This is a genomic window from Citrobacter sp. XY323, from assembly GCF_025106035.1.
GTDB lineage: Bacteria > Pseudomonadota > Gammaproteobacteria > Enterobacterales > Enterobacteriaceae > Citrobacter > Citrobacter braakii.
The window spans coordinates 1-57671 of sequence record NZ_JANYUK010000014.1; the positions used below are offsets into that span (position 1 = coordinate 1).

At 53.7% G+C, this 57671-nt stretch carries 54 protein-coding genes, 1 tRNA gene and 1 other RNA gene (1 of these 56 running past the window's edge); 16 read left to right on the forward strand and 40 right to left on the reverse strand.

Going from position 1 to position 57671, the window contains the following annotated elements; genetic code table 11:
* Positions 1-76, forward strand: a tRNA-Lys gene (locus tag N0B36_RS18885).
* Between the two features lie 29 nt (positions 77-105).
* Positions 106-230, forward strand: a non-coding RNA gene (locus N0B36_RS18890) — RtT sRNA.
* 80 nt (positions 231-310) lie between these two features.
* Here N0B36_RS18890 and N0B36_RS18895 read toward each other — a convergent pair.
* Entirely contained in the window at positions 311-1237 is a 927-nt protein-coding gene (locus tag N0B36_RS18895) for a LysR family transcriptional regulator (RefSeq protein ID WP_016153919.1), read from the reverse strand.
* An 89-nt stretch (positions 1238-1326) separates the two neighbouring features.
* Here N0B36_RS18895 and N0B36_RS18900 point away from each other — a divergent pair, with 89 nt between their 5' ends.
* The gene (locus N0B36_RS18900) at positions 1327-2325 is read left to right on the forward strand and encodes a bile acid:sodium symporter family protein (protein ID WP_016153920.1); all 999 of its coding nucleotides are present in this window, start codon (positions 1327-1329) and stop codon (positions 2323-2325) included.
* Here the strand turns inward: N0B36_RS18900 and N0B36_RS18905 are convergent.
* The 3 genes from N0B36_RS18905 to zipA form a co-directional block, all read right to left on the reverse strand.
* Positions 2322-2540 (reverse strand): DUF3820 family protein, encoded by a 219-nt coding sequence (locus tag N0B36_RS18905; protein WP_016153921.1) that lies wholly within the window; start codon positions 2538-2540, stop codon positions 2322-2324. The two genes, N0B36_RS18900 and N0B36_RS18905, sit on opposite strands and share 4 nt — an antisense overlap.
* 1 nt (position 2541) lies before the next feature.
* Positions 2542-4557 (reverse strand): NAD-dependent DNA ligase LigA, encoded by a 2016-nt coding sequence (ligA, locus tag N0B36_RS18910; protein WP_259688812.1) that lies wholly within the window; start codon positions 4555-4557, stop codon positions 2542-2544.
* 71 nt (positions 4558-4628) lie between these two features.
* Positions 4629-5618: a cell division protein ZipA gene (gene zipA / locus N0B36_RS18915; RefSeq protein WP_259688814.1), complete on the reverse strand. Its 990-nt coding sequence runs from the start codon at positions 5616-5618 to the stop codon at positions 4629-4631.
* A gap of 230 nt (positions 5619-5848) precedes the next feature.
* Here zipA and cysZ point away from each other — a divergent pair, with 230 nt between their 5' ends.
* The 5 genes from cysZ (at position 5849) to crr (ending at position 10709) form a co-directional block, all read left to right on the forward strand.
* Positions 5849-6610: a sulfate transporter CysZ gene (gene cysZ / locus N0B36_RS18920; protein ID WP_016153924.1), complete on the forward strand. Its 762-nt coding sequence runs from the start codon at positions 5849-5851 to the stop codon at positions 6608-6610.
* 163 nt (positions 6611-6773) lie between these two features.
* The gene (cysK, locus tag N0B36_RS18925) at positions 6774-7745 is read left to right on the forward strand and encodes a cysteine synthase A (protein ID WP_005121957.1); all 972 of its coding nucleotides are present in this window, start codon (positions 6774-6776) and stop codon (positions 7743-7745) included.
* A 383-nt stretch (positions 7746-8128) separates the two neighbouring features.
* Positions 8129-8386: a phosphocarrier protein Hpr gene (gene ptsH, locus N0B36_RS18930; RefSeq protein WP_002913505.1), complete on the forward strand. Its 258-nt coding sequence runs from the start codon at positions 8129-8131 to the stop codon at positions 8384-8386.
* Between the two features lie 45 nt (positions 8387-8431).
* Entirely contained in the window at positions 8432-10159 is a 1728-nt protein-coding gene (ptsI, locus tag N0B36_RS18935) for a phosphoenolpyruvate-protein phosphotransferase PtsI (RefSeq protein ID WP_016153925.1), read from the forward strand.
* 40 nt (positions 10160-10199) lie between these two features.
* Positions 10200-10709 (forward strand): PTS glucose transporter subunit IIA, encoded by a 510-nt coding sequence (gene crr / locus N0B36_RS18940; protein ID WP_000522253.1) that lies wholly within the window; start codon positions 10200-10202, stop codon positions 10707-10709.
* Positions 10710-10786: 77 nt separating this feature from the next.
* Here the strand turns inward: crr and N0B36_RS18945 are convergent, their stop codons facing one another.
* Positions 10787-11026: a hypothetical protein gene (locus N0B36_RS18945; protein WP_016153926.1), complete on the reverse strand. Its 240-nt coding sequence runs from the start codon at positions 11024-11026 to the stop codon at positions 10787-10789.
* Entirely contained in the window at positions 11023-11889 is an 867-nt protein-coding gene (gene pdxK / locus N0B36_RS18950) for a pyridoxine/pyridoxal/pyridoxamine kinase (protein WP_047499829.1), read from the reverse strand. Before pdxK ends, N0B36_RS18945 begins: the two co-directional genes overlap by 4 nt.
* 82 nt (positions 11890-11971) lie before the next feature.
* Here pdxK and ptsJ point away from each other — a divergent pair, with 82 nt between their 5' ends.
* Both ptsJ and N0B36_RS18960 read left to right on the forward strand, forming a co-directional pair.
* A complete protein-coding gene (ptsJ, locus tag N0B36_RS18955) occupies positions 11972-13264 on the forward strand; it encodes a transcriptional regulator PtsJ (protein WP_259688820.1) in 1293 nt (430 codons plus the stop codon).
* A 13-nt stretch (positions 13265-13277) separates the two neighbouring features.
* On the forward strand, positions 13278-13994 hold the full coding sequence (locus tag N0B36_RS18960) for a GMP synthase (RefSeq protein ID WP_016157091.1): 717 nt from the start codon (positions 13278-13280) through the stop codon (positions 13992-13994).
* A gap of 91 nt (positions 13995-14085) precedes the next feature.
* Here the strand turns inward: N0B36_RS18960 and cysM are convergent, their stop codons facing one another.
* From cysM to N0B36_RS18995, 7 genes are all read right to left on the reverse strand, one after another.
* Positions 14086-14997, reverse strand: a complete 912-nt coding sequence (cysM, locus tag N0B36_RS18965) for a cysteine synthase CysM (RefSeq protein ID WP_016153930.1) — start codon at positions 14995-14997, stop codon at positions 14086-14088.
* Positions 14998-15115: 118 nt separating this feature from the next.
* Positions 15116-16213 carry a sulfate/thiosulfate ABC transporter ATP-binding protein CysA gene (gene cysA / locus N0B36_RS18970; protein WP_016153931.1) on the reverse strand — a complete coding sequence of 366 codons (1098 nt, stop codon included), beginning with the start codon at positions 16211-16213 and terminating at the stop codon, positions 15116-15118.
* Positions 16203-17078: a sulfate/thiosulfate ABC transporter permease CysW gene (cysW, locus tag N0B36_RS18975; protein ID WP_016153932.1), complete on the reverse strand. Its 876-nt coding sequence runs from the start codon at positions 17076-17078 to the stop codon at positions 16203-16205. The genes cysA and cysW overlap by 11 nt, the downstream gene beginning before the upstream one ends.
* Positions 17078-17911 (reverse strand): sulfate/thiosulfate ABC transporter permease CysT, encoded by an 834-nt coding sequence (gene cysT, locus N0B36_RS18980; protein WP_003038061.1) that lies wholly within the window; start codon positions 17909-17911, stop codon positions 17078-17080. Before cysT ends, cysW begins: the two co-directional genes overlap by 1 nt.
* On the reverse strand, positions 17912-18928 hold the full coding sequence (locus tag N0B36_RS18985) for a sulfate ABC transporter substrate-binding protein (RefSeq protein ID WP_016153933.1): 1017 nt from the start codon (positions 18926-18928) through the stop codon (positions 17912-17914).
* A 156-nt stretch (positions 18929-19084) separates the two neighbouring features.
* Positions 19085-19876, reverse strand: coding sequence for an SDR family oxidoreductase UcpA (ucpA, locus tag N0B36_RS18990; protein ID WP_016153934.1), 792 nt, complete (start codon positions 19874-19876; stop codon positions 19085-19087).
* A 174-nt stretch (positions 19877-20050) separates the two neighbouring features.
* Positions 20051-20707, reverse strand: coding sequence for a FadR/GntR family transcriptional regulator (locus N0B36_RS18995; RefSeq protein ID WP_103766601.1), 657 nt, complete (start codon positions 20705-20707; stop codon positions 20051-20053).
* Between the two features lie 144 nt (positions 20708-20851).
* Here N0B36_RS18995 and N0B36_RS19000 point away from each other — a divergent pair, with 144 nt between their 5' ends.
* Positions 20852-22168 carry an anaerobic C4-dicarboxylate transporter family protein gene (locus N0B36_RS19000; protein ID WP_016153936.1) on the forward strand — a complete coding sequence of 439 codons (1317 nt, stop codon included), beginning with the start codon at positions 20852-20854 and terminating at the stop codon, positions 22166-22168.
* A 121-nt stretch (positions 22169-22289) separates the two neighbouring features.
* Here the strand turns inward: N0B36_RS19000 and N0B36_RS19005 are convergent, their stop codons facing one another.
* The 6 genes from N0B36_RS19005 to N0B36_RS19030 form a co-directional block, all read right to left on the reverse strand.
* Positions 22290-23606, reverse strand: a complete 1317-nt coding sequence (locus N0B36_RS19005; protein WP_016153937.1) for an anaerobic C4-dicarboxylate transporter family protein — start codon at positions 23604-23606, stop codon at positions 22290-22292.
* A gap of 62 nt (positions 23607-23668) precedes the next feature.
* Positions 23669-25045, reverse strand: coding sequence for an argininosuccinate lyase (argH, locus tag N0B36_RS19010; protein ID WP_047416385.1), 1377 nt, complete (start codon positions 25043-25045; stop codon positions 23669-23671).
* 456 nt (positions 25046-25501) lie between these two features.
* The gene (gene yfeX, locus N0B36_RS19015; RefSeq protein WP_016153939.1) at positions 25502-26401 is read right to left on the reverse strand and encodes a porphyrinogen peroxidase; all 900 of its coding nucleotides are present in this window, start codon (positions 26399-26401) and stop codon (positions 25502-25504) included.
* A 94-nt stretch (positions 26402-26495) separates the two neighbouring features.
* Positions 26496-27071, reverse strand: coding sequence for an RpoE-regulated lipoprotein (locus N0B36_RS19020; RefSeq protein ID WP_259688824.1), 576 nt, complete (start codon positions 27069-27071; stop codon positions 26496-26498).
* Between the two features lie 59 nt (positions 27072-27130).
* A complete protein-coding gene (locus tag N0B36_RS19025) occupies positions 27131-27580 on the reverse strand; it encodes a DUF2919 domain-containing protein (protein ID WP_191220898.1) in 450 nt (149 codons plus the stop codon).
* Complete coding sequence (locus N0B36_RS19030) at positions 27567-27992, reverse strand: GNAT family acetyltransferase (protein ID WP_047501622.1); 426 nt, start codon at positions 27990-27992, stop codon at positions 27567-27569. Before N0B36_RS19030 ends, N0B36_RS19025 begins: the two co-directional genes overlap by 14 nt.
* Positions 27993-28203: 211 nt before the next feature.
* On the opposite strand from N0B36_RS19030, the gene amiA reads away from it, so the two are divergent.
* Together amiA and hemF are read left to right on the forward strand one after the other, a co-directional pair.
* Entirely contained in the window at positions 28204-29073 is an 870-nt protein-coding gene (amiA, locus tag N0B36_RS19035; RefSeq protein WP_016153942.1) for an N-acetylmuramoyl-L-alanine amidase AmiA, read from the forward strand.
* A 2-nt stretch (positions 29074-29075) separates the two neighbouring features.
* Positions 29076-29975 (forward strand): oxygen-dependent coproporphyrinogen oxidase, encoded by a 900-nt coding sequence (gene hemF, locus N0B36_RS19040; protein ID WP_019077353.1) that lies wholly within the window; start codon positions 29076-29078, stop codon positions 29973-29975.
* A 67-nt stretch (positions 29976-30042) separates the two neighbouring features.
* Here hemF and eutR read toward each other — a convergent pair whose 3' ends face one another.
* The 18 genes from eutR to maeB form a co-directional block, all read right to left on the reverse strand.
* Positions 30043-31095 (reverse strand): HTH-type transcriptional regulator EutR, encoded by a 1053-nt coding sequence (gene eutR / locus N0B36_RS19045; RefSeq protein WP_016153944.1) that lies wholly within the window; start codon positions 31093-31095, stop codon positions 30043-30045.
* Positions 31096-31143: 48 nt separating this feature from the next.
* A complete protein-coding gene (gene eutK, locus N0B36_RS19050; protein ID WP_259688825.1) occupies positions 31144-31674 on the reverse strand; it encodes an ethanolamine utilization microcompartment protein EutK in 531 nt (176 codons plus the stop codon).
* 11 nt (positions 31675-31685) lie between these two features.
* Entirely contained in the window at positions 31686-32345 is a 660-nt protein-coding gene (gene eutL, locus N0B36_RS19055; RefSeq protein WP_016153946.1) for an ethanolamine utilization microcompartment protein EutL, read from the reverse strand.
* Positions 32346-32354: 9 nt separating this feature from the next.
* Positions 32355-33251, reverse strand: coding sequence for an ethanolamine ammonia-lyase subunit EutC (gene eutC, locus N0B36_RS19060; RefSeq protein ID WP_016153947.1), 897 nt, complete (start codon positions 33249-33251; stop codon positions 32355-32357).
* A gap of 20 nt (positions 33252-33271) precedes the next feature.
* A complete protein-coding gene (gene eutB, locus N0B36_RS19065) occupies positions 33272-34633 on the reverse strand; it encodes an ethanolamine ammonia-lyase subunit alpha (protein WP_003038029.1) in 1362 nt (453 codons plus the stop codon).
* Positions 34634-34644: 11 nt separating this feature from the next.
* Positions 34645-36048, reverse strand: a complete 1404-nt coding sequence (eutA, locus tag N0B36_RS19070; RefSeq protein WP_259688827.1) for an ethanolamine ammonia-lyase reactivating factor EutA — start codon at positions 36046-36048, stop codon at positions 34645-34647.
* Complete coding sequence (gene eutH / locus N0B36_RS19075; RefSeq protein ID WP_047501618.1) at positions 36045-37277, reverse strand: ethanolamine utilization protein EutH; 1233 nt, start codon at positions 37275-37277, stop codon at positions 36045-36047. The genes eutA and eutH overlap by 4 nt, the downstream gene beginning before the upstream one ends.
* A 27-nt stretch (positions 37278-37304) precedes the next feature.
* On the reverse strand, positions 37305-38492 hold the full coding sequence (gene eutG, locus N0B36_RS19080) for an ethanolamine utilization ethanol dehydrogenase EutG (protein WP_016153951.1): 1188 nt from the start codon (positions 38490-38492) through the stop codon (positions 37305-37307).
* On the reverse strand, positions 38482-39321 hold the full coding sequence (gene eutJ / locus N0B36_RS19085) for an ethanolamine utilization protein EutJ (RefSeq protein WP_016153952.1): 840 nt from the start codon (positions 39319-39321) through the stop codon (positions 38482-38484). Before eutJ ends, eutG begins: the two co-directional genes overlap by 11 nt.
* Positions 39322-39333: 12 nt before the next feature.
* Complete coding sequence (locus N0B36_RS19090; protein WP_016153953.1) at positions 39334-40737, reverse strand: aldehyde dehydrogenase family protein; 1404 nt, start codon at positions 40735-40737, stop codon at positions 39334-39336.
* An 11-nt stretch (positions 40738-40748) separates the two neighbouring features.
* Complete coding sequence (gene eutN, locus N0B36_RS19095) at positions 40749-41036, reverse strand: ethanolamine utilization microcompartment protein EutN (protein WP_016153954.1); 288 nt, start codon at positions 41034-41036, stop codon at positions 40749-40751.
* Positions 41037-41150: 114 nt separating this feature from the next.
* Positions 41151-41444 carry an ethanolamine utilization microcompartment protein EutM gene (gene eutM, locus N0B36_RS19100; protein ID WP_003835054.1) on the reverse strand — a complete coding sequence of 98 codons (294 nt, stop codon included), beginning with the start codon at positions 41442-41444 and terminating at the stop codon, positions 41151-41153.
* 36 nt (positions 41445-41480) lie between these two features.
* On the reverse strand, positions 41481-42497 hold the full coding sequence (gene pta / locus N0B36_RS19105; protein ID WP_016153955.1) for a phosphate acetyltransferase: 1017 nt from the start codon (positions 42495-42497) through the stop codon (positions 41481-41483).
* On the reverse strand, positions 42494-43297 hold the full coding sequence (eutT, locus tag N0B36_RS19110) for an ethanolamine utilization cob(I)yrinic acid a,c-diamide adenosyltransferase EutT (protein WP_259688828.1): 804 nt from the start codon (positions 43295-43297) through the stop codon (positions 42494-42496). Before eutT ends, pta begins: the two co-directional genes overlap by 4 nt.
* Positions 43298-43306: 9 nt before the next feature.
* Entirely contained in the window at positions 43307-44011 is a 705-nt protein-coding gene (eutQ, locus tag N0B36_RS19115; RefSeq protein WP_204566785.1) for an ethanolamine utilization acetate kinase EutQ, read from the reverse strand.
* A complete protein-coding gene (gene eutP / locus N0B36_RS19120) occupies positions 43989-44468 on the reverse strand; it encodes an ethanolamine utilization acetate kinase EutP (protein WP_016153958.1) in 480 nt (159 codons plus the stop codon). The genes eutQ and eutP overlap by 23 nt, the downstream gene beginning before the upstream one ends.
* A gap of 12 nt (positions 44469-44480) precedes the next feature.
* Complete coding sequence (gene eutS / locus N0B36_RS19125) at positions 44481-44816, reverse strand: ethanolamine utilization microcompartment protein EutS (RefSeq protein WP_003037995.1); 336 nt, start codon at positions 44814-44816, stop codon at positions 44481-44483.
* A 160-nt stretch (positions 44817-44976) separates the two neighbouring features.
* Positions 44977-47256 carry an NADP-dependent oxaloacetate-decarboxylating malate dehydrogenase gene (maeB, locus tag N0B36_RS19130; protein ID WP_016153959.1) on the reverse strand — a complete coding sequence of 760 codons (2280 nt, stop codon included), beginning with the start codon at positions 47254-47256 and terminating at the stop codon, positions 44977-44979.
* Positions 47257-47536: 280 nt separating this feature from the next.
* On the opposite strand from maeB, the gene tkt reads away from it, so the two are divergent.
* Positions 47537-49531: a transketolase gene (gene tkt, locus N0B36_RS19135; protein WP_259688830.1), complete on the forward strand. Its 1995-nt coding sequence runs from the start codon at positions 47537-47539 to the stop codon at positions 49529-49531.
* On the opposite strand, the gene N0B36_RS19140 is transcribed toward tkt, so the two are convergent.
* From N0B36_RS19140 to aegA, 3 genes are all read right to left on the reverse strand, one after another.
* Positions 49521-50564: a DUF1176 domain-containing protein gene (locus N0B36_RS19140; protein ID WP_016153961.1), complete on the reverse strand. Its 1044-nt coding sequence runs from the start codon at positions 50562-50564 to the stop codon at positions 49521-49523. The two genes, tkt and N0B36_RS19140, sit on opposite strands and share 11 nt — an antisense overlap.
* A 123-nt stretch (positions 50565-50687) precedes the next feature.
* Positions 50688-51263: a GDP-mannose pyrophosphatase NudK gene (nudK, locus tag N0B36_RS19145; protein ID WP_047501610.1), complete on the reverse strand. Its 576-nt coding sequence runs from the start codon at positions 51261-51263 to the stop codon at positions 50688-50690.
* Between the two features lie 157 nt (positions 51264-51420).
* Entirely contained in the window at positions 51421-53400 is a 1980-nt protein-coding gene (gene aegA / locus N0B36_RS19150) for a formate-dependent uric acid utilization protein AegA (protein WP_259688831.1), read from the reverse strand.
* A 263-nt stretch (positions 53401-53663) separates the two neighbouring features.
* Here aegA and narQ point away from each other — a divergent pair, with 263 nt between their 5' ends.
* Positions 53664-55361 (forward strand): nitrate/nitrite two-component system sensor histidine kinase NarQ, encoded by a 1698-nt coding sequence (gene narQ, locus N0B36_RS19155; RefSeq protein WP_016157109.1) that lies wholly within the window; start codon positions 53664-53666, stop codon positions 55359-55361.
* Positions 55362-55545: 184 nt separating this feature from the next.
* Positions 55546-57671, forward strand: the 5' portion of a protein-coding gene (gene acrD, locus N0B36_RS19160) for a multidrug efflux RND transporter permease AcrD (protein ID WP_259688832.1). It continues 988 nt past the right edge of the window; the window shows 2126 of its 3114 coding nt (coding positions 1-2126); its start codon is at positions 55546-55548; its stop codon lies off the right edge, out of view.

A 57671-nucleotide genomic window follows, 5' to 3' on the forward strand; every position in this document is an offset into this window, starting at 1 on the left:
GGGTCGTTAGCTCAGTTGGTAGAGCAGTTGACTTTTAATCAATTGGTCGCAGGTTCGAATCCTGCACGACCCACCATTGTAAAAAGGCGCCCTAAAGGCGCCTTTTTGCTATCTGCAATTTATAAGATTCGAACCTGCAGCAGGTCGAGTCGAACGCAGTGAGACAACGGAGCCGTTTACGGCGACGGCCCGAAGGGCGAGCGAAGCGAGTCATCCTGCACGACCCACCAATGTAAAAAGGCGCCCTAAAGGCGCCTTTTTGCTATGCAGAGAAGAACCATTTCCCCCCTGATAACCATCAGCGTGAGCGTTATAACTGATACAACGGATCGCGGGCGCGGGCTGCGGTTAATTCACTGGCCTGCATACGCACCACATCCCACAGCGCCTGAGCAGCGGTTGATAAAGAGCGGTTTTTACGTCGGGCCAGCATCAGTTGCCGTTCAACAACCGGCGTCAGGCGCTTAACCTGCAAGTGACTGCCCTGCGGTAAGGGGAGCGCCAGCGCGGGCAGCACGCTGATGCCAATCCCCGCCTCAACCATCGGAAACAGCGTGGCGGGATGGCCAATCTCCTGAACGATATTGGCATCAATGGAAAAATGGGCCAGCGCAGCGTCGATCAGCGGTCGACTACCGGAAGCATAATCCTGTAGCACCAGGCGTTCATGATACAAATCCTGCCAGTTCACCCACTCTCGTTGGGCTAACGGATGATCCTGGCGACACAGCAGCAGGAACGGTTCGGACAGCACGGCTTCACACTGCAAATCGGTGACTGCGCCGGGATCAATCACAATGCCAAAATCCACTTCTCCCTGGCGAATACTCTCCAGCACCCACTGCTGTGGCCGGTCGTGCAGCACAAAATCGATAGCCGGATAAAGCTGATTACTCTGGGCAATACACTGCGGAATAAGATGAGCAGAGATCGTCTGGCTGGCGGCAACCCGCACCGTGCCGGTTAACTGCGTTCCTACCTGTCCGGCTTCGCGCAGCGTGCTATGCAATTCATCCAGAATACGTTCCAGCCGCGCCGCCAACTGGTGTCCGGCCTCCGTCAGCACCACTTCCCGCGTCGTTCTGTCCAATAACCGCACACCCGTCTGCCCTTCCAGCTCTTTGACACTATGGCTGACCGCCGACTGGCTTAAGCCGATGATATCCCCCGCCCGGCTAAAGCTTTTGGCCTGAGCGACGGTGACAAAGATACGCAACTGACGCAGAGAGTAATTCATCTATTCGATTCATATATGGATGCAATAAATCAATTTTATTTCTCAAACGGAAAAAAGCAAAATGTTACTACCGAATTTCAGGAGTCTTTATGAAACTTTTTCGTATTCTTGATCCGTTCACGATAACGCTGATTACCGTTGTTTTGCTGGCGTCCTTTTTCCCGGCCGAAGGTGGTTTTGTGCCTTTCTTTGAAGGCTTAACCACCGCCGCCATTGCCCTGCTGTTTTTTATGCACGGGGCGAAACTCTCGCGTGAAGCCATTATTGCCGGTGGTAGCCACTGGCGTTTGCATCTGTGGGTGATGTGCAGCACGTTTGTTGTCTTCCCGGTTCTGGGCGTTCTGTTCGCCTGGTGGGCGCCGGTCAACGTTGACCCGATGCTGTACACCGGTTTCCTGTACCTGTGTATTTTGCCTGCCACTGTGCAGTCGGCCATCGCTTTTACGTCGCTGGCGGGCGGTAACGTTGCCGCCGCCGTTTGTTCTGCTTCGGCCTCCAGCCTACTGGGTATTTTTCTCTCGCCGCTGCTGGTAGGGCTGGTGATGAATATGCACGGCGCAGAAGGCAGCCTGGAGCAGGTGGGTAAAATCATGTTGCAGCTGCTGCTGCCGTTCGTGCTTGGTCACCTTTCACGTCCGTGGATTGGAAACTGGGTTTCTCGACATAAAAAATGGATCGCGAAAACGGATCAATCCTCTATTTTGCTGGTGGTGTACTCCGCCTTCAGTGAAGCCGTCGTTAACGGGATCTGGCACAAAGTGGGGGTGGGTTCACTGCTGTTTATCGTGGTGGTCAGCATCATACTGCTGGCAATCGTGATTGGCATAAATGTCTTTGTTGCGCGCAAATGCGGCTTTAACAAAGCTGATGAAATCACCATTGTATTCTGCGGTTCGAAAAAGAGCCTGGCGAACGGGATCCCAATGGCAAATATTTTGTTCCCGACTTCGGTGATTGGGATGATGGTGCTGCCGTTGATGATCTTCCATCAAATACAGCTAATGGTGTGCGCCGTGCTGGCGCGTCGCTACAAGCAACAGACGGACGCATTGCAAGCGCAACAGAAAAGCCGCGCCGCGAAGGCTTAAAGAGGACGTTTCAGGGGCTGCACCAGTTGCGTCAGCCCCTCAGTTTTAATCAGCAGCGTGATTTGCATCAGCTCGCCAAGCTTGCCCGGCGGGAATTCATCCTTACGGGCAAACCACAGCAGATACTCTTCCGGGACATCAATCAATCGACGCCCTTTATATTTGCCAAAGGGCATCACAGTATTAGCGATGTCAACCAGCTGCTCTTTTTCCATCTCAGGCACCCAGTAAGCGGATCATTTCAGCTTCATCGATCACGGCAATACCCAGTTCCTGTGCTTTTGCCAGTTTCGAACCCGCCGCTTCACCAGCAATCACCAGATCGGTTTTCTTCGACACGCTACCGGCCACTTTTGCACCTAACTCGGTCAGTCTCGCTTTGGCGTCATCGCGCGACATCAGGCTCAGGCTCCCGGTCAGCACTACCGTTTTACCTGCGAAGGGGCTTTCGATTTCTTCAGCGTTAATGACCACCGGCGCTGGCCAGTGGATCCCCTGCGCCAGCAGTTGAACAATCACCTCGCGGTTGCTCTCTTCGGCGAAGAAATTAAACACGTGCGTCGCCACCACAATGCCGACATCCGGCACTTTTTGCAGCTCTTCAATAGAAGCGGCTTCCAGCGCGTCGAGCGTGCCAAAATACGCCGCCAGACCAGCAGCCGTGGCTTCGCCGACTTCACGAATGCCTAGCGCATAGAGGAAACGGGCAAACGTGGTTTCTTTCGCTTTTTCCAGCGCGTTGACCACGTTTTGCGCCGACTTCGGCCCCATACGATCAAGCCCCGTCAGTTTACCGGCGGTCAGGGTGAAAAGATCCGCCGGCGTGTGGACATACTCTTTCTCGACCAGTTGATCGATAATTTTGTCGCCCATACCGTCAACGTCGAGCGCGCGGCGGGAAACAAAGTGTTTCAGCGATTCCTTACGCTGTGCTCCACAGATTAAACCGCCGGTGCAGCGAGTGACCGCTTCGCCTTCCACACGTTCAACGTCAGAATTACAAACCGGACAATGCGCTGGAAACACAATTTCGCGGGTATCTTCCGGGCGTTCAGAAAGCACGACGTTCACCACCTGCGGGATGACATCGCCCGCACGGCGAATGACGACTTTATCGCCAATACGCAACCCCAGACGCTCGATTTCATCAGCGTTATGCAGTGTTGCGTTACTGACCAGCACCCCGGCAACCTGGACCGGCTCAAGGCGGGCGACGGGCGTAATCGCCCCGGTACGTCCAACCTGAAACTCAACATCGCGTACGAAAGTCATCTGCTCCTGCGCCGGGAACTTAAAGGCCACAGCCCAGCGCGGCGCGCGGGCAACAAAGCCCAATTGCTCCTGCAACGCCATAGAGTTGACTTTGATCACCACGCCATCGATATCAAATCCCAGCGTTGGTCGGTCTTCTTCAACCTTGTGATAGTAAGCAAGTACTTCCTCCGGGGAGTCGCAAAGCGCCACTCTATCGCTTACCGGCAGGCCCCACTCTTTAAATTGCAGCAGGCGGCCCAGATGGGTATCTGGCAGCACGCCGCCTTCCAACACACCAACGCCATAGCAAAAGAAAGTAAGCGGTCGCTTCGCTGTGATACGTGGATCGAGCTGGCGTAATGAACCGGCCGCCGCGTTACGCGGGTTAGCAAACACTTTGTTGCCAGTGCGGCGGGCCTCTTCGTTAATTTTTTCAAATCCGGCCTGTGGCAGGAACACTTCACCGCGCACTTCCAGACGTGAAGGGATGTTTTCGCCACGCAGTTTTAACGGGATTGCGCGAATGGTGCGCACGTTAGAGGTAATATCCTCACCCGTGGTGCCATCACCACGCGTTGCAGCGCTGACCAGCACACCGTTTTCATACAGGATACTCACCGCCAGGCCGTCCAGTTTCAGTTCACAGCACCAGGTCAGTTTATCGGTACTCTTTAGCCTGTCCTGCACGCGCTTGTTGAAAGCGAGAAAACTCTCTTCATCAAACACGTTATCCAGCGACAGCATCGGCACTTCATGGCGAATCTGGCTGAACGCGGTTAACGGCGCTGCGCCAACGCGTTGGGTTGGCGAGTCGGGGGTAACAAGGTCCGGATGCTGCACTTCCAGCTCGCGCAGTTCGCGCATCAGGCGATCGTATTCCGCATCAGGAATTTCCGGCGCGTCCATCACATGATAGAGATACTCATGATGGCGAAGCGTGGTTCGCAGTTCTGTCAGTTGTTGTTCGATTGATTCCATATCGCACCATCAATGATAAAAAACCCCCGACAGGCGGGGGTTTAGAAAGGAAATGTCACGCCAGAGGAAAATCAGGCGAGAGATTCTTTAACTTCGCGGATGCGGTCCTGATACTCGCGCAGTTTCTGCGGCGTCATCATGCGACGTTGATCGTCGAGCACCACACCCCCCACTTCATCGGCAATGTGCTGTGCGGACTGCAGCATCAGCTTAAAGTTTTGCAGCTCGTCCCCGTAGGACGGAACCTGCATAAAAATAGTCACGCCAGGGGTGCTGAAGTCGCCGGTCATTTCTGGGTCAAACGTTCCCGGATTAACCATATTAGCGAGGCTGAACAGCGACGGACCGCTGCCATCCGGGCTCAAATGACGATGGAAAATATTCATATCGCCAAATTTGAAACCGGCCTGCTGAATGCTGTTGAGCAGCACTTCCCCGTTGAGCTCGCTACCATGATGAGCAGCAACGTTCATAATGATGACCGCTTCTTTACGCTGCGGTTTTTCAGCAACAGGCGCTTCTTCTACTACCGGCTCGGGCTGCGGTTGATGTTCAACGACAGGCTCTGCTGGCTGGAAGGTCTGCGGCGCAGGTTGCGGTGCTTGCTGAGCAGGTTGCTGAACCTGCGGGGCAACAGGTTGCTGCACAGGTGGCTGCTGAACAGGCTGATGTTGCACCGGCTGCTGCGGTTGTACAGGCTGCTGAACATGCGGCGGCGGTACCGGCGCTTGTGCAGGCTGCTGCGCAGGCTGACGCGGCTGAGCAGACGCATAAGGCGGCTGGTACTGGTGTTGCGGCGACTGAGGAGGAACACCATGTTCCTGCGCATTACCGGGAGCATGATTCACACGATGAACGCGAACTTCGCCCACGCCTTCGTCTTCCTCGACGTTGTCGTCGAACGAATCCTCGTCTTCACGTTTAGACTTCATGCGTTTCAGTGGGCGATCGCGGAATATAGAAGACCGCTCTTTACGGCTAGTCCAAAAACCATGTACCAGTAAAGCGATTATGGCGATCGCGCCAACAATGATTAATATCAGACGCAAATCCTGCATCATTATATTCTCTGTTGTTCTAACACCTTGCCACCACGGCAAACATTTACTCACTAAGAGTATTTGTCGATTACGCCAAGTGCAAGTGTACTCTTGGCTTTCACGGCATAAAGATGAACAAAATTGTGCTTTTTGCTGTTTTTTCGAACATTTCCGAACAGCTTAACGCTCAACAACCCGGTAAGATACGCACAGTTTACCAGAGCTTATATAACAAGGAGTACGTCCTGACCATGGTTTCATCATCTGCAGTTGTACCTCGCAGCGGCCTTTATTACTTTTCTCAGGGATGGAAGCTCATTACCCAACCGGGCATTCGTCGTTTTGTTATTCTGCCTTTGCTGGTGAATATCCTGCTGATGGGCGGCGCATTCTGGTGGTTATTTACACAACTCGGTAACTGGGTTCCCGCGCTGATGAGTCACGTCCCTGACTGGCTTCAGTGGCTCAGCTATTTACTGTGGCCGATTGTGACCATTTCCGTGCTGTTGGTGTTCGGCTACCTGTTCTCCACTATCGCCAACTGGATCGCCGCACCGTTTAACGGTCTGCTGGCTGAACAGCTGGAAGCGCGCTTAACAGGCGCAACACCGCCCGACACCGGCATTCTCGGCATTATGAAAGACGTTCCGCGCATTATGAAACGCGAATGGCAAAAGCTGGCGTGGTATCTCCCGCGCGCCTTCGTGTTGCTGATCCTCTATTTTATTCCAGGCATTGGGCAGACCGTCGCCCCGGTCCTGTGGTTCCTGTTCAGCGCGTGGATGCTGGCCATTCAGTACTGCGATTATCCTTTTGATAACCATAAGGTGCCTTTTAAGGAGATGCGCGTCGCGCTGCGCACGCGCAAGGTGACCAATATGCAGTTTGGCGCGTTGACCAGCCTGTTCACCATGATTCCGGTGCTCAATCTGTTCATCATGCCGGTAGCGGTTTGTGGTGCCACGGCGATGTGGGTAGACTGCTATCGTGCTAAACATGCGTTATGGAAGTAATGCAAAAATGTGTAAAAGCGGGCTGGCTTATGCCCGCTCTTATTCCATACTGCTACGCATTATTTCTCATCAGCATATAGATATGCGAATTCCTTACTTCCCCATACTTTCTCAACAGGTATGCTGAAGCGGTATCCCAATTTCATACAGTTAAGGACAGGCCATGAGTAAGATTTTTGAAGATAACTCGCTGACTATCGGTCATACGCCGCTGGTTCGACTGAACCGTATCGGTAACGGACGCATTCTGGCGAAGGTGGAATCACGCAACCCAAGCTTTAGCGTCAAATGCCGTATCGGTGCCAATATGATTTGGGATGCCGAAAAACGTGGTGTACTGAAACCGGGCGTTGAGCTGGTAGAACCGACCAGCGGCAACACGGGGATTGCGCTGGCCTACGTTGCCGCCGCCCGTGGTTACAAACTGACTCTGACCATGCCGGAAACCATGAGCATTGAGCGCCGCAAGCTCTTAAAAGCGCTGGGCGCGAACCTGGTGCTGACTGAAGGCGCAAAAGGTATGAAGGGCGCAATTCAGAAAGCGGAAGAAATCGTAGCCAGCGATCCGGAAAAATTCCTGCTGCTGCAGCAGTTCAGCAACCCAGCGAACCCGGAAATTCACGAAAAAACCACCGGCCCGGAAATCTGGGAAGATACCGATGGCCAGGTTGATGTCTTTATTTCCGGCGTCGGCACCGGCGGTACGCTAACTGGCGTGACCCGTTACATTAAAGGCACTAAAGGCAAAACCGATCTGATTACCGTCGCGGTAGAACCTACTGACTCCCCTGTTATCGCCCAGGCATTGGCGGGTGAAGAACTCAAACCTGGCCCGCATAAAATTCAGGGTATTGGCGCGGGCTTCATTCCTGGCAACCTTGATCTGAAGCTTATCGATAAAGTCGTTGCCATCACCAATGATGAAGCTATTTCTACCGCGCGCCGCCTGATGGAAGAAGAAGGTATTCTGGCGGGGATCTCTTCTGGCGCAGCCGTGGCTGCCGCGCTTAAGCTCCAGGAAGATGAATCCTTTACCAACAAGAATATTGTGGTTATCCTACCGTCATCGGGTGAGCGTTATCTGAGCACTGCACTGTTTGCCGATCTCTTCACAGAGAAAGAACTGCAACAGTAATGCCAGCATGTTAAAAACGCGTAAAAAAGCACCCTTTGGGGTGCTTTTTTGTGGCCTGCTTCAAATTTTCAACTCTCCTGGCATTGATTCAACCCGCCGGAACTGGTATTTAACCAAACTAATTATTTTGATGCGCGAAATTAATCGTTACAGGAAAAGCGCTAGCTGAATCGATTTTATGATTTGGTTCAACTCTTCCTTTCGCGGCATAATGTTTAATGACGAACGAAACGTCAGCGGCAAGAAGTTGCCAGCAACGGATTGCACCGAACTCCTTTTGTGTCGCGTCCAGTTTACGCCGATGCTAACAATACAGGCTAAAGTTGAACCGCCAGGCTAGACTTTAGTTCCACAACACTAAACCTATAAGTTGGGGAAATATAATGTTCCAGCAAGAAGTTACCATTACCGCTCCGAACGGTCTGCATACTCGCCCTGCTGCTCAGTTTGTTAAAGAAGCAAAAGGCTTTACTTCTGAAATTACTGTGACTTCCAACGGCAAAAGCGCTAGCGCCAAAAGCCTGTTTAAACTGCAGACTCTGGGCCTGACTCAGGGTACCGTTGTCACCCTGTCCGCAGAAGGTGAAGACGAGCAGAAAGCAGTTGAGCATCTGGTTAAACTGATGGCTGAACTCGAGTAAGTTCAACGAGTTCTTTTAAATATCAGTCACAAGTAAGGTAGGGTTATGATTTCAGGCATTTTAGCATCCCCGGGTATCGCTTTCGGTAAAGCATTGCTGCTGAAAGAAGACGAGATCGTCATTGACCGGAAAAAAATTTCTGCCGACAAGGTTGATCAGGAAGTTGAACGTTTTCTGAGCGGTCGTGCCAAGGCATCTGCGCAACTGGAAGCGATCAAAACCAAAGCTGGTGAAACGTTCGGTGAAGAAAAAGAAGCCATCTTTGAAGGGCATATCATGCTGCTCGAAGATGAGGAGCTGGAGCAGGAAATCATAGCCCTGATTAAAGATAAGCACATGACGGCTGATGCAGCTGCGCATGAAGTTATCGAAGGTCAGGCCACAGCCCTTGAAGAGCTGGATGATGAATACCTGAAAGAACGTGCGGCTGACGTACGTGACATCGGTAAACGCCTGCTGCGTAACATCCTGGGTCTGGCTATTATCGACCTGAGCGCTATTCAGGAAGAAGTTATCCTGGTAGCCGCAGACCTGACCCCGTCAGAAACCGCACAGCTGAACCTGAACAAGGTGCTGGGTTTCATCACTGACGCGGGCGGACGGACTTCCCATACTTCTATCATGGCGCGTTCTCTGGAACTGCCAGCCATCGTAGGTACGGGTAGCGTCACCTCTCAGGTTAAAAACGACGACTATCTGATTCTGGATGCCGTAAACAACCAGGTTTACGTCAATCCGACCAATGAAGTTATTGAGCAACTGCGCGCCGTTCAGGAGCAGGTTGCTACCGAGAAAGCGGAACTCGCTAAGCTGAAAGATCTCCCGGCTATCACGCTGGACGGACATCAGGTAGAAGTTTGCGCCAACATCGGTACCGTTCGTGACGTTGAAGGCGCTGAGCGTAATGGCGCCGAAGGTGTTGGTCTGTACCGCACCGAATTCCTGTTCATGGACCGTGAATCGCTGCCGACTGAAGAAGAACAGTTTGCTGCGTATAAAGCCGTTGCTGAAGCCTGTGGCTCTCAGGCGGTGATCGTCCGTACCATGGACATCGGCGGCGATAAAGAGCTGCCGTACATGAACTTCCCGAAAGAAGAGAACCCGTTCCTGGGCTGGCGTGCCGTACGTATCGCCATGGATCGTAAAGAGATCCTGCGGGATCAGGTTCGCGCTATCCTGCGCGCCTCTGCTTTCGGCAAACTGCGCATCATGTTCCCAATGATCATCTCTGTTGAAGAAGTGCGCGCACTACGCAAAGAGATCGAAATCTACAAACAGGAACTGCGCGACGAAGGTAAAGCATTTGACGAAAGCATTGAGATTGGCGTGATGGTGGAAACACCGGCAGCGGCAACAATTGCGCGTCATTTAGCCAAAGAAGTTGATTTCTTTAGTATCGGCACCAATGATTTAACGCAGTACACCCTGGCAGTTGACCGTGGTAATGATATGATTTCACACCTTTACCAACCGATGTCGCCATCTGTGCTGACGCTGATCAAGCAAGTTATTGATGCTTCTCATGCGGAAGGCAAATGGACTGGCATGTGTGGTGAGCTTGCAGGCGACGAACGTGCTACACTTCTGTTGCTGGGGATGGGTCTGGACGAATTCTCTATGAGCGCCATTTCTATCCCGCGCATTAAGAAGATTATCCGTAACACGAACTTCGAAGATGCGAAGGTGTTAGCAGAGCAGGCTCTTGCTCAACCGACAACGGACGAGTTAATGACGCTGGTTAACAAGTTCATTGAAGAAAAAACAATCTGCTAATCCACGAGATGCGGCCCAATTTACTGCTTAGGAGAAGATCATGGGTTTGTTCGATAAACTGAAATCTCTGGTTTCTGATGATAAGAAAGACACCGGAACTATTGAGATTGTTGCTCCGCTCTCTGGCGAGATCGTCAACATCGAAGACGTGCCGGATGTAGTTTTTGCTGAAAAAATCGTTGGTGATGGCATCGCTATCAAACCAACCGGTAACAAAATGGTCGCCCCTGTTGATGGCACCATCGGCAAAATCTTTGAAACCAACCACGCTTTCTCTATCGAATCCGACAGCGGCATTGAGCTGTTTGTTCACTTCGGTATTGATACCGTTGAACTGAAAGGCGAAGGCTTTAAGCGCATCGCTGAAGAAGGTCAGCGCGTCAAAGTGGGCGACCCGGTTATTGAATTCGATCTGCCGCTGCTGGAAGAAAAAGCCAAGTCTACCCTGACTCCGGTTGTTATCTCCAACATGGACGAAATCAAAGAGCTGATCAAACTGTCCGGTAGCGTGACAGTGGGTGAAACTCCGGTTATCCGCATCAAGAAGTAATTCTTGCTGCAGAGAAGAATGGCGCCTGATGGCGCCATTTTTTTTATCTGGCAGACCTCAAAATCTGCCGGATAGCGCTAAATTTGTGAGGTGACTGGTCGGTAACACGCCTCGCGCATCAGGATTTTCATCCCTTCCGGCCCGCTTTCCAGCATCCGTCGCTCCGAATCCGCCACTAACAGTTCACAATTGTAGCCACCCGCGATGCCAAACATGGCCCGCGCCACACAGATATCTTCCAGCGCCGTTGCCCCGCTGGTGTCAAAATGTCCAACCATACGCCCATTCTGGCGAACCACCAGCCGGTAACTCTTCATCGCGCCTCCCCTGCCGGTGGCAGAATTAACTCATCACAACCGCACAGATTGGTCCATTTCATCACTTCCAGTACGCGCTGTGCTGCATCGTGCGTCGCGGTTGTCAGCGCTTTACCCAGCACAATACCGCTCACCAGCTCAGCACAAAACAGATCGCCAGTTCCCTTCAGATCCGTTTTAACCCGTGGATGAGCGAACACCTCAACCGTTTCAGCCGTCACTACCGCCACGTTAATAATATCTTCGCTATCCCCCGGCGCACTGGTGATCACCACCCATTTCAGCGTTTCGGTAAGCAGCGATTGCGCCGCCGTGATGGCTTCATCAAGCGTACGACACGGCTTTCCGCTCAGCATTTGCAGTTCAAACACGTTCGGCGTCAGTCCCTGAGCCAGCGGCAGCAGGTGCTGACGGTAGGCCTGCGGAATTTCAGCTTTTACATACATACCGCTGTCCGTATCGCCAATCACCGGGTCAACCAAAATGCACACTGTCGGATGCGTAGCCCGCACCGTTTTCAGCCACTGTGCTAACAGAGCGATTTGCTCTGCACTGCCCATATAGCCTGTAGTCACCGCCTTCAGCTCGCGCAAAGCATCACGCTCATTCAAGGCGCGGAGATATCCGCTAAACCAGTCGGCCGGAATAACGCCGCCGTAAAATGTTTCATAATGCGGGGTATTACTGAACAGCACCGTTGGCACTGCCGTCACGCGTAATCCCTGCGCTTTAATGGCTGGAACGGCGATGCTGTTGCCTACGCTGCCATAAACCACCTGTGACTGGACGGCGACGATATCGGTCTGTAACGCCCGATGCTTGTCGCCGAAGAGCACTGACTGAATATCACTCCCCTGCTCCATAAATTTCTCCTCTCGCTGGACAGCGGGCTTACGCCTCACTATTATCGTCATATGCTAAAATTCATTTTGTCATAGGTCAATAATGATCGACGGAAAAACCGCTAACGAAATTTTTGACAGTATTCGTCAACATGTCGCTACAGGCACGTTGGCAGCAGGAGAAACGTTGCCGCCGGTGCGTGAACTGGCAACAGCATTGAACGTTAACCGTAATACTGTCGCGGCGGCTTATAAACGCCTGGTCACCTCCGGGCTGGCACAAAGCCAGGGACGTAACGGCACGGTAATCAAGGGGATTTCAGCCCCCGTTGCGCTGGAAGGCGGCAATCCGGATACCGCGCTTATCGATCTTTCCGGCGGTAATCCAGCCCCCGCGCGTCTTCCCGATCTCAGCCGTTATTTCGCGCAAATAAATAAGAATCCTCGTTTGTACGGTGATGCCGCTGTATCACCCGGCCTTGAGGCGTGGGCCGCGCAATGGATGCAAGATGCGATGCCAGCCAAGGGAGAAATTGATATCACCAGCGGCGCCATTGATGCCATTGAGCGCCTACTGTGCGCCCATTTACTGCCTGGCGACAGCGTTGTGGTAGAAGATCCATGCTTTTTGAGCAGCATCAACATGCTGCGTTATGCCGGATTCTCCGCCAGTCCGGTCAACGTTGACAGCGAAGGCATGCAGCCAGACATGCTGGAAATCGCGCTACAGAAAGGCGCGCGGGCGGTGATTCTGACGCCGCGCGCCCATAATCCGACAGGATGCAGTCTGAGCGCATCCCGCGCGGCGCAATTGCAGGAAATCCTGGCCCGCTATCCGCAGACGCTGGTGATCGTCGACGACCACTTTGCGCTGCTGTCCGCATGCCGTTGGTATCCGGTGATTGCGAAGGAAACCACGCACTGGGCGATTGTTCGCTCAATGTCGAAAACTTTAGGCCCGGATTTACGCCTGGCCATCGTCGCCAGCGATCCACTCACTTCCGCGAAACTGCGTTTACGGCTCAACGCCGGCAGTCAGTGGGTCAGCCATCTGCTGCAGGATCTGGCCTGCGCCTGCCTGAGTGACGAGACTTATCAACACACGCTGGCGCAAACTCAGCAGTTTTACGCCGCCCAGCAGCAAAAGCTGGCAGCGGCTCTGCGGCTTCATGGCATTACGCTGCCCGACAGCGACGGTCTTAATCTGTGGCTGCCGCTAGAAGATAACAGCCAGGCGATCGCTTTTGCGCTGGCAAAGTCCGGCTGGCTGGTACGTGAAGGCGAAGTGTTTGGCGTCAATACGCCTGCGCATGGCCTGCGCATTACGCTGTCAACATTAGCAGACAGCGACATTGATAAGCTGGCGACTGATATCCATCAGGCGCTAAAGCGCTAACAGGAGAGGAAAAGTGCGAGTTCATTTTGTTATTCATGAGTCTTTCGAATCTGCTGGCGCGTACCTGCCGTGGGCCGAATCACGCGGCTATACCATCAGTTGGTCGCGCGTTTACGCCGGAGAAACTGTTCCCGCTAATGCCGATGGCTTCGATATGCTGGTGGTATTTGGTGGGCCGCAGTCACCCCGCACCACGCTCGCAGAGTGCCCATACTTTGACTCTCAGGCAGAGCAGCATCTGATAAACCAGGCGATTGCGGCACGTAAAATCGTGGTGGGGATCTGTTTGGGGTCGCAGTTAATCGGCGAAGCACTGGGCGCGAAGGTGTGCCAAAGCCCGGAAAAAGAGATTGGTCACTATCCGATCGCCCTGACCGAGGCAGGCCAACAGCATCCGTTGTTCAGCCATTTCGGCTCACCGCTCAACGTGGGTCACTGGCACAATGACATGCCGGGATTAACCGACCAGGCGACAATTCTTGCCACAAGCGAGGGATGTCCGCGACAAATCGTGCAATACGGTAATTTCGTCTATGGTTTTCAGTGCCACATGGAGTTTACCGCCGAAGCGGTCGAAGGATTAATTCAGCACTCTGAGCAAGAACTGGCCGAAGCGAAAGGGAAGCGCTTTATTCGCGCTGTTGAAGAGATGCGCACCTGGGATTACCAGCAGATGAATGAGACGCTGTGGCAATTCCTTGATAAGTTGGTAGAAAAACGTAACGATTGAACAGTGCGGGCCGGAGAAGACGCTTTGCGTCGTCATCCGGCGATCCTGCCGTACGGTTGCCTGCTAGCGCTACGCTTATCAGGCCGACAAATTAAATCCCTAATCCCTGGCTAAAATGCTCTTCGCCAAAGACCCCAGTGGAAAGGTAGCGATCGCCGCGATCGCAGATAATCGCCACCACCACCGCCCCCGGTGTCGCGCGCGCCACGCGTAACGCGCCCGCAACCGCGCCGCCAGAACTCACTCCGCAAAAAATCCCTTCGCGAACGGCCAGTTCACGCATGGTGTTTTCCGCATCGTTCTGATGAATATCCAGCACCTCATCCACCAGCGAGGCGTTGAAAATGCCCGGCATATATTCCGCTGGCCAGCGACGAATGCCCGGAATACTACTGCCTTCTTCCGGCTGCAGGCCAACGATGGTGACGGGTTTGTCCTGTTCACGCAGAAAACGCGATACGCCGGTAATGGTGCCTGTCGTCCCCATGCTGGAGACAAAATGGGTAATACGTCCTGACGTCTGCTGCCAGATTTCGGGTCCGGTAGTCGTGTAGTGCGCATACGGGTTATCAGGATTATTAAACTGATCGAGAAGTTTACCTTCTCCGCGCTGCGCCATCTCAAGGGCTAAATCACGCGCCCCTTCCATCCCCTGCTCTTTGGTCACCAGAACCAGTTCAGCCCCGTAAGCACGCATCGCCGCACGTCGTTCCTGGCTCATGTTGTCTGGCATCAGGAGCTTCATGCGGTAGCCTTTCAGCGCGGCAATCATCGCCAGCGCAATACCCGTATTACCGCTGGTGGCCTCAATCAGCACGTCGCCTGGCTGAATTTCCCCGCGCTTTTCCGCTTCAACGATCATCGACAACGCCGCGCGGTCTTTCACTGAACCTGCGGGATTATTGCCTTCCAGCTTGACCCAAATTTCACTGCCGTTATCCGCCGTCAGACGTTGTAATTTCACCAGAGGCGTATTGCCAATTGTTTGTTCTAATGTGTTCACGTTTTCAGCTCAATAAAATGCCGGGTGGCGCTGCGCTTACCCGGCTTACAGGTCATGCACCACCCGTTAAGCCCGGTAAGCGCAGCGCCACCGGATGATAACTATACGAATTAACCTATCAGGCACTTTGCGCCAGGGCAAGTTCCTCTTCACGCGTTTCAATACGCTGGTCGCCATTATACAAACGCGCATTTTGCAGCCCAACAAACAGACGTTCGCCGCGGTTCGGGGAATCATCGCCCTGCATAATCACCGTCAGCGGTTCGTTATACCACCCCAAGGGTTGCACAACTAATTGGGTGTAGTGTCCTTTCGGGCTGGCTTCCAGCACCTGTACCGGCAACGGTGAATCCAGACTGGTACGACGGCTGACGTCCACTTCCCACGGACGCAGGAACAGATCTACCGGACCCTGATAGCCAGGCGTATAGCCCAACGGCCAGCGATGTGCGCCCACGTGGAATTGTCCACCGCGAATCGTCCCTTGCAGGCGGTTAACTTCACCCATAAATTCCAGGACAAAACGGGTAGCCGGTTCGCGCCATACCTGATCGGGTGCATCGGCCTGCTCGATATGACCCTGGCTCATCACCACCACGCGGTCTGCGACTTCCGTCGCTTCTTCCTGATCGTGGGTAACAAACACGCTGGTGAACTTCAGCTCTTCATGCAACTGACGCAGCCAGCGACGCAGTTCTTTACGCACCTGAGCATCGAGCGCGCCAAACGGCTCGTCGAGCAACAAGATCTGCGGTTCTACCGCCAGCGCACGCGCCAACGCCACGCGCTGCTTTTGCCCACCGGAGAGCTGTGCCGGGAAACGGTCCGCCAGATGAGCCAGTTGAACCATCTCCAGCAGTTTGGTTACTTTTGCTTTGATCGTTGCCGCATTCGGGCGCTCACGCCGTGGCAGAACAGTCAGACCAAAAGCGATATTGTCGAAAACGGTCATATGACGAAACAGCGCATAGTGCTGAAACACGAACCCCACCTTACGGTCGCGGGCGTGCAAACGACTGACGTCAGTGCCGTGGAAACGGATATGCCCGCTGGACTGATGCTCCAGCCCGGCGATGATGCGCAGCAGCGTGGTTTTGCCCGATCCAGAAGGCCCCAACAGGGCGACCATCTGACCTGAAGGAATATCCAGCGAGATATCGTTCAGCACCTGTGTGCGACCAAAAGACTTCTTAATATTGGCAATCTCAATGCTCATGATTTTCCTCCTGCTGCGCGCGTTTCTCCTGGTTTTCCAGGCGCCATTGCAACATGCTCTTCAAAAACAGGGTAATAATCGCCATCAGCGTTAATAGCGCCGCGGCGGTAAAGGAGCCGACTGTGTTGTAGTCCTGCTCCAGTAATTCAATCTGTAACGGCAAAGACAAGGTTTCACCGCGAATCGAGCCAGAAACCACCGATACCGCGCCGAACTCGCCAATCGCACGGGCGTTGGTCAGCACCACGCCGTACAGCAATGCCCAACGGATATTCGGCAGCGTAACGCGACGGAACATTTGCCAGCCGGAGGCGCCAAGCAGAACCGCCGCCTCATCTTCATGGCTGCCCTGGCTTAACATTACCGGCACCAGTTCGCGCACCACAAACGGACAGGTCACGAACACCGTCACCAGCACCATTCCCGGCCAGGCAAACATAATTTGCAGGTTGTGTTCATCCAGCCATCCGCCAAGCGGGCCGTTAGAGCCGTAAAACAGCAGATAGACCAGGCCAGCGACCACTGGTGAAACGGCAAATGGAATATCCAGTAATGTGAGCAACAACTGGCGTCCAGGGAAGTTAAAGCGGGTCACCAGCCAGGCCAGTAACACGCCAAACACCAGGTTCACCGGCACCGCAATCAGCGCAATCAGCACCGTCAGCCAGATGGCGTGCAGCATGTCCGGATCAGCCAGGTTGTGTAATACCGGCATCAACCCCTTGCTGAACGCCTGCACGAAGATGTAAACCATCGGCACCAGCAAAATAAAGGCGGATACCAGCATGCCCGTGCCAATCAGAAACCATTTCCCCCAGTTGATGCGGGGTGCGCCATAACGTTTCAATTGGGTAATGTCTGCCATCAGTGACCTACCACGCGTCGACCAAAGCGACTTTGCAGGGTGTTAATTGAAAACAGCAGCAGCAACGAAGCCCCGAGGATCACAGATGCAATCGCGCTGGCGGCCGGGTAGTCAAACTCCTGCAAACGAACAAAAATCATCAGCGAGGTCACTTCCGTTTTCCATGCGATGTTTCCGGCGATAAAGATAACCGCGCCAAACTCACCGAGGCTGCGGGTAAACGAGAGCGCAACGCCCGCGACTAGCGCGGGAGACAGCTCCGGCAGTACCACTTTACGAAAGCTCTGCCAGCGCGTAGCGCCGAGCGTTTCCGCCGCTTCTTCATACTCCGGACCTAACTCTTCCAGCACCGGCTGCACGGTACGCACCACGAATGGAATGCTGGTAAAAGCCATCGCCACCGCAATGCCAAGCCAGGTGTAGGTCACTTTAATATCCAGCTTCGCCAGCCACTCGCCGTAGAAACCATTGACCGAAAAAAGCGATGCCAGCGTCAGACCTGCTACCGCCGTAGGCAGCGCAAACGGCAGATCCATCAGCGCATCCAGCAGCGTACGGCCCGGAAAGCGATAGCGGGTTAAGATCCACGCCATCAGCAAACCAAACACGCCGTTAAAAATCGACGCCACAAACGCCGACAGCAGCGTCACTTTATAAGCCGCCACCACCTGCGGGTTGGTAATCACATCCCAGTATTGCGCCCAGCTCATTTGCGCCAATTGCATCACCAGCGCGCTAAGCGGCAGCAGCAAAATCAGGCAGACAAACAGTAAGCTGGTGCCCAAACTTAAGGTAAAGCCGGGCAGCACGCGTCGGGAAGAAACAGCAAACATTTACTTACGCCCCGCCGCCAACAGTTTGTCCAACTCACCGCCGCTGACAAAGTGCGTTTTCATTACCTCAGGCCACGAGCCAAACCTGTCTTCCACGCGGAAAAGTTCGGTCTGCGGGAATTTATCCTGCAGTTTGTCCATCACCTGCGGGTTATTCACGCGGTAGTAGAAATCGGTAATGATGGTTTGCGCCTGCGGGCTATACAGCCAGTTCAGGTACGCTTTTGCCGCTTTTTCAGTACCGTTAGCCTGCACATTTTTATCTACCCAGGCCACCGGGAACTCCGCCAGAATGTTGACCTTCGGCACCACCACTTCGAAGCCCTGGTCTTCATACTGTTTACGGATGTTGTTCACTTCTGATTCAAAGGTGATCAGCACATCGCCCAGGCCGCGTTCCACGAATGTGGTGGTTGCCCCGCGACCGCCGGTATCAAACACTTCCACGTTTTTCAGAAACTGGGTCATGAACTGTTCAGTTTTGGCTTTATCCCCACCATCCGCTTTATCTGCCGCGCCCCACGCAGCCAGATAGGTATAACGCGCGTTACCGGAGGTTTTCGGATTCGGGAAAATCAGTTTCACGTCCGGGCGAACCAGGTCGTTCCATTCGTGGATATTTTTCGGGTTACCCTTACGCACCAAAAACGCCATGGTGGAATAGAATGGCGAACTGTTATTCGGCAGACGACTTTGCCAGTCGGCCGGGATCAGCTTGCCTTTGTCATGCAGGATCTGTACATCGGTCACCTGGTTATAGGTCACCACATCGGCTTTCAGCCCCTGCAGAATCGCCAGCGCCTGTTTTGATGACCCGGCATGAGATTGTTTAATCGTCAGTTTGTCACCGCCGTTATCCTTCGCCCATTGCTGTTCAAACGGCGGGTTAAGGGCGGCAAACAGCTCGCGAGAGACATCGTATGAACTGTTCAGCAGCTCCGTTGCCTGCGCCTGACCCACCAGCAACAGCATTGCTGCCAGCGTCAGGGTTCTTTTTTTCAGTAAGTTAACGGCCATTGCGCACCCTTATAAATTTAATGACTTTCTTATGGTCATCATATTTATAACCAGTGCTAAAGGAGTAACGGTTTTATATACCGTTTGATGATTTGAAAGTTGAAAAGAGAATAAGGGTACCTCCTCCCCAGCGCACGGGGAGGAGACCGGCATCAATCAGACGCCGACGCTAACGCTTTCAGGCAGGGTGCTGCCGCCATCAATCACGTTTTGCGTGCCAGTCAAGTAACTGGACTCATCCGACGCCAGGAATGCCGCCAGTTCACCAACCTCAAGTGGGCAGGCCAAGCGGCGCATCGGGATCGCTTTTGCCATTTCGACTAATACGGATTCAGGATCCTCCGGATTAGACTGACGAGCGATATTTTCCGCCATCGGCGTACGAACGTAGCCCGGGCAAATAGCATTAACGCGAATGCCGGACTGCGCGTATTCCACCGCCAGAGATTTGGTCAAACCGATGATTGCGGCTTTCGACAGCGCGTAGGCCGTTTCGCCCGGATCGGCAACCATATCGCCGGTCACAGAGGACATCATTACGATGCGCCCGTCTTTGCGCGCAATCATCTCCGGCAGAACGGCTTTCGTCACGTTCCAGACACCTTTAATGTTGATATCAATGTGGAAATCGCGATCTTCATCGCTCATATCAAGGAAGTTGCCGAGGCGACATACGCCCGCATTGTTGACCAGAATATCGATTTTGCCTTCAATCTTCTTCGCGCGTTTTACCGCTTCCGTGACCGACGCAAAATCTCTGACGTCAGCGTGTACGGCGGTGCAACGGTGCCCGCGCCCAGCCAACTCATCCGCCAGTTTTTCAATCTCATCGGAGATATCCAGCAGGATTAGGTTCGCGCCATGGCGGGCAAATGTTCTGGCGATCCCTTCGCCAATACCCTGAGATGCGCCCGTAATCAATGCTGTTTTGCCCGTGAGTTTTCCCATTTCAATATTCTCCTTTTGAATATGAAGCATTCGCTTCATTCACGCAGAAGATACAGCAATAACAAATAAGTGCTGAGGAATAGCTCACTAAATCAGGTTAATCTCAGGTAAAAAAAATCCCCGGCGTTGCGGGGACCCAACGGTAAACATGCTCTGACCAGATTAACAGAAGACTTACAGCCGTTTTTCCAGCAAATGTGCTCTCATCAACTCCGATGCCATCTGCGCATCCCCTTTTTTAATATGAAGCAGTATTTCCCTCTGTTTTGCCGCCGTATCAAGAAAATACTGACGATCGTTCGCAGGTAACGACTCCCTTGTTTTCTCAAAATAAGTAATGAGGACATCAGAGAAAACCTGCAGCACCCTGTTGCCACTCGCCTGTAGCAAGAGCAAATGAAAATCTCTATCGTGACGATCGGCCACCTGGGGGTTATCCGCATTCTCTTCAATAAGCCTTAGCTCATTTTCAAGTTTGGAGAGCATCGCCGGGAAAATTCTACGCGTTGCCAGAGGGATAATCGCGCATTCAATCAGGATCCTCGCCTCTGTAAATTCTGTGATATCAAACCCAGACAAATCAAACTGCATTAACAACTGGTGATTTATGTTGTGCTGTTCCAAATTCTTCAAGACGCTGCCACGACGAGGAGATCGTTCCAACATTCCCATCTGTACCAGTGTGCTGAGCGCCTGACGAACTTTATATCTTGATGTATTAAAACGAACGGCAAGCTCAGTTTCAGTTTCAATGCGACCATCAGCATTGCGGTTAGCATCATCAAGCAGATAATTTTTAATATTTTCAAACAGTTCGTTTTTGTTATCCATAAACACTCTCGGATTAAAGTGCTGCAAAACTGATGAGTATAAATAATCTAATAAGTTAGATTGCTTAATATACTGTTATGGTAAGATTATAGCCCCTATTATTCAAATTATACCAAGCCATTTGTTAATAAAAAGGAATTAATTATGGTGTTATTCGTAACTCAGTTTGCGATAGTACTTATATGTATCGGTATAGGTGGGCGTTTTGGTGGGATTGGCCTGGGGGCTGCTGGCGGGTTAGGACTCGCTATCCTGACTTTTGGTTTTGGACTCCCTCCCGACTCACCTCCTTTCACTGTTATTTCTATTATCCTTGCGGTTATCACTTGCATCACAATCCTCCAGGCGGCTGGCGGGCTTGATTTATTCGTTACGATGGCAGAACGGATCCTCAGAAAGTGGCCGGGCGCGATCACTTTCCTCGGCCCCGCAGTCGCTTACCTTTTTACTGCTATCTGCGGAACAGGATATGTTGCCTTTTCGGTTTATCCAGTCATTGCTGAAATTGCAGCAGATGCCAGAGTACGGCCAGAGAGAGCCATGTCGATGTCAGTAATCGCTGCCAATTTTGGGCTTATTGCCAGCCCGGTCAGTGCGGTCGTAACAGGGACAATTGCTGTCCTTGCTGGATTACATGTCTCTGCTTTAGATATCTTGTTAGTCACCGTTCCCGGAACGTTCCTTGGCTGCGTTGTCGGCTGCCTGTTCGTCTTTAAAAGAGGTCATGAGCTTAAAAATGATCCGGAATTCCAACGCAGGGTTGCTGAAGGTGAGTTTGAATCAGTAAAAGCTGAAGAGCGAACAGCCAATATAGTGACAAAAGAGGCGAAGAGAGGATTGCTGATTTTCCTTACCGGTATCATTCTGGTCGTACTTATGGGTTCAATTCCTGAATTACGTCCTGAGTGGAATAACGGTACCGGAATGGAGCGTATGAGTATCCCTACCACGCTGCAAATAGTTATGCTGACAACAGCATGTATTATTATGATGGTATGTCGAATTTCTCCGTCAAAACTCGATTCAGGTTCTGTCTTTAAAGCAGGTCTTGTAGGTGTTGTCGCCATATTTGGTCTGTCATGGATGATGAACTCCTTTTTTGAGGCATGGCACGAATTATTTAACACGGCTTTCCACGGTTTTCAGAATCCAGTCTTGTTCGGCATTATTGTTTTTGGTCTTTCAGCCGTAATTTATAGCCCCGCAGCGACTGCTGTCGCGCTACTCCCCGCTGGCGTGTTAATGGGATATCCGGCAGAAACCCTGGTCGCCCTGCTCCCGCTGACTTGTGGATCATTCATTATTCCAGGGGGGGCACAGATTGGCTGTGTGGCGTTTGATCGTACCGGGACAACTCGAATTGGCAAGTATGTGGTTAATCACAGCTACATGCTACCTGGTCTTGTCACCGTTGTAGCATCAACTCTTTTTTGCTTCCTTTTTTCCAAAATGCTGATGTAGTGAGAGAGCAATTTAATTGTGGTAAACCTTTTCTTCATGGCATCCCCCCTGAATGAATTCAGAGAGGATGCCTGTTACTCACTTCTGAATAGCGCCACTGCAATTTTCCATAGAATTTACTTTACAGAACAACCTGAGCAATGAGATAAGCAAAAATTACCTGAGAGATAACCATCACAAAGCCCGGACGAATATAGCTATGGTTGACAACAAAGCGTCCAATCTTTGTGGTACCTGTTCGATCAAATGCAACACAGCCGATTTGATTTGCTCCAGGTATAATGAAGTCACCACAGGTACAAGCAAAAATAGCGATAAGAAACGGGGCTGGAATACCTAAGGTAACACCGAGTGGCATGATGGCAGCTACCGTCGCCGCCGGGCTCATAATGACCAGCGAGAACAAGAATACAACCACACCAAATAGCATTGGTGCATCATTGACAATGCCACCAAAAACTTTAATCAGTTCTGGCTGATAAGCATCAAAAAACGTTGCCGTCATCCATGAAACACCGAGTATTGCTACCACTCCCATCAAACCTGCACGGAAGACTGAGCCGCTATTCAAGGTACTACTTGGTACTTTACTGACAATCATAATAAACAAAGCGGCTGTCAACATGACCATCTGAATAACCATTGGGGTTGACAGTCTTTTTCCATCCCAGGAAGGGAGTAACTCAGTAAAAGAACCTAAAATAAGTACCAGTACCACACCAATCGCAAAGATAACGACACCTTTTTTAGCGCCAGCTGAAGCAACAAATTCTTTTTTCTGCTCAGTATGCATGAACTCATATTCGCCAGCAGCAACTCTCCTCTGGAATTCCGGATCATCCTCCAGCTCTTTTCCGCGTTTATAAACTGAAAAGCTGGTAACAATAGCTGCCATAAAGAATGATGGGAGAGCAATCGTCAGTATTTGCCCAAGGCTAATCCCGGCATATTCATGCAGAATAGCCAGCATCCCCGCGGTTGCCGCACTCATCGGACTAGCAGCAACTGCGACACTGGCCGCAATAACCGTTGCGGACAACGCTCGCTCCGGACGAACCTTTGCTTCAGCAGCAACTTCAGCGACAACCGGATACAAAGAGAAAGCAACGTAAGTAGTCCCACAGAATAACGTAAATATGGAAGTTAATATCGGGGCAACAAAAGTAATTGCCTGTGGTTTTTTACGGAGTAATTTTTCAGCCACGCGCACCAGATAATCAAGCCCACCAGCGGCCTGTAATACGCTGACAGCGCCAATCACACAAATAATAATTAGCATTGCAGTAATAGATGGTGCGGAGGGTTTTAGTCCAAAACCCAGAACTAATATTGCAACACCAAGTCCTCCACCAGCACCCAGCCCCATTCCGCCATAACGCCCGCCTATACCAATACAGGCGAGTACAATAAATAATTGTATAAAAAATAAAGCATCCATTTTTCACCTCAAAGCGTCTCCCGGATATTGCATCCGGGAGATATTAATTACTATGCTCGGGATTAGTTTAAATATGATTTAGCAATTTCGATCTGTTTTTTAACAGCATCAGTCCCTGTACCACCATAAGACATTCTTGATTTAATACATGCTTCGAGAGATATACTCTCATAAATATCATTTTCGATTTTATCATCAAATGTGTGGAATTCATCCAGAGTAAGCTCTTCCAACATTTTTCTATGTTTTATACAGTAATTAACAGCACTGCCAACAATATGGTGAGCTTCTCTAAAAGGAATGCCTTTACGAACCAGGTAGTCAGCCATATCGGTTGCGTTTGAAAATCCTCTTGCCGCTGCGCTACGAGTATTATCTGAAAGAATAACCATTTTTTCGAGCATCGGCGCCATAATTTTCAGACTGGTCTGTAAGGTATCCATAGAGTCATAGACCTGCTCTTTATCCTCACTCATATCAGTATTATAGGCCAGAGGGATACCTTTCATAATGGTCAACATCGCCATTAGATTTCCGTACATACGCCCCCCTTTGCCGCGCATTTTTTCAGCCACGTCGGGGTTTTTCTTCTGTGGCATGATGCTGGAACCGGTACAGAAATCATCTGAAAGCTCAATAAATTTAAAATCCTGACTTGAGAATAAAACCAGTTCTTCTGACAAACGGGTAAGATGCATAAAGCACATAGCAGCGGCGGCAGTGAATTCAACCATATGGTCACGATCGCTGACAGAATCAATACTGTTTTCAGTCGGTTTGTCAAAGCCAAGCTCTTTAGCCGTGAAATCACGATCAATGGGGAAAGTAGTACCGGCAAGGGCTGCTGAACCTAAAGGGCATTCCCCCATGCGTTGATAAAGGTCTGCAAAACGAGTCCAGTCACGGCGTAACATCCAATAATATGCCATTATCCAGTGCGACAGAAGAATAGGCTGACCGGTCTGTAAATGAGTATAGCCAGGCATGATCGCATTAATGTTATTTTCAGCCTTGCTGATAATAACTTTTTGTAGATGAACGATATCCTGCTGAATTTCACGAATAGTCGATCTCATGTGCATTTTCGAATCGACAGTCGTCTGGTCATTACGACTGCGGCCAGTATGTAGCTTCCCGCCTACAGGACCAATTATTTCTGTCATACGTCTTTCTATCGCCATATGAATATCTTCATCAACGGTATCAAAAACGAATTGCCCGTCCTCAATCTCTTTATTAACTTGCCTTAACCCGCCAATAATCGCATTCGCTTCATCCTGCGTGATAATCCCCTGACGGCCCAGCATAGTGGCGTGAGCAATACTCCCCTGAATATCAAAAGGGCAGAGACGTTGTTCCAGCATAATTGTCGCATTATAAGATTCGACCAGTTTATTTGTAGGCATATCAAAACGCCCACCCCATAATTTTGTAGACATAAAACCTCCAATGACCCTTTGTTGCAAAATGGTTAAATATGAATTCCGTTATTTTTCGGTCATTTTCAGATTACAAGACAGTCATTTTAATTGTCAATAAATGAAGGTATTAAATCAATTTATAGCGAAATTAATTACACTTATTATTTATTTTATTTTCATAAATTGCATTAAAAAACCTGATCTTCCTCACATTTAAATTGTGATTTAATTCAGATATATTCAGAATTTTTAAAGTAATAAATTGGTATTAATAGTTTATTAATTCCAAATAATTCCATTTAATACCGTTGTCATAACCGAGAAACTGGCAGGTAAATAATAATGAACGTGGGAGGTGATTTTTCAGGATGAGCGTCAACGCGAGTGCATCATCAGCATGGCGGACGTTGGGTGATTCGGGGGAGAGCTATATTGTGCCAGATGGCGGCATCAGCGCCATCTGGCATCAAAAAATTACAGGGCCAGCAAACGATCCAGCGATGGCGCGAAATAATAGCCGCCGGTCACCGGTTTAGTGAAACGCAGCATCGCATCGCGCTTGCCGTCAGTGTCGCCAAACATGCTCAGCAGTTGCTGCTCGATGTTGTGCAAACGGGCGCAATAGGCACAGAAATAGAGGCCGTGCGTACCGCTGGCGGTGCCGTATGGCAGGCTCTGGCGCACAATTTTCAGTCCTTTACCGTCTTCTTTGAGATCGACGCGGCTCAGGTGAGAAGTAACCGGACGGTCATCACCGTCGATCTCTTCGTTGGCTTCCTTGGTACGCCCAATCATCATTTCCTGGTCATGAATGCTCATGCGGTTAAGCTGCTTCAGGTTATGTTCCCAACGCTGCACAAACACATAGCTGCCACCAGCATCCACTCCATCTTTAATAACCGCGACTTCACGGCGCGTTTCAACGCCTGCCGGGTTTTCCGTTCCGTCAACAAAGCCGCTGAGATCGCGCTCTTCAACCCAACGGAAACCGTGGATCTCTTCTTTGACTTCAATACAGTCGCCAAACGCTTCCATTGCCGCCTGTGCAACGGAGAAATTCACGTCATGACGCAAAGAGAGAATATGAATCAGCACATCATACTGGGTGGCTGGGGCAAGACCTTTACCGTAAGGGATAAAGTCTTTTAACTCTTCTGCGCCAACGCCGCCGCTCAGTGTACGCCAGGTGTTATTGCCAAAAGCAACAACCGCGCCCAGATGCGCATCCGGGAACTTCGCTTCAAAGGTCGCCAGCTTATCGGCGAAGGTTTTGCTGGCCCCACGCAGGGCCTCAACGTCGCCTTTAACATTGGCTTCAATCCAAATCGCCGCACGGCAATGTTCTGGCAAAATGCCACTCTGAACCTGAGACATTGTTCCTCCTGAAAAAAAAGATGCCACGACATCGTGGCATTGATGGGCGCTATTCTACCTGTTTTTTTAACAAGCCGATTTGTTCAGACGCAAATTAACGCCGCCAGATAATTTTGCTTACTTTCCATGCTTTCAACGTATCGTCAGACGGCATTAAGCCCTCAGGCCCGCTCCACTCACCGGAAAAGACATAGCTAATATGTTGACTTCCCTCAGCTTTGCATTCAACGCCCGCGCTGTCATCGCCAGCCGCCTTCTGACAATTACCAAAGGCTTTAGTGTAAAGGTCGCTAAACGGTGTACCGATTTCGACACCCGCAGAAGAGGGAATATCGCTGTCGACTACATCAATACGGCTAATCGTTCCCTGATTGCCATTGATGACCATCGCCAGCTTGTCATCTTTCATCGCTTCATAAAAGCGCACCACATTACCGTTATCGGTCTTCATCCCGCTACGCAGGCGGTAATCACCGTCCAGCGCATCAGCAATGGTTTTTTCATCCAGCGGCGTAGCGCCAGTCAACGCTCCGACGCCCTGCTCAGTGACCTGCGTTGAAGAACCAAACCAGTTCCACGGATTGGCGGCAGACCAGTTCACCGATGACAACGTTGAACACCCGGTCAATAGCAGCGGCATCGCGCATAAAGTCAAACGCAGTGATTTCATTTCACTTCCTTCCTTATTTATCAACGTTGCTTGGAGTCCGGTTTCGCCAAAAAGTGCCGTTATTCTTTCTCGAGGGAAAAACAGGCGCGCAGACGTTGATTAGTTAAAAGCCAGATCAGCGCAACGACATCCGCCACCAGCAGCGCCAACCCGACACCGTTGACCGGATCGCCTGCCAGCCACATCACCGGCTGCCAGCACAGCAGCACCAGTTGAGCGAGGATCAGTAACCCGCGCAGCCAGCGCCATAACACAGGAAACGCAAAGCGTCGCCCGCTGAGTAAAAATGCCAATACCGCAGGAACGCCGGGAAGCAAACCCAGCCAGAAAGCGTCGTGATCGGGATAAAACAGATTCAGCAGCGCGTTGCCCTGCTCACGGGAAGAACCGGCAATCACAAACAGAACCCAGGTGCGCGCCTGCAGCAGCAGCACGCACCAGAAGAGAAAAGGCAGGCGCAGACGCCCATGAGCGTCATAGTCGGCCGGATGAAACTCAGTACTCTTCATCTTCGATCAAACGCTTGCCCAGATTGAGTACATCCGCATGTTCATAACCCAGACGTTCATACATACCCTGTACGACGTCATTATCGTCACGCACCATGATTTGAATCTTCGGACAACCGCGGGCAATGAGCTTTTTCTCCAGCCGGTTGAGCAGCGCATTGGCAATGCCGCGACCGCGAAACTCAGGATGTACGCCCAGGTAATAGGCCGAGCCGCGATGCCCGTCATATCCGCCCATCACCGTACCGACCACCTCGCCATTCACTTCAGCGACCAGGAACAAGCTGACGTCATGATTGAGTTTACGCTCAATGTCCATTTCAGGGTCGTTCCATGGACGCAGCAGATCACAGCGCTCCCAGAGGGTGATCACCTCTTCGAAATCTTCCTGGCGAAAAACGCGTATTTCCATGGTATTGGGTACCTTTTCAGGACGTTAAAAAGCGATTATGGCGCGAACGGCTGATTTAGCCAATATCTGACGCGAAGCGGCGGAAAAAATGGCATAATACGGAATTGTCACGTATTGAAATGAAAAGTAAAACAATTCCTATCCCGATCCGTCGCAACGGACAACGCGATACGATATAACGTTTAGAACCTTTTTTTACAACTCAGGCCGTATGAGCACTTTTAAACCACTAAAAACACTCACATCGCGCCGCCAGGTGTTGAAAGCCGGGCTGGCCGCCCTAACGCTGTCAGGCATGTCGCAAGCCATCGCTAAAGAAGAAGCGCTTAAGACCAGCAATGGACACAGCAAACCGAAAGCGAAAAAAGCCGGCGCTAAGCGCGTTGTTGTCCTTGATCCGGGTCACGGAGGGATTGATACCGGCGCAATTGGTCGCAATGGGTCGAAGGAAAAGCACGTGGTACTGGCGATTGCCAAAAACGTGCGCTCGATTCTACGCAACCAGGGGATTGATGCGCGCCTGACGCGCTCCGGCGATACATTTATTCCGCTTTACGATCGCGTCGAGATCGCACATAAGCATGGCGCGGACCTGTTCATGTCGATCCACGCCGATGGTTTTACCAATCCGAGCGCTGCAGGTGCGTCGGTCTTTGCGTTGTCCAATCGCGGTGCCAGTAGCGCCATGGCGAAGTATCTGTCCGATCGTGAAAACCGGGCCGATGAAGTGGCCGGGAAGAAGACCACCGATAAAGACCATTTGCTGCAGCAGGTGCTGTTCGATCTGGTGCAAACGGATACCATTAAAAACAGCCTGACGTTAGGCTCGCATATTCTCAAGAAGATCAAGCCGGTACATCGTCTTCACAGTCGCAGCACGGAACAAGCCGCCTTCGTGGTGCTAAAATCACCATCAATTCCGTCGGTACTGGTCGAAACCTCGTTCATTACCAACCCGGAAGAAGAACGTCTGCTGGGCACGGCGGCATTTCGCCAGAAAATCGCCACCGCTATCGCCAATGGCATCATCAGCTATTTCCACTGGTTTGATAACCAGAAAGCACACTCGAAGAAACGTTAACCATGAAGCCCGATGCACAGCGCGTAAAACAGTTCCTGCTCAGCCTGCAAGATGATATTTGCCAGCAGTTATCCGCCGTAGACGGCGCCGAGTTTGTTGAGGATAACTGGCAGCGTGAAGCAGGCGGCGGCGGGCGCAGCCGGGTGCTGCGTAACGGCGGTATTTTCGAGCAAGCGGGCGTCAACTTCTCCCACGTTCACGGCGAGGCAATGCCGGCCTCGGCTACCGCACATCGCCCCGAGCTTGCGGGACGCAGCTTTGAGGCCATGGGCGTCTCGCTGGTGGTGCATCCGCAGAATCCCTACATTCCGACCAGTCATGCCAACGTGCGATTTTTTATCGCGGAAAAACCGGGCACTGACCCGGTCTGGTGGTTTGGCGGCGGCTTTGACTTAACGCCCTACTACGGCTTTGATGAGGATGCGGTTCACTGGCACCGCACGGCGCGAGATCTGTGCCAGCCGTTCGGCGAAGACGTTTATCCCCGTTACAAGAAGTGGTGCGATGACTACTTCTTCCTCAAGCATCGCAACGAACAGCGCGGCATTGGCGGGCTGTTTTTCGATGATTTGAATACGCCGGATTTCGACCACGGCTTCGCCTTTATGCAGGCGGTAGGTCAAGGCTATACCGAAGCGTATCTGCCCATCGTTGAGCGCCGCAAAGCAATGAGCTGGGGCGAACGTGAACGCAATTTTCAGCTTTACCGTCGCGGACGCTATGTGGAATTTAACCTGGTGTGGGATCGCGGCACGTTATTCGGTCTGCAGACCGGCGGCCGTACGGAATCGATTCTGATGTCGATGCCGCCGCTGGTGCGCTGGGAGTATGACTGGCAGCCGGAAGCGAACAGCCCGGAAGCCGCCCTTAGCGAGTTTATTCAGGTTCGCGACTGGGTGTAACCCCAGACAATACCAGCCCCCAGGCCGGATAAAACGCATTTGCGTCGCATCCGGCACATTCATCGCATCATGCCCACTGGCGCATGCGCTGATGCAGCGTCAATGAAGGTTTTTCCGCAAACAGCTGCTGGTAGTCGGTGGCAAATTGCCCTAAATGCCAGAATCCCCACTGCATCGCGGCGTCTTTCACCGTCGTACTCTGCGACCACGGGCTTATCAGCTCGCGACGTACGGCGTTCAGGCGAATGCGTTTTAACCAGGCATTCGGACCGATACCAAGGATCGCATGAAAGGCGTTTTGCAACGTCCGACGGCTGACGTGCAGTTGATTACACAGATCGAGCACGGTCAGCGGTTCTGACATATTTTCCAGCACATATTCGCGCGCACGCGACAGCAGGCGACGATAGCTCTGATGGCTGATGCTCTCAGCCGTGATAATCGGCTGCGCCTCTTCCAGCATAGTGCCCATCGCCAGCAGCAGGTTATCGCCCAGCACTTTGCGTACCGCAGGTTGATGGAGGTTTTCCGGATTTTCGCTAAACGTCGCCAGCGCCTGCTGCACAAAGCCCCATAACGCGGCTTTGTGTTGTTCTTTTACTTCCAGCGCCGACTGGTTGCGCAGCATATGCAGCACTCTTTCCGGGTTATGCAGGAAGTTGGCCTGACGGGCAATCGCCTCTTCCGAAATGACGACACCCAGAATGGTGTAATCATCCGGCGTACTCAGTTCAAACTCTGTCCCGCCAGGGCGGGTGGCAATTTCAGCGCTCCCCAGACACTGGGTGCCAATAAATCCCTGTTCGCCGCGCGTGGCCGGAATACCAAACCAGAAAGAGTTCGGCCAGACAAGACACGACTGACGCAACGCCAGTCCGGTGTATTCACGGAACACCTGAATATCATCGAGCAGGATTTCCGTGAACTCGCCATGAAATTTTCCCGGATGCAACTGGTCGTAGATCTGCTGCCATGCGGTAATCGTCAGCGCATGCTCATACACATCCGTTGTTCGCCGCTGGTGAACGTTGTCCACCTCCACTTTCGGCGTAAGTTTAACGTCTTCGGGTAATGCTTCATGATAAAGATGGTGCAGGTTTGCAGTACGGTTCTTTTTCATGATCTTTTAAGCCGGAAGCTTCAACGAAGCCCCCGGCCCTCCGACAGGTTAATTTTTTAAGCGATAGCGACTACTGCGTTTACGCAACGCTCCGTCAGAAAAGAGCTGTTCCAGCGCCTTTCTGGCTTCATCAAGTGACCAGCCAAAGTGGGCAGCCACTTCCCCTGCCGTCATTCCTTGACGGACCGATGCCAACAGCGTCAGAAGTTGATCAGAGGATTCAGGCGTCAACGGGGCGTCCTGCGTCTTCTGCGTTTTTACATCTGTTTTCACTTCTGGCTTCTGTTCTGGTTTCTTCGGCTGGCGCTTAAAACCGCCGATCAGCCACTGGGTATCATCGTCCGGTCGGCCGATTTCCTTACGGCTGATAACATGGCCTGTACGCGCAGCAGCGGCGCTGCCGGCATCCAGCGCTGCGCGGCACGCCGCCAGATCGCCTTCCACCACCAGCGTCAACCGGCCAGGATCGAGCACTTCGTGGCTAAGCAGGCGCACGTTCGCGGCTTTCAGCATGGCATCCGCCGCATCCACGGCAGCGACCATGCCATCCACTTCCAGTAATCCCAGTGCATTGATCATCACAACCTCTCTTACGCGCGCTGGATTGGGTTACGGGCAATATCCAGAACGGCATCGGCAAAGGCGTTACATGCAGCTTTACAAGCAGCCTGGCTACCGGTCATAAACGCAGCCGAATAGTTGGTTTCTGACGGCGGCGGAACGTAGGTCACCAGTTGTACATCGGCCGATTTCAGCGCAGCATCAATACCAAATGTCGCTTCCAGCGGCGGCGCCACCAGATACGCCATCGGATCGCCAAGCCGGCATCCTGCGGTCGCCGAGAGATACGAGCCGGTACGCGAAACCACATGCGCCAGGAAGGCGGTATCTTCTGCGTCATTCGCCCACTGAAACGCCGCGCCGCTTTCAATATTGGCTACCATCGCGTCCAGACCTGCGCGAACTTCTGCCGGGTTGGGTCCACCGAGCATAATCAGCACTTCACCCGAAGTTGGAGAGGGACTGTGCGCCGCGCCGGCATACAGCGAGCGGCCATAAACCACTTCCACCATTGCCTGTTTTGTCGCTTCGTCTGCGGCAATATACGCCACGTCATCAGAATCTGCTGTGATGAGTCCGAGGCTACGTATATGTGGCGGTAATTTAAGTTCACGGGCAAAACCGTCATTTACCGAGGCAATCACGCGCATTGCGGTGACTGAAGGTCTAATCAAATCTAATGCTGGCATGATGCCTCCTTAACGGGTCATATTGATGCCGGATGCTTTTTGCTCCAGCATGCGCTTGGCCAAATCCACAATGACCGCCGCCGCTTCAACCGGTGGCGTACCGCCCTGGTGAATGTTCGAGATACAGGTGCGGTCAGCTTCAACGGTCGTCGCCACACGCGGCGAATAGACGGCGTAGCAAGAAAGGCTTTCCGACTGGCCCAGGCCCGGACGTTCCCCAACCAGCAGGATCACCGCTTTCGCGCCCAGCAGTTCGCCGATCTGATCTTCGATTTTCACGCGACCATAGCGAACAAAGAACGGCGTCCCGACCTTCAATCCGGCCTGTTTTAAGCCAGACAACAGCGGCGGCAGAATCTCTTCGTAGTTAGCGGTGATAGCGTCCGTAGACAGGCCATCAGAGATAATCACCTGCACATCCGGGTTCATTACACACTGTGATTTCAGCGCTTCAATGGCTTCCGCACTCAGACGACGCCCCAGATCCGGACGCGTCAGATACAGGTTTTTGTCACTGATTTCCGAGCGCACTTCCAGCAGCCCCTGGGCTTTTACCCACTCTTCCGGCACTTCTTTCAATACCGTATCTTTCGAACGCGAGTGGTCGGCCAGGAAGCGCAGCAGCGCCTGGGTACGCGGACGTGGACCGGCTCGACCGGTACATACACGCGCCGCAGTGCTGCGACGCAGTTCAGTCAACACCTCTGCGCGGTGCGGATTCTCAACGCCAATCCACGCTTTAGCCTCGGCTGAGCCTAAATCCATCGCACAGCTTTCACCGGTCGGCGCGGCGCACTGGGTGGTGCTGCATTGCGCTTGTACTGCCGGCGCTTGCGCCTGCGGCTGCGACTCACCCATTGACGCCATCACGCTGCGTACAATTTCTTCAATCTGTTTTTGATCCATCGTGTGTCATCCCCGCGTCATCAGAAGAACAGTGACGGATCGCCCGCCCGTTTGGTCAGGCGACCGTTTGCCATAATGCCCATGGTTTCCAGCCAGCGTTCAAACTCCGGCGACGGACGCAGGTTCAGCAACTGGCGCACGGTCGCGGTGTCGTGGAAGGCGGTGGTCTGATAGTTGAGCATGATGTCGTCACCGAGCGGCATGCCCATGATGTAGTTGCAGCCAGCGGTGGCGAGCAGAATCATCAGGTTTTCGTTGAGGTTCTGGTCAGCATCAGCATGGTTGGTATAGCAGCAGTCGCAGCCCATTGAGATGCCGCTCAGCTTGCCCATAAAGTGATCTTCCAGACCCGCGCGAATAATCTGACGGTCATTGTAGAGATACTCCGGCCCGATAAAGCCGACAACGGTGTTCACCAGGAACGGATCGTAGTGACGCGCCAGACCGTAGTTACGTGCTTCCATCGTCACCTGATCGGCACCGAAGTTAGCGCCAGCAGAAAGCGCAGACCCTTGTCCGGTTTCGAAGTACAGGCAGTTTTCCCCAGCGATACGGTTAAACTCAGCGCCCACTGCACGCGCTTCATCCAGCATGGCCAGCTCAACGCCAAACTCTTTTAAGCCTTTCTCGCTGCCGCAGATACTCTGGAAAATCAGCCCGCCCGGCGCGCCGCGACGAATGGCTTCGATCTGGGTAGTAACGTGCGCCAGGACGCAGCCCTGGGTCGGGATATTGAATTTGTCGATGACGCCGTACACGGTATCAAGTACGCGGCTTAAGTTTTCCACGTCATCTGTTACCGGGTTAACGCCAATCACCGCATCGCCCGCCCCGAAGGACAGCCCTTCGTAGATTTGTGCCGCAATACTCTGCACGTCATCACGGGTGTCGTTCGGCTGTAAACGACAGCTGAAGGTGCCCGGCAGACCAATGGTGGTGTTGGCCTTTTTGATCACCGGCATTTTCTTACCGCCGTAGATCAGGTCCGCGTTAGAGCAGATTTTTGCAACCGCTGCGACCACTTCCGACGTTAATCCTTTGCGCGTAAACGCAATGTCATCAACGGAGGTTTCATCGCTCAGCACGTACTCGCGCAGCTCGCTGATACTCCAGTTTTTGATGCGGTTATAGGCCGTTTCGTTGACGTCGTCCTGAATCAGACGCGTCACGCAGTCCTCTTCATAGGAAATCACCGGGTTGTTGCGGATATCCGCAACCGTCATTTCCGACAGCACCTGTTTGGCCGCCACTCGCTCTTGCGAACTGGTTGCAGCTACCCCTGCCAGCACATCCCCCGAACGCAGTTCGTTGGCTTTTGCCAGCACCTCTTTAACATCCTTAAACTGATAAACATTGCCGAACAATGTGGTCTTTAGTTTCATAAGTCGTTCCCTCAGGAAGGAAATGCGAGTGATTTCACCGTCACCGGCACAACCGATCCGCCAAAAAGAGGCGTACCAATGTCGATATAGTCCCCCGCCCGGACAACCACCTCATCGATGACTGCCAGCGGGTGTTGCTGTAACTGTGGGCGTAACAGCATGCCCAGGGCTTTACCAAAATCCTGCTCGGCTACCACCAGCAGGGGATGCGGATTCGGATGGCGCGCGACAAAGGCCAGTAGCGCATCAATAACCGTTAACAGCGCGGCGTAGCGCACCGGCAGCGAACCGGGCAGCGCCAGCACGTAAGCGTCTGTTTGCGGGTCCAGATCGAGCTGCATCAGCGCTTGTTGCCAGGCGGCCACCAAATCAGCCTCATCAACCGGAATCGCCACCGGCAGATTGCGCAGCGGAAGCGCCACACCTTCCAGCCAGATGGTGCTGCCCGAAAGCGACAGCGTATGCGCACCGGCGCCAATCACCGTGGCGCGCACGGTTTGCGCCGGGAACTGCACGTTCATCTCACGCAGACGCGGATGTTCATGCAGCGCCGTCGCTAACAGCGGCCCAATATCGGAAAAACAGAATGGATCGGCAGGCTGGTTGCGGTAGCACTCGCCCACCCCGCCGGACAACGTAATCACTTCCGGCTTCACACCCGTCGGCAACAGACCGGTTTGCATCAGCGCCTGCGCCAGCGGTGACAGCGTGCCGTCAATCACCTCAACGATCAGCGCCGCCATCCGTCGGGCCACCTGAACAAGCTGCGCCGCATTGAGGGTCCGGGCGTCGGTGCCTGGACCAAATACGTCATCAACAATCATCTGTCCTGGCTGATGCGCATGCACCACCCGCCCCTGACCGTCCGTTTCCAGCAGCCGTCCGCCGACGTTCAGGCAGGCCGAACCGCTGACTTTTCCGGCATCGAACAGGACGTAGTTCGACGTCCCGCCACCGATGTCGATATTCAGTACGCGGCACAACTTCTGCTCTGACAGGGTTTGAGCCCCTGCGCCGTGACCGGCAATCACTGATTCCAGATGCGGACCGGCGCTGGCAACCACGAAGTCCCCCAGCGACTGAGAGAGCGTCATCACCGCTGGTCGCGCGTTGCGGGTTTTGGCACTTTCTCCGGTAATGATGATCGCGCCGGAATCGACGGTCTCAGGCGCAATCCCCGCCTCCTGATACTGGGCGAGGATCAGCGCCTTAAGTTCGGCCTCTTTCAGCCCGCCCTGCTTATCAACGGGGGTAAAGAACACCGGGCTTTGCCAGCTAATTTCGCGTTTGATGAATTCGTAACGCGGCACCTGCGACACTGCCGCACGGTTGACCAGCTCAAGGCGTGAGAAGATCACCTGAGTGGTGGTGGTGCCGATATCGATACCGACGCTGAGTAGCTGGCGAGTATTCACGATTGCGCCTCCGGGTTGGTTTCTGCTGGTGCCGGAATATCTTCGTCTTTCGGTACCAACAGCATAGCCACACCAATCGCCGTCACGCCGCCAATCAGCTTGCCGACAATCATTGGGAAGATCATCGCGTTCATGTTGGCCGCGGCGAAACCTAAGTGGTCACCCAGAGCGAAGGCTGCGGAGACCGCAAAAGCGCAGTTGATCACTTTGCCGCGGGTATCCATATTCTTCATCATGCCGAACATTGGGATGTTGTTCGCCAACGTCGCCACCATGCCCGCAGCCGCAATATTATTGATTTTTAACAGGTTACCGACGCTCATCAGCGGCTTTTCAAACCAGCGGGTCAGCAGCAGTACCATTGGGTACGCACCCAGCAGCACGCAGGAGATAGAACCGATAACTTCGATGGCGCGCATCACTTCACCCGGCTTGTCACCTGGTGCCATGAAGATAGGATCAAGACCCGGAATCAGTTCCCAGCCGAGCAGGAATTTGATCACCGCTGCCGCCAGACCGATGGTGATCAGCGCCACCAGGAATTTCGCGAAGATCTGGAAGCCGTTGATCATTTTTTCCGGGATGAATTTCAGTCCCAGCGCCACCAGCACGGCAACGATCAGCACCGGGATCATGTTCATCAGGATCAGCGCGAAGGTGAACTCCACCGGCTGCCCGTTGATTTCGACACCGGAGTACATCGCGATCAAACCACCCGCAATACAGCCAATCGGAATGGTGACGATCCCAGCCAGCACGCCCAGCGCCAGATAACGACGGTCGGACGGCTCAATAATCCCCAGCGCAACCGGAATAGAGAAGACCAGCGTCGGCCCCATCATCGCCCCGAGGATCAGGCCGGAGTACAGCCACGCCGCAACGTCGCCGCCCGCCAGTTCTTTCGCCAGGAAGAAGCCGCCCATATCGCACGCCAGCAGCGTTCCAGCAAACATCGACGGGTTAGCACCCAACATTTCGTACAGTGGAATAATCACCGGCCCGAGCACATGCGCCAGTACCGGTGCCAGCGCGGTCATACCGACCATCGCCAGACCCAGCGCGCCCATCGCCATAAAACCTTCTTCAAACTGGCCGCCCGATCCCTCAATACTCTTCCCGAACTTACCGAGGAAGCGTGCCGAACCGCCGAACTGCGACAGGATCCTGTCCACGGCGGCAATCAGCATAAAGAACATCATGATGTACATGATGATTTCGTTAATTCCCATAACCTTCACTCCCTGTCATATGTGTATTTATTGTGCCGCCGCATACAACGCGATAATGTCGGCCTGCGTGGCGGTGCGTGGGTTACTGCGAATACAAATATCCTCCAGCGCGGCGTGAGCCCATGCGCTGTAATGCTCGGGCTTCGCCCCAACGTCAGAGAGTCGTTTGGTCTGGCCCACTTCGCTAATCAACTCGCTGACGGCGTTGATGGCATCGCGATCGTCCGACTTCTTGTTGGTTAGCGCCCGTCCGATATGGCTGAAACGCTCACGACACACCATGCGGTTGAAACCCATTACTGTGGGCAGCAACATGGCGTTAGCCTGTCCATGTGGGATGTGCAGCGTCGCACCCGGCTGGTGCGCCATCGCGTGACACAGGCCCAGCCCCGCGCTGGAAAACGCCATCCCGGCCATACAGGAAGCCAGTAGCATGCTTTCTCGCGCCGCCAGATCCTGACCATAGCCAACGGCCTTCGGCAGCGATTTACCTATCATCGCAATCGCGCCAATCGCCAGACTGTCGGTAAACGGCGTCGCGTTCAGAGCGCTATACGCTTCAACGGCGTGCGTCAGCGCATCGATCCCGGTCATCGCCGTTACGTGTGCGGGCACACCTTCCGTCAGCGCAGCGTCAAGAATCGCCACATCCGGCATCAGGGTTGCATGGGCCAGCACTTTTTTAAGCCCGGTCGCAGCGTCGATAATCACCGTGACATTAGTGGTTTCTGAACCCGTTCCGGCTGTAGTCGGTACGGCAATCAGCGGCAGACGCGGGCGTAACGCGCTGCTCTCGTCCATGTCTGCCAGCGTCTGGGTGGGATTGGTCACCAGCAACGCCACGGCTTTTGCGGCATCCAATACGGAACCGCCACCAAAGGCCACTACGCCATCGCACTTCGATTCACGCAGTTGCGCGACCGCCGCGCAGACGTCCGTAATGCACGGTTCGCCCACCGGACATGGCCACAGCGTCATCGCCACGCCTTTCATCGCCAGGCTGCGTTCCAGTGCGGCGGTCATCCCCGCCTGGTGCAGGAAACTGTCGACCATGACGAACATATGCGTCAGGCCACGCGTTTGTGCTTCCTGTCCGCAGGTACTGAGCGCTCCCAGTCCACACAACGTAACCGGTGGAACGCTAAACGTTTTTACGCGTTGCAGATTCAGGGTATCGAATGCCTGAAAGAGCGCGGTCTGCAATTCAGCTTGCATAGATTCCTTCCGCTTTTTCTTTTCCGCTATTTGCAATCGCCAGCGGGGTCATAAACAGGCTGTGCTGGGGTAAATGCACCTGCAGTTCCGGGAAACGCTTACGAAACAGTTCATCAACGCCCGGCTGCATACAGGAACCACCGGCCAGCCATAAATCAGCCACGCCCTGTCCGGCAATATGGTGAGCCACAATTTCCGCCATTTTTTCGTAGACCGGCTTAACCACCGGCCAGATTTCTTTACCGTTGCTGCGTTTGTACTGCTCCGCCTCTTCCAACTGGATGCGACGGTTCCCGGCAAGCGTCAGAGAAATGTGGTGCCCGCCGGTCGCTTCATCGGCGGAGTAAGTCACCTTGCCTCGCTTCACAATCGCAATCCCGGTGGTACCGCCACCGATATCCACCACGCCAGCGTTATCAAGCTGCAACAGGTCCGCCACCGCGGTCGGTTCGTCGAGCACATGACTGACTTCAAGCCCGGCAGATTCCAGCACGTTGATCGAGATCCGTGGGTCAGTTCCCGGTGGAAACGAGGTTGCCGCGTGGGTAAAGCGGCAACCCAACTGTTGTTCGAGCGTATCGAGATGGCGACGAACGATGGTCACCGCACCGAAGAAATCCCAGACGATGCCATCGCGCACGACGTCGGCCCAGTCCAGGCAAACCGCAACCGGCTGTCCGTCACTGTCGACAACCATCGACACCACATCACACGTCCCCAAATCCACGCCCAGCCACAGCGGTGAATCGCTCTTTACGGGCGTCTGGTTACATAGCGTTGCCGCTTTTAGCAATCTGGGTGTCAGCCAACGTTGTTCGTCGTGCGCCATGTCGTTCACTCCTTATACAATTCTGAAGGCGTCCACCAACACACAGCGACGCAGACGCACAAACGTGCGTGCGCTGGTCACCCCTTCCCCGGTTGGCGTGGTAATGGTCATCGTGGTCCAGCCTTCGCCGCCGAGTCCAAGACCGGCAATGCACGGTCCGTTCTTAACGAAAATGCTGGTATCAATGGCGTTTGCCATGCGGTTCATGTTGTCGATATTGCGTGAGTGCATCGCCGCCGTATGGTGACAGCCGCCTTCAAGCTTGACCGCCAGTTCAATGGCCTCATCGACGTTGGCGACCCGCACGACCGGCAGAACCGGCATCATCAGTTCGGTTACGGCAAACGGGTGAGTCGCAGAGGTTTCGACGAACAACAGCCGGGTTTGCTCCGGTACGTTCAGACCAATCGCCGCAGCGATTTTTCCTGCGTCGCGGCCTACCCAGTCACGACTGACCGTGCCTTTACCGCGTTCATCGACATTTTTCAGCAGCACCGGTTGCAGCTGTTCGGCCTGAGCCGTGGTCAGCTTGACTGCATGCTGGCTTTCCATCAGACGCATCAGCTCATCAGCGACGCTATCGACCACGATCAGCACTTTTTCGTCGGCGCAGATAATGTTGTTGTCAAACGAAGCGCCTTTGACGATCGACTGGGCTGCGCGTGCCAGATCAGCCGTTTCATCAACCACCACCGGCGGATTTCCCGCACCGGCGGCAATCAGACGTTTGTTGGTGTGCTTACGCGCGGCGTCCACTACGGCTTCACCGCCGGTCACCACCAGCAGGCCGATGCCTGGGTACTTAAACAGACGCTGGGCGGTTTCGATATCTGGATTGGCCACGGTAACCAGCAGGTTTGCCGGTCCGCCTGCTGCAACTACCGCCTGGTTAAGCAGAGTGATAGCGCGCTGAGACACGCCCTTGGCAGCCGGATGCGGTGCGAAGACCACGCTGTTGCCAGCCGCAATCAGGCTGATGGCGTTGTTAATAACGGTCGCAGCCGGGTTGGTGGACGGTGTCACCGAGGCCACCACGCCCCACGGCGCGTTTTCAATCAGCGTCAGGCCGTTATCACCGGTCAGAACCTGTGGAGACAGGCATTCCACGCCCGGCGTGGCGCGTGCCTGCGCCACGTTTTTGGCAAATTTATCTTCAACGCGTCCCATGCCGGTTTCTGTGACGGCAAGTTCCGCTAATTCTCGGGCATGTTTTTCGCCCGCCTCACGTAGAGCCGTGATAGCCAGTTGGCGCATGGCAACGCTTTTCAGCCCTTGCTGGGCCAGTTTTGCTGCCGCCACTGCGTCATCCAGGGAGGCAAAAACGCCCATTTCTTGAACGGCACTGACGGGTTGGCTGCTGTCTTTCATTTTCAGCAGCACCGCTTTCACGACCTGTTCAATATCCTGTTGATTCATGATTTTCTGCCTTATTTATGGAAGATCACCTGACCACCTGCCACCACTTCATCAACAATGCCAATCACGCACAGATCGACAGGTGATGATTCGTTACGGTGCGCCTGACGGGCTGAGCTTCCGCTGACCAGCAGCACCCACTCTCCGGTTCCCGCCCCAATGCTGTCGATAGCAACAGCACATTGCCCGTCGGGATTTCCGCAGGCATCAATCATTTCCACCATCAGCAACTTGTCGTGCGCGAGCCCCTGATGGCGTACGGTACAAACAATTTGTCCTGTGACGATTGCCAGTTTCATACGCGCCTCCGTGGCATATTTCAGGTAAAACCTCCCCCTACCCTCCGCAGAAGGTAATGTGAAAAGGAGAGAGGGTGACGCCAGCAATGAAGTCTGTGGCGTCACATGGACGACTTACATGTCGTTGCTGTCGCCTTTAAAGCTGATCGGGAACACTTCTTCCAGATCGCCATGCGGACGCGGGATTACGTGTACGGAAACCAGCTCACCAATACGCTGTGCAGCAGCAGCACCAGCATCCGTTGCGGCTTTACATGCCGCTACGTCGCCACGGACCATTGCAGTAACCAGACCGCCGCCGATCTGCTTCACGCCGACCAGTTTCACGCGTGCCGCTTTAACCATTGCGTCAGAAGCCTCAATCAGTGCAACCAGGCCCCGGGTTTCAATCATTCCTAATGCTTCCATTGTGTTTTCCTCTCATTAAGGGGTCCAGAACGGGACCTAAACAACCAGTGTGTGTGAGGCGTTTTCACGACTCATGTCAGTCTGACGCGGCACTGCTGCCACCAACGCCAGTTCGATAATTTCCTGTACGCTACAGCCGCGAGAGAGGTCATGAAGCGGTGCGGCAAGCCCTTGGATCAACGGACCTACGGCACGATACCCTCCCAGACGCTGGGCGATTTTGTAGCCAATATTGCCTGCCTCCAGCGATGGGAAGACCATCACATTGGCATTGCCCTTTAACGGACTGGCGGGCGCTTTTTGCGCGGCGACATCCGGAACAAAGGCGGCATCAAATTGCAGTTCCCCATCCACGGTAAGCTGCGGGGCACGCTCACGAACGATCTCCGTAGCCTGCTGCACGTTAGCGACGTTGGGATGACGAGCGCTGCCTTGACTTGAAAACGACAGCATGGCCACGCGCGGTTCTTCACCGGTAATCGCCTGCCATGTCTGCGCGCTGGCAATCGCAATATCCGCCAGCTGTGCGGCTGTGGGCTGCGGCACGACGCTGCAATCGGCAAACCCTAATGCCGGCCCGAGGTACTGCGGCAGCATCAGGAAAATTGACGACAGCGTTTTACAGCCTGGCTGTAACCCAATAATGCGTAACCCAGCGCGCAGCACGTTTGCTGTCGACGACAAATTGCCCGCAATACAGACGTCAGCTTTACCCGCGCTAACCATGGCGGCGGCGAACATCAGCGGATCGTTGAGTTTTTCCAGCGCATCTGCAGGCGTTTTATCTCCCGCGCGGGCCAGCCAGCGCAGCGCAAACTCTTCACGCATGGACTGGTTGCTTTGCGGGTCGATAACCTGAATGCCATCCATCGCCACCCGATGGCTGAGGGCAAACTGGCGCAGCGCAAACGGACTGGCGACGAGAACAGGATGTGCCAGACCGTGCTGATGCAGGTAATTTGCCGCTTTCAACACCCGAACATCCAGCGCATCCGGGAACACCACCCGTGCAGGTGAGCGCTGGGCGAGTTGACGAGCACGTTCAATGATCATTGCTTCTCCCCCAGTCGCTGTTGAATTTGGCTAACCGTCAGTGGATGCTTCGCTACGCTCAGAATCATCATCACGTAGACCGTACTGGAAAGGCGATTGAGCGCCTGCATGATGTCCGGTCGCATCACGTCAAAACTACGGGTGATGAATACCTGGGCCGCCACCGTCTCCGTTTCACGAACTTTGGTACGCAGCAGATTAAGCAACGCGCAATCACGGCCATGACTGGCTTCAGGCACCAGATGGTCGTGGTCCAGATAGCGCAGCGGCTGATGCGAAAGCCGGTGTAAATCTTCGTCGCTTAACCCGACGATAGCTTGTGCTGCCAGCGGCTCGTCGATAGCGTCGGCGCGCATAATGTTGCCCAGACGCGAACGGATATCCGCCAGCCACGGCTGCCACGGTTCCGCCAGCTCTATCTGCAACCACACGGCCAGGGCGATGGTGCTGTCCAGCGCGGCGCGAAATCCCAGGCGCGGGTCACTTTTAGCGACCATCTTGTCCGCTGTCAGATGCGTCAGCGTGTCTGCTTTCTTCACCACCGGTTGATGACACAGTTCGCAACTGGCCTGTGGATGCGTATCGCTGCTGGTTAAACCATGCACCTGCTGCGGCTGCTGTTCTTCGTCATCAATAAACAGGCTGCCCTGCTCGTCGATAAACTTAATGCGCAGATGTCGGCTTTCCAGTAATTCCCGGGCAGATGGCGTCAGGCGAGCATCAGCGGGGAGATGAATTTCAGCCCCTTCGCTGAGCGTATGATTCGCTCTGAGCCATGCTTCGGTAATGAAATCCTTCATACATCCGCCTTAGCAGGACTGCCAGTTCGCAGGCCAGGCCACATACAGAAATTTCACCGTCGATGGCGTACCAAATTCGATGCTGGAGCCTTTCGGAATAAACATCACGTCCCCGGCTTTAGCAATCATGGTTTCGCCTTCGTGGCGAACGTGCAGCTCGCCTTCCAGAATCATGTCGATTTCGTCGTAGTTCAGCGTCCATGGGAAAAAAGCGTTATCCCACTGCATGAACCCGGCGGCCATGCTGCTACCGTCCTGGTCGGTCACCAGATCGGTTAAACCCACGCAGTGCGGCTGTGCGCCGTCAAAACGACCAAACTTCACGCTGCTGCCGTCGATGACTTTGACGCCGCCTTTGCCGGTCACCGAGTTAAAGCTCGGCTGCATTCCGCCCTGCTCCAGCGACTGTTTCTCCTTCATGACTTTGTCCATCAGTTGGGCGACCAGGCTTTCGGTAAACTGCCCTTCCGGTAACTGCGCAATGATGGTTTCGCGAATGCGCTGGCTTTCCGTTTTGCCATCATCCACCGCAACCGGTGCGGCAGCAGCAGCGGTTGGCGCGGATTCATCGCATTCACTGATGGTGACGCCCAGCAGCTCCGCAACTTCGCGCGCCTCCGGGGTGATGATGCTGGCGCGCAGAACAACCGACATTTCCTGTTCGCCGCGTGCGTGGGCCGCACGAATATCGTTAGCTGTGATGAGTTTTTTCACCTGCCCTTTCCTCCTTTTGGCTGAGCTCAGTCAGATAATCCACCAGGTGCTGCACGCTGCGCGGGTCATGGCTGTTGAGTTCGAAAATCGGCTCCTGGAACCCTATCCCGCGAAGTAGTTGTCGCGTTGCGGCGACGTCGGCATCCGGCATGTCCGTTTTGCTGATAACGGCGATTTGTCGTTTACTGGCGCCGATATCCAACAGCCCGGCAGGTAAGCGACTTTCTTTATCATTTGCCGCGTGTATATAAATCAACGTATCAACATCCTGCAGCGTGGTAATTAAGGCGTGATACCAGCGCGGATGGCTAAAATATTCTCCTGGCGTGTCGATATCGCCATTTTCATTAAACTCCACGGCCTGTGTTTTTCTGGCGAGGGAATAATTTCCCTGTAGCGCATTAAAGAGCGTTGTTTTCCCCGCCCCCACCGTACCGACAAACGCAATACGTTTCATCGCCGCCTCTGATTAACTTTTTGTCAGGTTGCACAAAGTGAAATTTAATAACCGACCCAGACCGCTTACCGTCTGTAATAACGCTTCTTCTACCGCGCCTACCGAGCCGTAGATGACCAGCGCACCGCTGAATCGATCGAGAAAGCCGATATGTACATCTGCCGCCTTCATAGCTAAGTCACCGGCAATCATCGCGGTTTCGCCTGGCGTCAGCGTCATGATGCCGATAGCGCCCGCTTCGGGAACGCCGATCTTTTTCGCCAGTTCCTCACCAGGGTGCGCAATGAGATGCGCCAGCGTAACCTGTTTCCCCGGCACAAATTCCTGAATAATGCGTTCTTTTTCCATTGCTCACCACCTCCGCTAAAACTGCCCTCATCGTGGCAATTTTTTGTCAGAGTAAATAACAAAATTCGGCAACCATGTTTAAAAGGTGAAGTGGATCACTAAGAAAGGGGAAATAAAAAGGCGCGGGAGAAACCCGCGCCGGAAATAAATTAAAGTGAAATTACAGCGGTTGAGTTTGGGCTTCTACGACCGCCAGCGCCACCATATTAACGATACGACGAACAGAAGCGATCGGCGTTAATACGTGAACCGGTTTCGCAACCCCCATCAGCACCGGGCCGACCGTTACGCCTTCAGAGCTGGAAACGCGTAGTAAGTTGTAACTAATACGGGCAGCTTCCATATTCGGCATCACCAGAATATTCGCTGAGCCTTTCAGCGGACTGTCCGGCATGCGGTCATGACGGATGCTTTCCACCAGCGCAGCATCGCCGTGCATTTCGCCATCAATCATCAACTCTGGCGCACGCGCCTTAATCAGCTCCAGCGCTTCGCGCATTTTGCTGGCCGACGGACAGTTAGATGAACCAAAGTTGGAGTGCGACAGCAGCGCCACCTTCGGTTCGATACCAAAGCGACGCACGGTTTCTGCCGCCATCACGGCGATTTCCGCCAGTTGCTCCGGCGTAGGATCGTCGTTAACGTAGGTATCGGCGATAAAGGTGTTACCGCTTGGCAGCAGCAAGGCGTTCATCGCCCCGGCAGTATGCACGCCATCGCGATGACCAAACACCTCTTTCACCACGCTGAAGTGCTCATGGTAGTCGCCTATCGTACCGCAGATCATCGCATCCGCTTCGCCGCGCTGCACCATGATCGCGCCGATCACCGTGGTGTTGGCAATTACCGCACGCTGCGCCTGCTCCTGGGTAATACCACGACGTTTCATAATCTGGTAGTACTCGCTCCAGTACTCTTTAAAGCGCGGATCGGATTCATTGTTGACGATCTCAAAATCGACGCCCGCTTTGATCTGCAGACCCAGTTTCTGGATACGCATTTCGATAACGCTCGGACGACCGATCAGGATCGGTTTCGCCAGACCTAAAGTGATCAGCTCCTGCGTGGCATGCAGTACACGCGCCTCTTCCCCTTCAGTCAGCACCACGCGCTTCGGCGCTTTGCGTGCCAGAGAGAAAATCGGTTTCATGAACAGGTTGGTTTTGTAGACGAATTCGGTCAGCTTATCGATGTAAGCATCAAAGTCGGCAATCGGACGCGTTGCCACACCGGAATCCATCGCCGCCTTCGCCACCGCAGGGGCGATTTTGACGATCAGACGCGGGTCGAACGGTTTCGGAATAATGTATTCCGGCCCGAAGCTCAGGTCCTGGTCGCCATAGGCGGAGGCCACGACTTCGCTCTGCTCGGCGTGCGCCAGCTCAGCAATAGCGTGTACCGCAGCCAGTTTCATCTCTTCATTGATGGCAGTAGCGCCGACGTCCAGCGCGCCGCGGAAGATGAATGGGAAGCACAGGACGTTGTTAACCTGGTTCGGGTAGTCGGAACGGCCGGTGCAAATGATGGCGTCAGAACGCACCTCTTTCGCCAGCGGCGGCAGGATTTCCGGTTCCGGGTTGGCGAGGGCCAGGATCATTGGCGCACGCGCCATCTTCTTAACCATTTCCTGCGTCAGCACTTTCGGACCAGAGCAACCGAGGAAAATATCCGCGCCGTCAATGACATCATCCAACGTACGCTTACCGTCATCCACCACTGCGTAAGCCGCTTTGGTTTCCGCCATGTTTGGTTCACGATCTTTGTAAATCACCCCTTTGGAGTCGCAGACCACAATGTTGTGTTTCTGCATCCCCAGCGCCACCAGCAGGTTCATACAGGCAATCGCCGCCGCACCTGCGCCGGACACCACCATGCGCACATCAGAGATATTTTTCTCAACCACCCGCAGACCGTTAAGGATTGCGGCAGTACTGATGATTGCCGTGCCGTGCTGGTCATCATGGAATACCGGAATATTCATGCGCTCACGGAGTTTTTGCTCAATGTAGAAGCACTCCGGCGCTTTGATATCTTCGAGGTTAATGCCGCCAAACGTTGGTTCAAGCGCCGCTACCACGTTGATAAATTTATCCGGATCGAGTTCATCAACTTCGATGTCGAACACGTCAATCCCGGCGAATTTCTTAAACAGAACGCCTTTACCTTCCATCACCGGTTTACCGGCCAGCGCGCCAATATTACCCAGGCCCAGAACCGCAGTACCGTTGGAAATAACCGCAACCAGGTTGCCGCGTGCGGTGTATTTGTAGGCTGCCAGCGGGTCCTTTTCAATTTCAAGACACGGTGCAGCCACGCCCGGCGAGTAGGCCAACGCGAGGTCGCGTTGGGTTGCCAGAGGCTTGGTCGGAGAAACCTGGATTTTACCGGGTACCGGAAATTCGTGGAAATCGAGGGCGCTTTGTTTTAACTGGTCATCCATCTTGTTGTTCCTTTCACGTATCTATCAAAAAAGTGGCGCGGGTAACCATTCTACTGAGCCGCACATTATCACCTCAGTCAACGGCACAAACTTTGAAGGTCCCCATACTCTCACCATTCAAAGAAAGAATTTGTTATCAATTTATAACATCTATGTTACCTGCTTAAGCCAGCAATACCATGCTTGTCTGCTATGCTTTTTGCTGACAACGCCCGCAATTATCTCAAAAGTGTGAATCACAACACGCATCTAACACTTTACTTTTCAAGGAGTATTTCCTATGCCCCGTAAAGAGCTTGCCAATGCCATTCGTGCGCTAAGTATGGATGCCGTCCAAAAAGCTAACTCTGGCCACCCTGGAGCACCAATGGGGATGGCCGATATCGCCGAAGTACTGTGGAACGATTTCCTGCGCCATAACCCGTCCGATCCCACCTGGTACGATCGTGACCGGTTTATTTTATCCAATGGCCACGCCTCAATGCTGCTTTACAGCCTGCTGCATCTTTCCGGCTACAACCTGCCGCTCGAAGAGTTAAAGAACTTCCGCCAGCTCCATTCGAAGACGCCAGGACACCCGGAAATTGGCTATACGCCGGGCGTGGAAACCACCACCGGACCGTTGGGTCAGGGTTTAGCCAACGCTGTCGGAATGGCGATTGCAGAACGCACGCTGGCGGCGCAGTTTAACCAGCCAGACCACGAGATTGTTAATCACTATACCTGGGTCTTTATGGGCGACGGCTGTCTGATGGAGGGCATTTCTCACGAAGTGTGCTCGCTGGCGGGCACCCTGGGACTTGGCAAACTCATCGGCTTTTACGATCACAACGGCATCTCAATTGATGGCGAAACCGACGGCTGGTTTACCGACGATACCGCGAAACGCTTTGAGGCCTATCACTGGCATGTGGTGCACGAGATTGACGGTCATGACCCTGAGGCGGTGAAAAAAGCGATTCAGGAAGCACAGGCCGTTACCGATAAACCGTCGCTGATTATCTGCCGCACGGTGATTGGTTTTGGTTCACCGAATAAAGCCGGGAAAGAGGAAGCGCACGGCGCGGCGCTGGGTGAAGAAGAAGTGGCGCTGACCCGGCAGAAGTTGGGGTGGCATCATCCTGCCTTTGAAATCCCCAAAGAGATTTACCGGGCGTGGGACGCTCGTGAAAAAGGCGAGAAAGCCCAACAGAGCTGGAATGAGAAATTCGCCGCTTATCGACATGCACATCCGGACCTGGCGGCAGAGTTTACCCGCAGGATGAGCGGTGGACTGCCGGAAGAGTGGGAAGAAACGACGCAGAAATATATCACCGAACTGCAGGCCAATCCGGCCAAAATCGCCACCCGTAAGGCCTCGCAAAATACCCTGAACGCCTACGGGCCGATACTGCCTGAGCTGCTTGGTGGTTCGGCGGATCTGGCGCCCAGCAACCTGACCATCTGGAAAGGCTCCACTTCTCTTAAAGAGGATCATGCAGGCAACTACATCCACTACGGCGTGCGGGAATTTGGCATGACCGCGATTGCCAACGGTATCGCTCACCACGGGGGCTTCGTACCGTACACCGCAACGTTCCTGATGTTTGTCGAATATGCCCGTAATGCCGCACGCATGGCGGCGCTGATGAAAGCCCGACAAATCATGGTTTATACCCACGACTCGATTGGCCTTGGGGAAGATGGTCCCACGCACCAGGCCGTCGAACAGCTCGCCAGCCTGCGTCTGACGCCTAATTTCAGCACCTGGCGACCCTGCGATCAGGTTGAAGCGGCGGTAGGCTGGAAGCTGGCGGTCGAACGCCATGACGGGCCAACGGCGCTGATCCTCTCGCGGCAAAATCTGGCGCAGGTTGAGCGGACGCCTGAGCAAGTGCAGCAGATTGCCCGCGGCGGCTATGTGCTGAAGGATGGCGGCGGTAAGCCGGATGTTATCCTGATTGCTACCGGTTCAGAAATGGAAATCACGCTGCTGGCGGCGGAAAAACTGACCGGTGAAGGTCGTAACGTGCGGGTGGTTTCTCTGCCCTCAACCGATATCTTCGACGCCCAGGATGAAGCGTATCGGGAATCGGTCCTCCCCTCAAACGTCAGCGCGCGCGTGGCGGTAGAAGCAGGAATTGCCGACTACTGGTACAAATATGTTGGGCTGAAAGGGGCGATTGTCGGTATGACGGGTTATGGGGAGTCGGCTCCGGCAGACAAGCTGTTCCCGTTCTTCGGCTTTACGGTGGATAACATTGTCGACAAAGCGCATAAGGTGCTTAACGTGTGATCCACAGCGTGGGCCAGGCATCTGGCCCATGCCAGTTATCGCAGCTTGGCTCTTGGGCATAGCGCACCAGACGAAAACGCTGACCGTCGTAGCGCCAGCGAGTCTGGATACCGCAATCTGCCAACCCTCGTCCTTTAGCGAGGGTTACCAGCTCGCGCGACTTCTCATCAAACGTGGCGTTGGTCAGCTCCATATCGCGGCTTTCCGCATCCGTTTTAAAAGGCAGGCTTAGCCGTACCGCCCGTGACGTCAACGGGGTAGTACGTGAAACCACCCACGCCAGATCGATGGTGTTATATGCCCCGGCTTCACAGCCGATCATCAGCAGCGCTTTATCATCCGTTAAGGCCGTGACGCGCATCTCGCGACGCAGCGGATCGATCGAACAGCGAATACCGTTGATCCGCCAGTTACCGTAATCCAGCAATTCACTGCGCTCTTGTTGCGTGAGAGGCGTTGGCGTTGGGTTAATCACAGCCACGCCTTTTAAAGCGGGAGCGGGAGGAACGCTGAGCGGAGGCTCGTCGCCTTTTTCGATCCATGCGGTTTCGCTGCCGACCCGTTTTTGCTGGGCGTCGATAAAAAGCAGCGCGGCTTTTAGCCCGACCAGGGACAGGTTTTGCGCCCCTTTTTGCAGGGTTATCGCCTTCGCGTCCTGTACGGTTGTTAAAAATGCGCTGATGGTGGCCGGATCATCGGTCATCAGCTGCCAGGGGGTAATACGCCAGTGTTCGCCGCGAAGCGGGAGCGGCGCGCCATCCAGTAGCAGACGTGGCGCAATATCGCTCTCTTTGGCTGTAGGCGATTCCAGCCCACCCAGTTCAATACGCAACACGGCGTCGGTATGTGCCCCGGCACTGCGGCTCAAGGTCATGACCAGGCCGTGATGTTCTCCGGTATTGCGCGCCACGCAAAAGTTTTGGTTATTGCACGTCACCTGCCAGTCAGAAAACGTCTGTTGCGCGGGCGCGGCCCACAGCAAACGGACGGGTAACAACCCGAGCAGGAAAAGTAAAATAACGCGATAGCGCATGGACGGTACAACCCCGAAGTCAAAACACACAGCCTAAGCGGTATCTTCCTTGCGCGACTGATGTGGCTCAATAAGAATCGTCGGATTGGCCGAAAATTTGTAAAGAAATATAAATCCCGCGCATTAGTCCATGAGATGCGACGACTGCAAATAGTTCAGCAATAGCACCGTCTTACCGTCACGGATTTCACCCGTTTTAATCATTTCCAGCGCCTGGGTGAACGGCAGCTCCAGAACCTCAATATCTTCATCTTCCACCCCTCCGCCCGCATTTGCCCGCTGGCTGTCGCTGTATTGTGCAATAAAGAAATGAATTATCTCCGTCACGCCGCCCGGCGACATATAGAGCTCAAACAGCTTACGCACTTCCCCCACTTCAAAGCCGGTCTCTTCAATGGCCTCTTTCCGAATGCACGCTTCCGGTTCGTCGTTATCCAGCAGCCCGGCGCAGGTTTCAATCAGTTGACCGTTTTCATTACCATTGACCCAGGTGGCGACGCGAAACTGGCGGATGAGCACCACCGTTTTCTTCTCCGGGTTATACAGCAGGATAGTGGCGCCGTTGCCGCGATCGTAAACCTCGCGTTTGTGACGAATCACCTCTCCATTGCTACGGGTCAGGTCATAGGTGATATTGCGCAGGATGAAGTAGTTATCGGAAAGGACTTTATCTTTGATGAGGGTAATTTTTTGCGACATACCGGCTCCACAGCAAGAAGTGAGAAATAATACTACGCCGTGAAACCGGGTTTGTCTTGGTGCAATGTCGGCCTGATAAGCGAAGCACCATCAGGCAATTATGCGGCACAGAGCCGGATAGCAACGCTAACGCGCCTTATCCGGCCTTCTTAGCGACTTAGTGAGATTTGACTGATTTTATGCCCAGCCAGTCGACGATCCCCTGGGCGGCATGCCGTCCTTCCGCCATCGCCGTAACCACCAGATCCGCACCGCGTACCGCGTCGCCACCGGCGAAGATTTTCGGGTTACTGGTTTGATAACGGTATGCGCTTTCAACATTGGCGGCAATGCGCCCCCAGTTATCGACCTTAACCCCATGCGTCTCCAGCCACGGCATGCCATGTGGGTGAAAACCAAACGCCATGATCACCGCATCTGCGGGCATGACAAACTCACTCCCGGCGAGGGGAACCGGGCGACGACGCCCCTGCGCGTCCGGCTCGCCAAGCTGGGTACGTAAAAAACGCACGCCGCTGACTCGGCCATCATCATGCAACACCAGCTCAACCGGCTGGACGTTAAACTCGAAGTTCGCCCCCTCTTCCCGGGCGTTCTTCACCTCTTTTTTCGAACCGGGCATGTTGGCTTCATCACGACGATAAGCGCAGGTCACCTGGCGTGCGCCATGACGCAGCGCGGTACGCACGCAGTCCATTGCCGTATCGCCTCCGCCCAGTACAACCACGTTCAGTCCGGCGGTATCGATGAACGGCTCTTCAGGCAGTTCATCCAGCCCCATCACCTGCTTGGTGTTGGCAATCAGGAACGGTAACGCGTCATAAACGCCAGGCGCGTCTTCATTCGGCAGATCCGCCTTCATGGAACGATAGGTTCCTACGCCCACGAACACGGCATCGTAATCCTCCAGCAGCGCCGACAGCGCCACATCCTTACCCACTTCACAGTTAAGTTCGAAATGAATACCCATGGCGCTGAAGATTTCACGGCGGCGGGCCAGCAGCGATTTGTCCAGCTTGAAGGCCGGAATGCCGAACGTCAGCAAACCGCCGATTTCAGGGTGGCGATCGTATACGGTGGCGCTGACTCCGCTGCGCGCCAGCACATCCGCGCAGGCCAGACCCGCCGGACCCGCGCCGATGATAGCAACGCGCTTGTCCACTTTCTGCACGTGGCTTAAGTCCGGTCGCCATCCTTTGCTCAGGGCCCGATCAGAGATGTAACGCTCAATATTTCCGATAGTGACCGCCCCATGCTCGCTACGCACCGTACATGCCCCTTCGCAAAGTCGGTCCTGCGGACATACGCGCCCGGTCACTTCCGGCAGGCAGTTGGTCTGGTGAGAAAGCTCAACCGCCGCGTCGATATTCCCGGCTTTGACCAGTTCAATCCACTGCGGAATATGGTTATGCAATGGGCAGGTCCATTCGCAAATACTGTGGTCGCCGCATTTCAGGCAGCGGGACGCTTCCCGTTCCGCCTGCGCCGTACGAAACGGCAGATAGATCTCCTCAAAGCTGGTTTTACGGGCCTCAATTGCCAGCTTATCCGGCTCACCACGCGCAGGCGTCGCCTGTATTTGCTCACGTTTGGTAATTGTATGCGAAACGAAATCGGTGGCGTTGGCATGCCAGGGCTGGCTTTCCAGACTGGCGGTGCGTAGCCTGCGCGCTTTTGACAGACCAGTAAGCGAATTTTCCGTCACCAGTTGTAACGCTTGTGTCGGACAGTTCTCTACGCAGGCGGGTCCCTGTTCGCGTCCCTGACACAAATCGCATTTGTGCGCAGTGGCTTTCACCTTCCCTTTAGCGACAGGAGTGAGTACGATCTGCATCGTGCCGAAAGGACAAGCAACGACGCACGATTTACAGCCAATACACTTTTTCGGGTTCACCTGAACGCTGTCGTTATCATGGCTGATTGCCCCGTTCGGGCAACTTCTGGCGCAGGGCGCATCTTCACAGTGATGGCAGGTTACCGCACTGCGCTGCTGCTGATGCTTGATGACGGTAATTCGGGGCTGGAAATGCCGTTGACTCAGGACATGCTGCTCGCCATTGTGAGCCATGACGCAGGCGACCTCACAGGCATGGCATCCCAGGCACTGCTGGCTATTAACCATAATAAAACGATTCATGGCTTCCTTCTTTTTTGGTTGCAAAAACCTTATTCTTTATATGAGTGTTGTTATTAACCGACACGGAAGGAAGCGGCAATGTTCATTTGCCCAGGAAGCACAACTATTTATCCAGAACCTGTGGCAGATCAATTTATTTCATCGCATATGAAATTGTGTTTCAGTTACCATCCAGTTTCATGGCGTTTTATTAACATTTATCAAATACACCGCATCGTTCGGGCTGTTTTAAAGCGCGACGTGTATTGTGTGAGGATGCACAAGTGACGGTAAAGCGTCCGGTCTCGGCCAGTCTGGCTAAAGCTTTTTTCTACATAGTGCTGTTGTCGATTCTCTCAACGGGTATTGCTCTGCTCACGCTGACCAGCAGCTTACGAGATGCCGAAGCCATCAACGTGGCTGGCTCATTGCGCATGCAAAGTTACCGTCTGGGTTACGATCTGCAAAGCCAAAGTCCGCAGCTTAACGCTCACCGCCAGCTTTTCCAGCAGGCGCTAAATTCGCCAGCACTACAGAACCTGAACGCGTGGTACGTGCCTCAAGCGGTAAAAAGTCGCTATGGACGTCTACATGCAAACTGGCTGGAAATGAACGCCCGTCTGATCGATGGCGATTTAAATTGGTACCAGAGCAATATCAATAACTATGTCGATCAAATCGATCTCTTCGTGCTGGCGCTGCAACATTATGCTGAACGCAAAGTGATGCTGGTTTTTGGTATTTCACTGGCGGGCGGGATCGGCATTTTCACCCTCGTTTTCTTTACCTTACGGCGTATTCGCCAGCAGGTGGTGCGTCCGCTGAATAAGCTGGTGGTGGCCAGCCAGCACATTGAACACGGTCAGTTTGACATCCCGTCGCTGGATACTGATTTGCCCAACGAACTCGGGTTGTTGGGCAAGACCTTCAGCCAGATGTCGAGTGAATTACACAAGCTGTACCGCTCACTAGAAGCGTCTGTCGCTGAGAAGACCCACGATCTCCACGAAGCTAATCGTCGTCTGGAAGTGTTGTATCAGTGCTCTCAGGCGTTAAATACCAGTCAGATTGATGTGTACTGCTTCCGCCATATTTTACAGATCGTCCGCGAGCATGACGCCGCCTATTTCCTGGAACTCACCGTCGGAGATAACTGGCGAATTAGCGAAGGCGCAAAAAGCCCCGAGCTGCCGATGCAGATCCTGCCGGTCACCATGCAGGAAACCGTCTACGGTGAACTGCACTGGCAAAGCCCGAACGTCAATGCTTCTACCCCGTTGCTTAACAGCGTCTCCTCGATGCTCGGTCGCGGGTTGTACTTCAACCAGGCGCAAAAACATTTTCAGCAGCTGTTGTTAATGGAGGAACGGGCGACGATTGCGCGCGAGCTGCACGACTCGCTGGCGCAAGTGCTCTCTTATTTACGCATTCAGCTCACGCTGCTGAAGCGTTCGATTCCCGAAGATAACGCCCCGGCGCAAAGCATTATGGCGGATTTCTCTCAGGCGCTGAACGATGCCTACCGCCAGCTACGCGAACTGCTCACCACCTTCCGCCTGACTTTACAGCAGGCCGATCTCCCCTCCGCCCTGCATGAAATGTTGGAAACGCTGCAAAATCAGACCTCGGCTAAACTGACGCTTGATTGCCGGTTACCGACCCTGGCGCTGGACGCGCAAATGCAGGTGCATCTGCTGCAGATCGTCCGTGAAGCGGTGCTGAACGCGATTAAACATGCCAGCGCAACCGAAATTGCCGTCAGTTGCGTGACCGCGCCGGATGGTAATCACACGGTTTATATTCGCGATAACGGTATCGGCATTGGCGAGCCGCATGAGCCTTCGGGGCACTATGGGTTAAATATTATGCGCGAGCGGGCGGAAAGGCTGAGCGGCACGCTGACTTTCTCTCAACCCTCCGGAGGGGGAACGCTGGTGAGTATCAGTTTTCGTTCGGCAGAATCCGACGGTGAGCTAACGTAAAGAACCGCAAAGCGCCGTCGGTTCTCGATCCAGGCCTGACGGCGTTGGCACGAAAGGTAAGCTGTAAACGGGCATGATAATTTACATTATCTTCTTTTTTTCTCCACGTTTGCCCCGTACCTTGCCGCTAAAGTGAAGCAATTCACACCCATAACGATACGCAGAAACACGAGGTCCCCTTTTAATGGCGAATTTTTTCATCGATCGCCCCATTTTTGCCTGGGTGTTAGCAATCCTGTTGTGCCTGACAGGAGCCCTGGCTATTTTTTCGCTGCCCGTTGAGCAATACCCCGATCTGGCACCGCCAAACGTGCGGGTAACCGCGAACTACCCTGGCGCGTCCGCACAAACCCTGGAAAATACCGTCACCCAGGTTATCGAGCAGAACATGACTGGTCTCGATAATCTGATGTACATGTCGTCGCAGAGCAGCGGGACAGGCCAGGCGTCGGTTACGCTGAGCTTCCTCGCGGGAACCGATCCTGATGAAGCCGTCCAGCAGGTGCAAAACCAGCTGCAATCGGCAATGCGTAAGCTGCCGCAGGCGGTACAGAATCAAGGGGTCACGGTGCGCAAGACCGGTGACACCAATATTCTGACCATCGCCTTCGTCTCCACCGATGGCTCAATGGATAAGCAGGACATCGCCGACTACGTCGCCAGTAATATCCAGGATCCGCTCAGTCGTATAAACGGCGTGGGCGATATTGACGCCTACGGTTCACAATATTCCATGCGTATCTGGCTCGACCCGGTCAAACTTAACAGCTTCCAGATGACCGCCAAAGATGTGACCGATGCTATCGAGTCACAAAATGCGCAGATTGCCGTCGGGCAACTTGGCGGCACGCCTTCGGTGGACAAACAAGCGCTGAATGCGACGATCAACGCCCAGTCGCTGCTACAGACTCCGGATGAATTTCGCGCGATTACGCTACGCGTCAATCAGGACGGCTCAGAAGTTAAACTGGGTGATGTGGCGATGGTCGAAATGGGTGCGGAAAAGTATGACTATCTCAGCCGCTTCAACGGCCACCCGGCTTCCGGTCTGGGGGTAAAACTGGCCTCCGGCGCCAATGAAATGGCAACGGCGGAGCTGGTTATCGACCGCCTGAACGAGCTCTCACAGTATTTTCCGCACGGGCTGGAATACAAGGTGGCGTATGAAACTACCTCCTTTGTCAAAGCCTCAATCATCGACGTGGTGAAAACACTGCTGGAAGCGATCGCGCTGGTATTCCTTGTCATGTACCTGTTCCTGCAAAACTTCCGCGCCACGCTGATTCCTACAATCGCCGTTCCCGTCGTCCTGATGGGTACTTTTTCCGTGCTCTACGCCTTTGGCTACAGCGTTAACACCCTGACGATGTTTGCGATGGTGCTGGCGATCGGCTTGCTGGTCGATGATGCCATTGTGGTGGTGGAAAACGTCGAGCGTATTATGAGTGAGGAAGGCCTCACACCGCGGGAAGCGACGCGGAAATCGATGGGGCAAATCCAGGGCGCGCTGGTCGGTATCGCCATGGTGCTGTCGGCGGTGTTTATCCCGATGGCCTTCTTCGGCGGCACTACCGGGGCTATCTACCGCCAGTTCTCGATTACCATCGTCTCCGCAATGGTTCTTTCAGTTCTGGTGGCGATGATCCTCACCCCTGCCCTGTGCGCCACTCTGCTCAAACCGTTACATAAAGGCGAGCATCACGGGCAAACCGGTTTCTTTGGCTGGTTTAACCGGATGTTTAACCGCAACGCCGAACGCTACGAAAAAGGCGTCGCCAGGATCCTGCACCGCAGCCTGCGCTGGATACTGATTTACGGCCTGCTGCTCGGCGGTATGGTTTTCCTGTTCCTGCGCCTGCCAACCTCCTTCCTGCCGCTCGAAGACCGCGGCATGTTTACCACCTCGATACAGTTGCCCAGCGGCTCGACCCAGCAGCAAACATTGAAAGTAGTTGAGGAAGTGGAGAAGTATTACTTCACCCATGAGAAAGACAACATTACGTCGGTCTTTTCCACGGTCGGTTCCGGCCCTGGTGGGAACGGTCAAAACGTGGCGCGGATGTTTGTCCGCTTAAAAGACTGGGATGATCGCGACACCACCACCGGAACCTCTTTCGCCATCATCGAGCGCGCGACCAAAGCCTTTAATAAGATTAAGGAAGCCCGCGTCTTCGCCAGCAGCCCTCCGGCGATTAGCGGTCTCGGGAGCTCTGCCGGTTTCGATATGGAGCTGCAAGATCACGCCGGTGCGGGCCATGATGCGTTAATGGCCGCGCGCGACAAGCTGATTGAGCTGGCCGGGAAAGACGC

Bases quoted from the DNA above. Each gene is read 5' to 3' on its own strand.
- N0B36_RS19140 (WP_016153961.1), bottom strand. From the start codon at position 50,564: ATGCGCTATCGCGTTATTTTACTTTTCCTGCTCGGGTTGTTACCCGTC.
- eutS (WP_003037995.1), bottom strand. From the start codon at position 44,816: ATGGAAAAAGAACGCATTATTCAGGAATTTGTGCCGGGGAAACAGGTT.
- N0B36_RS19000 (WP_016153936.1), top strand. From the start codon at position 20,852: ATGGTGTTATTCGTAACTCAGTTTGCGATAGTACTTATATGTATCGGT.
- zipA (WP_259688814.1), bottom strand. From the start codon at position 5,618: ATGATGCAGGATTTGCGTCTGATATTAATCATTGTTGGCGCGATCGCC.
- nudK (WP_047501610.1), bottom strand. From the start codon at position 51,263: ATGTCGCAAAAAATTACCCTCATCAAAGATAAAGTCCTTTCCGATAAC.
- N0B36_RS18995 (WP_103766601.1), bottom strand. From the start codon at position 20,707: ATGGATAACAAAAACGAACTGTTTGAAAATATTAAAAATTATCTGCTT.
- cysZ (WP_016153924.1), top strand. From the start codon at position 5,849: ATGGTTTCATCATCTGCAGTTGTACCTCGCAGCGGCCTTTATTACTTT.
- argH (WP_047416385.1), bottom strand. From the start codon at position 25,045: ATGTCTACAAAATTATGGGGTGGGCGTTTTGATATGCCTACAAATAAA.
- amiA (WP_016153942.1), top strand. From the start codon at position 28,204: ATGAGCACTTTTAAACCACTAAAAACACTCACATCGCGCCGCCAGGTG.
- eutK (WP_259688825.1), bottom strand. From the start codon at position 31,674: ATGATCAATGCACTGGGATTACTGGAAGTGGATGGCATGGTCGCTGCC.
- N0B36_RS19090 (WP_016153953.1), bottom strand. From the start codon at position 40,737: ATGAATCAACAGGATATTGAACAGGTCGTGAAAGCGGTGCTGCTGAAA.
- eutG (WP_016153951.1), bottom strand. From the start codon at position 38,492: ATGCAAGCTGAATTGCAGACCGCGCTCTTTCAGGCATTCGATACCCTG.
- eutB (WP_003038029.1), bottom strand. From the start codon at position 34,633: ATGAAACTAAAGACCACATTGTTCGGCAATGTTTATCAGTTTAAGGAT.
- ptsI (WP_016153925.1), top strand. From the start codon at position 8,432: ATGATTTCAGGCATTTTAGCATCCCCGGGTATCGCTTTCGGTAAAGCA.
- cysW (WP_016153932.1), bottom strand. From the start codon at position 17,078: ATGGCAGACATTACCCAATTGAAACGTTATGGCGCACCCCGCATCAAC.
- eutR (WP_016153944.1), bottom strand. From the start codon at position 31,095: ATGAAAAAGAACCGTACTGCAAACCTGCACCATCTTTATCATGAAGCA.
- ptsH (WP_002913505.1), top strand. From the start codon at position 8,129: ATGTTCCAGCAAGAAGTTACCATTACCGCTCCGAACGGTCTGCATACT.
- cysK (WP_005121957.1), top strand. From the start codon at position 6,774: ATGAGTAAGATTTTTGAAGATAACTCGCTGACTATCGGTCATACGCCG.
- ptsJ (WP_259688820.1), top strand. From the start codon at position 11,972: ATGATCGACGGAAAAACCGCTAACGAAATTTTTGACAGTATTCGTCAA.
- pta (WP_016153955.1), bottom strand. From the start codon at position 42,497: ATGATCATTGAACGTGCTCGTCAACTCGCCCAGCGCTCACCTGCACGG.
- crr (WP_000522253.1), top strand. From the start codon at position 10,200: ATGGGTTTGTTCGATAAACTGAAATCTCTGGTTTCTGATGATAAGAAA.
- pdxK (WP_047499829.1), bottom strand. From the start codon at position 11,889: ATGGAGCAGGGGAGTGATATTCAGTCAGTGCTCTTCGGCGACAAGCAT.
- N0B36_RS18895 (WP_016153919.1), bottom strand. From the start codon at position 1,237: ATGAATTACTCTCTGCGTCAGTTGCGTATCTTTGTCACCGTCGCTCAG.
- maeB (WP_016153959.1), bottom strand. From the start codon at position 47,256: ATGGATGACCAGTTAAAACAAAGCGCCCTCGATTTCCACGAATTTCCG.
- N0B36_RS19005 (WP_016153937.1), bottom strand. From the start codon at position 23,606: ATGGATGCTTTATTTTTTATACAATTATTTATTGTACTCGCCTGTATT.
- eutN (WP_016153954.1), bottom strand. From the start codon at position 41,036: ATGAAACTGGCAATCGTCACAGGACAAATTGTTTGTACCGTACGCCAT.
- eutH (WP_047501618.1), bottom strand. From the start codon at position 37,277: ATGGGAATTAACGAAATCATCATGTACATCATGATGTTCTTTATGCTG.
- cysA (WP_016153931.1), bottom strand. From the start codon at position 16,213: ATGAGCATTGAGATTGCCAATATTAAGAAGTCTTTTGGTCGCACACAG.
- yfeX (WP_016153939.1), bottom strand. From the start codon at position 26,401: ATGTCTCAGGTTCAGAGTGGCATTTTGCCAGAACATTGCCGTGCGGCG.
- N0B36_RS18985 (WP_016153933.1), bottom strand. From the start codon at position 18,928: ATGGCCGTTAACTTACTGAAAAAAAGAACCCTGACGCTGGCAGCAATG.
- eutM (WP_003835054.1), bottom strand. From the start codon at position 41,444: ATGGAAGCATTAGGAATGATTGAAACCCGGGGCCTGGTTGCACTGATT.
- eutL (WP_016153946.1), bottom strand. From the start codon at position 32,345: ATGCCAGCATTAGATTTGATTAGACCTTCAGTCACCGCAATGCGCGTG.
- hemF (WP_019077353.1), top strand. From the start codon at position 29,076: ATGAAGCCCGATGCACAGCGCGTAAAACAGTTCCTGCTCAGCCTGCAA.
- eutP (WP_016153958.1), bottom strand. From the start codon at position 44,468: ATGAAACGTATTGCGTTTGTCGGTACGGTGGGGGCGGGGAAAACAACG.
- N0B36_RS18900 (WP_016153920.1), top strand. From the start codon at position 1,327: ATGAAACTTTTTCGTATTCTTGATCCGTTCACGATAACGCTGATTACC.
- cysT (WP_003038061.1), bottom strand. From the start codon at position 17,911: ATGTTTGCTGTTTCTTCCCGACGCGTGCTGCCCGGCTTTACCTTAAGT.
- ligA (WP_259688812.1), bottom strand. From the start codon at position 4,557: ATGGAATCAATCGAACAACAACTGACAGAACTGCGAACCACGCTTCGC.
- N0B36_RS19030 (WP_047501622.1), bottom strand. From the start codon at position 27,992: ATGGAAATACGCGTTTTTCGCCAGGAAGATTTCGAAGAGGTGATCACC.
- eutJ (WP_016153952.1), bottom strand. From the start codon at position 39,321: ATGGCGCACGACGAACAACGTTGGCTGACACCCAGATTGCTAAAAGCG.
- N0B36_RS19020 (WP_259688824.1), bottom strand. From the start codon at position 27,071: ATGAAATCACTGCGTTTGACTTTATGCGCGATGCCGCTGCTATTGACC.
- eutC (WP_016153947.1), bottom strand. From the start codon at position 33,251: ATGGATCAAAAACAGATTGAAGAAATTGTACGCAGCGTGATGGCGTCA.
- eutT (WP_259688828.1), bottom strand. From the start codon at position 43,297: ATGAAGGATTTCATTACCGAAGCATGGCTCAGAGCGAATCATACGCTC.
- N0B36_RS18905 (WP_016153921.1), bottom strand. From the start codon at position 2,540: ATGGAAAAAGAGCAGCTGGTTGACATCGCTAATACTGTGATGCCCTTT.
- N0B36_RS19025 (WP_191220898.1), bottom strand. From the start codon at position 27,580: ATGAAGAGTACTGAGTTTCATCCGGCCGACTATGACGCTCATGGGCGT.
- tkt (WP_259688830.1), top strand. From the start codon at position 47,537: ATGCCCCGTAAAGAGCTTGCCAATGCCATTCGTGCGCTAAGTATGGAT.
- ucpA (WP_016153934.1), bottom strand. From the start codon at position 19,876: ATGGGAAAACTCACGGGCAAAACAGCATTGATTACGGGCGCATCTCAG.
- N0B36_RS18945 (WP_016153926.1), bottom strand. From the start codon at position 11,026: ATGAAGAGTTACCGGCTGGTGGTTCGCCAGAATGGGCGTATGGTTGGA.
- aegA (WP_259688831.1), bottom strand. From the start codon at position 53,400: ATGAATCGTTTTATTATGGTTAATAGCCAGCAGTGCCTGGGATGCCAT.